This window comes from Photorhabdus sp. S10-54, assembly GCF_963878145.1.
In the GTDB taxonomy this organism is placed as follows: Bacteria; Pseudomonadota; Gammaproteobacteria; order Enterobacterales; family Enterobacteriaceae; genus Photorhabdus; species Photorhabdus kayaii.
This window is the reverse complement of the sequence record NZ_CAWNXG010000004.1, coordinates 115,343-173,013: the sequence shown is the minus strand read 5'-3', so window position 1 is coordinate 173,013 and position 57,671 is coordinate 115,343. Positions and strand designations below refer to the sequence as shown.

Sequence of the window (57,671 nt, the reverse complement as noted above, 5' to 3'; positions counted from 1 at the left end):
AATTAACGGGCCAACTGGCCCGTTTAAAGATTTACGCATCGCTGCTGGTTGATACTTCCGGTTTTGGATTACCGGAAGGTTTACGGCGTTTACCGATATTTTTGCTATCTCGATGACGTATTTTGACTTTTTTCTTCGAGTCTTCTGCTTTCTTTTTCTCTTTGCGTTTAGCCAATACTTTTTTCGATGGCTTATTGTGGGCTTTGTTACTTGGTGCTTTGGTTGTTGGGCGAAGTTCATCAACAATCCGCGACGTTAGTGGTTCATTCAGATAGCGACTGATTTTGCCTAATAAAGGATGATCATGTGCTTCCACTAAGGTAATTGCAGTACCTTTGCGACCTGCACGAGCTGTCCGGCCAATACGGTGTAGATAAATATCGGCGGTGCGCGGTAAATCAAAATTGAAAATATGACTGATATCATCAATATCCAATCCACGGGCAGCAATATCTGTTGCAACCAGAACAGTGATACTGCCATCATTCAGGCGCTTAACTGCTTCCGTCCTTTTAGCTTGTACCATTTCCCCTTCAAGGAATCGGGCTTTAATGCCGGCTTGATGCAATTCATCCACAAGTTCATGTACACGTTCACGTTTGCGAACAAAAATAATGGATTTAGTGACATCGGGTTGTTTTAGTAAATGGCAAAGTAGGGCTGTTTTGTGTGCCAAATTATCTGCACGGTAGTAAAATTGCTGGATTTTTTTGCGTTCACGGCGTGATGGTTCAGCATCAATTTCAACTGGATCTTCCAGTAAACGTTCAGCAAAATCACGGATGGCTTCCCCTTCCAGAGTAGCAGAGAATAGCATGGTCTGTTTGCGCCAACGGGTTTCACCCGCTATGGTTTCAATATCGTTGGCAAAACCCATATCCAGCATACGATCGGCTTCATCAAGGATGAGTGTTTCAACTGCCCGACAATCAAAGTTTTCTTCCTTGATATATTGCAGCAGACGGCCTGTAGTGGCGACGACAATATCTTGATTTTCGCTGAAAATTTCTGCGTGATTCATATAGGCTACGCCGCCAGTAATGGTCGCGATATCCAAATTGGTATGTGCAGCGAATTCTTTTGCCTGATCTGCCACTTGCATGGCTAGCTCACGGGTGGGCGTCAGGATCAGAATGCGTGGTGGTCCAGATTTCTTGCGTGGAAAATCTAATAAATGTTGCATAGCTGGCAGCAGGTAAGCGGCGGTTTTGCCGGTACCGGTAGGCGCTGATCCTAGTACATTACGCCCGTCCATTGCTGCCGGAATAGCCGCAGCCTGAATTGCTGTTGGGCGGGAATAACCTTTATCATTCAGGGCGTCAAGCAGGCGTTCATCAAGTTCAAGTTCAGAAAAGTTTGTTGCAGTCATCATATACCTCTGTTTAGGCCGCCGATTATAAACGGGTTGGGCGTATTGTTCATCTATTAAAGCGGTCAATTAAGGTAGATAGCTTTTACCGAAACATAATAACCTTTATCCTATGGCGAAATTTATTGTGCTAAATAGATATAGGTTATTAATTTGAAACAGAAACGACTTTTACGCCGGGATGGATTTACTTTCAAGCAATTTTTTGTTGGTCATGAGCGGTGTGCGATGAAAGTCGGAACTGATGGCGTTTTATTGGGAGCATGGGCTCCAGTGAGTGACAAAAAAGCGATTTTAGATATTGGCTGTGGCAGTGGGCTCATTGCGTTGATGCTAGCACAGCGTACGGATGAAAATACTAAAATTGATGCAGTGGAATTGGATACAGAGGCCGCATTGCAGGCGCAAGATAATGCAGAACAATCTCCGTGGCAGAAAAAAATAAATGTTTATCAGCAGGATATTGGTGATTTCGCTGAACAGTATTCGCAATGTTATGACTTAATTGTCAGTAACCCCCCCTATTTTGAACCGGCTGTTGCTTGTCGAAATGAGACAAGGGAACAGGCTCGTTATACGGGGTCGCTGACTCACCAGCGATTATTACAATACGCCGAGACGTTGATTACAGCGGATGGTCTGTTTTGTGTGGTATTGCCATATGCCATTGGTGAGGAATTTGAAACAATGGCATGTCGTCTGGGTTGGTTTTCCCATCATCGGGTCAATATCCGCGACAGGCAAAGTAAGCCATTGCATCGGATGTTATTGGCATTTTCCCGTCAGGAAAAAATCAGTTTAATCAGTGAATTGACTATTCGTCAACCAGACGGTACATATACGCAAGAATTTCAGCAATTGGTGACGGATTTTTATCTCTATTATTGAATTATTTTATGAATTGTGGAAAGAACCACGCCGGAGCGTGGTCATGCAGAAGTTTTGCTAGTAAAAATCAGGGCGTCAAAATCGTTGGTTTTGATTCTGGCAGTAAATCGGGGTAATCCAGTGTGAAATGCAGACCTCGGCTCTCTTTTCTTTCCAGCGCACAACGCACGATTAATTCAGCGACTTGCACCAGATTTCGTAATTCCAGCAGATTGTTAGAAATCTTGAAATTGGAATAATAATCGTGAATCTCCTGTTGCAGCATATTAATACGGCGCAGTGCTCGTTCCAGGCGTTTGGTTGTACGCACAATGCCGACGTAATCCCACATAAATAGACGTAATTCGTTCCAGTTGTGCTGTATGACGACCTGTTCATCTGAATTGTCAACACGGCTCTCATCCCAGAAAAGGAGTTGCGGTACTTCTTCTATTTTTTCGATCTGTTGTTGGATATCTTCTGCAGCAGACCAGCCATACACCAGACACTCCAGCAGAGAATTAGATGCCATACGGTTTGCACCGTGCAGACCCGTATAGCTGACTTCACCGATAGCATATAAGTTGTTGAGATCAGTATGTCCCTGATGATCGACAACAATACCACCGCAGGTGTAATGCGCGGCAGGAACGATTGGAATCGGCTCTTTTGTTAGATCAAAGCCCAGTGTCAGCAATTTTTCATAAATCATTGGAAAATGCTGGATAATGAAATCCGCTGGCTTATGGCTGATATCCAGAAACATGCAGTCAGCACCAAGGCGTTTCATTTCATGGTCAATTGCTCGTGCTACGATATCGCGAGGAGCTAGTTCAGCACGTTCATCGAAATCAAGCATAAAACGGCTACCATCAGGTCGTTTCAGATATGCTCCTTCACCTCGCAGGGCTTCTGTCAACAGGAAATTGCGCGCCTGTGGATGGAAAAGACAGGTCGGATGAAACTGGTTAAATTCCAGATTGGCGATACGGCAACCCGTGCGCCATGCCATTGCAACGCCATCACCGGATGAGATATCGGGATTTGTCGTATATTGATAGACTTTAGCCGCACCGCCTGTTGCCAGTACAACAACCTTAGCGCGATAAGTTTCCACCTGTTCTTGCTGACGGTTCCAGATATAAGCGCCGACGACTCGATTATCACCGTCTAACCGGGCTTTATTTGACGTAATTAAATCCACTGCGTTGCAGCGCTCTTTCACTGTGATATTTGGATGAGACATCGCTTTATCAACCAGTGTCGTTTCTACTTCTTTGCCGGTTGTATCAGCATGATGCAGAATACGACGATGGCTGTGACCACCTTCACGGGTCAGATGATATTGTTTTTCTCCATCTTCGTTGGTTTCTGTATCAAACATGACACCTTGATCAATCAACCATTGTACGCAATGACGGGCATTGCTGGTGATAAACTCAACAGCGCTTTTATCGCAAAGTCCTGCTCCGGCGATAAGGGTATCTTCGACATGAGATGCGATACTGTCTGTCTTATCAAATACAGCGGCGATACCGCCCTGTGCATAATAGGATGCACCTTCGCTAAGAATACTTTTACTTAATACCGTGACTTTATACTGTGAGGCCAGGCGTAAAGCCAGAGATAGGCCGGCGACACCGCTGCCAATAATAAGTACATCGCTGTAATGTTGAGAGAATAATGATTGCATAATTGATGATGTATGAATGAAGATGGGTAAAAATCATGTTAGCCTATCAGATATGATCAAAGCTATGATTGCAACAAAATGATGACAAAAATTGAACTTCGCAGAATTTTATTACTCAAAGCCATGCTTGCTCAGGAATAGGACAGCATGGTTGGTTCAGTAAATATCAATGTGGAGCTTTGCTTCGGGAGATTTAACCTCGAATGAGCGAGCAGTTAACGGATCAAATGCTGGTTGAACGAGTGCAGAAAGGTGATCAAAAGGCATTTAACCTACTGGTAATCAGATATCAGCATAAAGTGGCGAGTCTTTTATCCCGCTATATTCCGCAGGGTGATGTTCCTGACGTTGCTCAGGAGGCATTTATTAAAGCCTATCGTGCATTGGCTTCGTTTCGTGGCGATAGTGCTTTTTATACTTGGTTGTATCGTATTGCAGTAAACACTGCGAAGAATTATTTGGTTTCTCAAGGGCGCCGTCCGCCGTCCAGTGATTTGGATGCCAGTGACGCAGAAAATTATGAAACTTCAAATGCACTAAAAGAAATTTCGAACCCTGAGAATTTAATGTTGTCAGAAGAATTAAGGCAGGTGGTTTTCCGAGCTATTGAATCTCTTCCCGAGGATTTGCGAATAGCAATAACGCTGAGGGAATTAGATGGGTTAAGCTATGAAGAAATAGCTACCATTATGGATTGTCCGGTTGGTACGGTTCGTTCCCGCATCTTCCGTGCAAGGGAAGCCATTGATGATAAAATTCAACCACTGATTTAAAATTAAAAATAGTGGAACAATACTGAAGGGTACTTTGGCATGCAAAGAGAAAAACTTTCCGCATTGATGGATGGCGAAACTCTTGATAGTGAAGTCGTTAGTATTTTGTCTAAAGATTCTGTAATGCAGAAACGCTGGGAAAATTACCACTTGATCCGTGATACATTGCGCGGTGATGTGACGGAAGTATTGCATCTGGATATTGCTAGTCGGGTTGCATTGGCACTTGAAAAAGAGCCGGTTCATTTCACCCTTGGGGCTATACCTGAATCTCAGCCTCAACCAGAGAACTGGCAAAAAATGCCGTTCTGGCAAAAGCTTCGTCCTTGGGTGAGTCAAATGGTTCAAGTGAGTGTTGCAGCCTGTGTTTCGCTGGCAGTATTGGTTGGTGTACAGCAGTACAACAGCCATAGTGCTGAGGATCTTGAATATCAATCTGATACGCCCGCATTTAACACTTTGCCAATGATGGGATCGGCTTCTCCGGTGAGTTTGGGAGTGCCTTCTGGTGATGATATATTTGGCAATGATCCGCGCATTCAAATGCAGGAGCGTAATAAACGTATTAACATCATGCTGCAACAATATGAACTCGATCGCCGTGTGCATTTTAGGCAAAATGATGAACGGGGAATTTCACCACAGGTTGCTATTCCGGTTCCCGGAACGCAATCTTTAGGAACACAATAGCAGTAATGAAACATATTTGGTTCTCCGTTTGTTTGCTGGCGGGTGGCCTGCTTGCTCCTTTACAAGCCTCGGCACAGCTTAGCAGTGCTGAGGTTTTGTTGCGGGAGATGGGTAATGCCACTCGGTCACTAACTTACGAGCTTGCTTTTATTAATCTCAACCAGCAGGCTATTGTCTCAGTTCGTTATCGCCACGCTATTATCAATGGTATTCCAATTGCCCAGATTATGCAGATGGATGGTTCTCGTAGGGAAGTTGTCCAGCGTGGTAATGAGATCAGTTATTTTGAACCTGGATTGGATGCTTTTAGTCTTAGTGGTAATCATATTATTGATTATTTACCGACCGTCATTTTTGCTGACTTCAATCAGTTGAAAAAATATTACAATTTCATTGACGTTGGTCGTACCCATATCGGTGATAGGCCTTGTAGGGTTGTACGCATCACCTCCAAAGATGAAGTGCGTTATAATTATATTTTATTGATCGACGAAGAAACTCATTTACCATTACGTATTGACTTACTTGATCGTGATAGTGAGGCGCTTGAACAATTTAGGGTTGTTTCTTCTACCATCGATGGGGATATCAATGATGCAATGAGTGTGATTACTCGCTTAAATATGCCACCAATGCTGGTCATTCCACCATTAGAGAAGGTCGTATTTAATTGGAAGGTGGGTAAATTGCCGGCTGGTTTCGTTGAGGTTTCGCGTAACCGTCGTAAATTGTCAAATAGTGGCGCACTTGAATCTATTATGTTCAGTGATGGTTTATTTAGCTTTTCTGTGAATGTGACTAATGCTGATAAAACCGGTAAGTTGGAATATCCTCTCCGTCGTGGGCCCCGAACGATTTATAGTGCAATACGTGGTGCAAATGAGGTGACAATTATTGGTGAATTACCATTGGCAACTGCCAAGCGTATCGCCGCTGGTGTCGCATTTATAGGAGCTGACTGATGGTTAAAGAGTGGGCAACAGTAATTCACTGGCAACAGGGGCGGGCATTATTACGTTATGGTTCCTCTTCTGGTTGTGGCAGTTGTCAGGCGCGAGCAACGTGTGGTTCTTATTTACTCAATAAATTAGGGTCTGATGGCATACATCAGCTTGAACTTGAGATTTTACAACCGTTGCAACCGGGGCAAAAAGTGGAAGTTGGAATCCCTGAAGGGAGCTTGCTGCGTTCGGCGTTGTTGGTTTATCTGACACCGCTTATTGGGTTATTCCTTGGTGGTGCACTTTTTCAGTTATGGGTGACCAATCAATTGTGGGTGTTTTGTGGCGGTGTTTTAGGAGGCGCGTTAGGATTCTTCTTTGCCCGCAAAATCGCTACTTACTGGGATAATCGGCAGGAATATCAACCTGTCGTTTTGCAAATCGGCTTGCCTCCTGATGCCATTCACATTCAGCATCGGGAATAAATCTATACCCAATGGATTTCAAGATGCATCGCGACGGCAAGGGAGTGAATTCCCGGGAGCAGCCAACAAAGAGGCAACTTGAAAGATAACGGGTATATTTTAGTTATCCAAAACGTTTAATGATTCATACCTTAAAGCTGTAGGCATGACTAGGTTTTCGTAGATTTGGCATGTAGAATACAGCCTTTCAGGCCGGTGGCCGACCTAATAAACCGTCGCTTTATGTCCCTCTGTGTGTCCATATAGGCGAATGATTCAGAAATATCAAGGCAGAAAAATATTTATAATGAAGCAAATACGAAATTTCTCCATTATTGCTCACATTGACCACGGTAAGTCGACGTTATCTGACCGTATTATTCAAATTTGTGGTGGCTTAACAGATCGTGAGATGGCAGAGCAAGTGCTGGATTCCATGGATCTTGAGCGTGAGCGTGGTATCACCATTAAGGCCCAGAGTGTTACCTTGGATTACAAGGCGAATGATGGGCAACTCTATCAATTAAACTTTATCGATACGCCGGGGCACGTTGATTTCTCATATGAAGTTTCCCGTTCACTAGCTGCCTGTGAAGGGGCATTGCTAGTGGTTGATGCTGGACAGGGAGTGGAAGCCCAGACGCTGGCTAACTGTTATACCGCGTTGGATATGAATCTAGAAGTTGTTCCTGTTCTGAATAAAATCGACTTGCCGGCGGCAGAGCCTGAGCGCGTAGCGGAAGAGATCGAAGATATTGTCGGTATTGATGCTACCGATGCCGTGCGCTGTTCGGCCAAAACGGGTGTCGGCGTACAAGACGTCATTGAGCGTTTGGTTAAAGAGATTCCAGCCCCGGAAGGCGATCCTGATGCGCCATTACAGGCTCTTATCATTGACTCATGGTTTGATAATTACCTTGGTGTTGTCTCTCTGGTGCGGATTAAAAACGGTACCTTGCGTAAGGGTGATAAAATCAAGGTAATGAGTACCGGCCAGGTGTATAACGCCGATCGCCTTGGCATTTTCACCCCTAAACGTGTTGATCGTGATGTATTAGATTGTGGCGAAGTGGGCTGGTTAGTTTGTGCAATTAAAGACATTCTTGGTGCACCCGTCGGGGATACCTTAACATTGTCCCGTCAACCAGCGGAAAAACCACTTCCAGGCTTTAAAAAAGTGAAGCCACAGGTTTATGCAGGGCTGTTCCCTGTCAGTTCTGATGACTATGAAGCGTTCCGTGACGCATTAGGTAAATTGAGTCTGAATGACGCTTCACTATTTTATGAGCCGGAAAGTTCTTCTGCGTTGGGTTTTGGTTTCCGTTGCGGTTTCCTTGGCCTGTTGCATATGGAGATTATTCAAGAGCGTCTGGAACGTGAATATGATCTCGACCTTATTACAACGGCCCCAACGGTTGTGTATGAAGTGGAGACAACTAGCCGCGATATTCTCTATGTGGATAGCCCATCTAAACTACCACCGCTGAATAATATTGAAGAGTTACGTGAACCAATTGCTGAGTGCCATATGCTGTTACCTCAGGAATATTTGGGGAACGTCATTACCTTATGTGTTGAGAAGCGCGGGGTGCAAACTAACATGGTTTACCACGGTAAACAGGTTGCACTGACTTACGAAATACCGATGGCGGAAGTGGTTTTGGACTTCTTCGATCGATTGAAATCTACCTCTCGCGGTTATGCTTCACTGGATTATAATTTCACTCGTTTCCAGTCATCTGATATGGTTCGTGTGGATGTATTGATTAATGCTGAACGAGTTGATGCATTGGCGTTGATTACTCACCGTGGCAATGCACAGTACCGTGGCCGGGAGCTGGTGGAGAAGATGAAAGAACTTATTCCTCGTCAACAGTTCGATATCGCAATTCAGGCTGCGATTGGTAATCATATTATTGCGCGCTCAACAGTGAAGCAATTGCGTAAAAACGTCTTGGCGAAGTGTTATGGTGGTGACGTCAGCCGTAAGAAAAAGCTATTGCAGAAACAGAAAGAGGGTAAGAAACGTATGAAACAAGTGGGTAACGTTGAGTTACCACAGGAAGCTTTCTTAGCCATTCTTCATGTTGGTAAAGACAATTAATAAGCTTGTAAGGAGTCTAAATGGCTAACACTTTTGCCCTGATCCTAACGTTGGCAACGTTAGTCACCGGCATTATTTGGTGTATCGATCGTTTCAAATGGGCACCAGAGCGCAAGAAAAAACTTGCCAGATTGCAGGAGCTGACTGAAGGTACAATGGATCAGGAGCATCTGGCTGAGACTATTAACAAGCCGACATGGGTGGATACCTGTTCATCTATTTTTCCTGTGTTAGCCGTGGTTCTGATCCTGCGCTCTTTTGTTTATGAGCCTTTTCAGATCCCATCGGGTTCCATGATGCCAACTTTATTGATTGGTGATTTCATTCTGGTAGAGAAATATTCATACGGATTGAAAGATCCCATCACTCAAACAACATTGATTAAGACTGGCGAACCAAAGCGTGGTGATGTTGCTGTATTTAAATACCCGTTGGATCCCAGTTTTGACTACATCAAACGCGTGGTTGGTTTACCAGGTGATAAAATTATTTATGATCCGGCAAAGAAAGAATTGCGTATTTTTTCTAATTGCAGTAAGACAGGGAATTGTCAGGGAGAACTACCGGTTTCTTACGGTTCACTATTTCCAAGTGAGTGGACAATGCAGCAATATGGTGTCGATTCCAATGGTGAAAGTTTGAGAAAGGTAGGTGTTTTCCAAATTCCTGTTGAAGAAACGTTGCCGCCTTACAGTATGCGGCAGGGTGAAAGAATTGAGAATTTGGACTCAGTGACCCATCATATTTTGGAGATTCCCGGTGTACTATCGGTACCTAATTTCCGTCAGCCTGGCTTGCCAGAGGGAATGTGGATTGTGCCCGAAGGCCACTATTTTATGATGGGTGATAACCGTGATAATAGCGCTGATAGCCGTGCATGGGGCTTTGTCCCTGAAAAGAATTTGGTCGGTCGCGCTTCCGCCATCTGGATGAGTTTTGAAAAACAGGAAGGAGAATGGCCTACCGGAGTTCGCTTCAGCCGTATTGGTGGAATTAATTAATATTTTTATATTAGCGAAGCATTAATTTTACTCGCAGTGTAGAATGTCCTTTCAAACTTAATAACTGGCTCCTAAAGGAGCCAGTGCAAACGCAACAGTTTTGTCAGGAGTTCCTGTTACAGGTCTGTTGCGTGTGCGTTTTTATTTGACGAATTCTGACCGATATTGGTAGCACATGAATCCCATCGTAATTAACAGATTGCAGCGTAAGCTGGGGTACACTTTTGATCAGCATGATTTGCTGATACAAGCGTTAACTCATCGTAGTGCCAGCAGTAAACATAACGAACGGCTGGAATTTCTTGGTGACTCAATCCTGAGTTTTGTTATTGCCAATGCGTTGTATCATCGCTTTCCTCGTGTTGATGAGGGGGATATGAGCCGCATGCGTGCCACATTGGTGCGTGGTAATACGCTGGCTGAATTGGCAAGGGAATTTGAATTAGGTGAATGCCTTCGTTTGGGGCCGGGGGAACTGAAAAGCGGCGGTTACCGCCGTGAATCAATACTGGCTGATACGGTTGAAGCGCTGATTGGTGCTATTTTCCTTGATAGCGATATCCAGACTATTGAAAGAATTATTCTGAGATGGTACGAAACCCGTCTGAATGAAATCAGCCCTGGCGACAAACAGAAAGATCCGAAAACTCGTTTACAGGAATATTTGCAAGGGCATCATCTGCCTCTGCCATCATATCTGGTTGTTATGGTTCGTGGTGAAGCTCACGATCAAGAATTTACTATTCACTGTCAAGTGAGCGGTATTGAACAGCCGGTTAAAGGAACAGGCTCCAGCCGTCGCAAAGCGGAACAGGCAGCGGCTGAGCAAGCATTAAAACAATTGGAGCTTGAATGAGCGAACAAGAAACCTATTGCGGATTCGTTGCAATAGTTGGACGGCCTAATGTGGGGAAATCCACGCTGCTAAATCAGCTTTTAGGTCAGAAAATATCTATCACTTCTCGTAAACCGCAGACGACCCGTCACCGTATTATGGGTATCCATACTGAAGGTGCTTATCAGATTATTTATGTGGATACGCCGGGATTGCATATTGAAGAAAAACGGGCAATTAACCGGTTGATGAACCGGGCAGCTAGCAGTTCTATCGGTGATGTGGAGTTGGTTATTTTTGTTGTCGAAGGGACTCATTGGACCCCGGATGACGAGATGGTACTGAACAAACTGCGTAATCTGCGTTGTCCGGTTTTGCTGGCTATCAATAAAGTGGATAACGTGACCGATAAAACCAGCTTATTGCCACATATTGGTTTTCTCAGTAAACAGATGAGTTTTCTTGATGTTGTTCCAATGAGCGCTGAAAAAGGCATGAATGTTGATACGATTGCCAAAATTGTGCGCGGATATATACCGAAAGCGACTCACCATTTTCCGGAAGATTACATTACTGACCGTTCTCAGCGGTTTATGGCTTCTGAAATTATTCGAGAAAAGCTTATGCGTTTTCTTGGTGATGAATTGCCATATTCTGTCACGGTTGAAATTGAGCAGTTCGTGGCGAATGAGCGCGGTGGTTACAATATCCATGGTTTGATTCTGGTTGAGCGTGAAGGCCAGAAGAAAATGGTCATTGGTAATAAAGGCAGTAAAATCAAGACCATTGGCATTGAAGCCCGTCAGGATATGGAAAGGCTGTTTGATGTAAAAATCCACTTAGAACTGTGGGTTAAAGTTAAAGCGGGTTGGGCTGATGATGAGCGAGCATTACGTAGCTTGGGTTACGTCGATGATTTGAAATAAGGCATCCCCTGTGGACGGTTGGCAACGTGTTTTTATTCTTCATGGGCGTCCTTACAGTGAAACTAGTCTGTTACTGGATCTGTTTACTGAAAATGAAGGGCGGATTAGCGTGTTGGCAAAAGGTGCGCGTAGCCGTCGTTCCAATTTGAAAGGTTGCTTGCAGCCCTTTACCCCATTGCTGGTTCGTTGGAGTGGGCGGGGGGCAATTAAAACGCTGCGTGATGCAGATCCTATCTCTCTGGCCCTTCCTCTTACCGGCAACGTATTGTACAGCGGTTTATATATCAATGAATTGTTGTCAAGAGTGCTTGAACAGGGAACGGCTTACCCCGCCTTATTCTTTGATTATCTCCAATGTTTGCAGGTTCTTGCTGCCAGTGAATATACACCGGAACATGCATTACGTCGGTTTGAACTGGCGTTGCTGGCAAATCTTGGTTATGGCGTTGATTATCTGCATTGTGCGGGCAGTGGTGAGCCGGTGGATGACACGATGACCTACCGTTATAGAGAAGAAAAAGGATTTATTGCTAGCTTGGTTGTTGATCATTACAGTTTTACCGGGCGCGAATTAAAATCACTGGCAACTCGTGAATTCCCTGATTCTACTATATTAAAGGCAGCAAAGCGTTTCACGCGTATTGCATTAAAACCTTATCTCGGTGGCAAACCTTTGAAAAGTCGTGAATTATTTCGGCAGTTTGTACGTCAGAAGCCTGAAAAGAAAGAAAACTAATGAATTTGTTTCTCTTCAAGATGGAAAGTGTAAACTTGTCATATTCTAATATGACTACAGGAGATAAATATGGCTGAAGTATTATTAGGCGTTAATATCGATCACATTGCGACAGTGCGCAATGCCCGTGGTACCAATTATCCTGATCCGGTTCAAGCGGCTTTTGTTGCGGAACAGGCGGGAGCCGATGGAATTACCATTCATTTGCGTGAAGATCGCCGTCATATTACCGATCGGGATGTAGAACTGTTGAAAAAAACTATCCAGACTCGGATGAACCTTGAGATGGCTGTGACAGATGAAATGGTGGATATTGCCTGTCGCATTAAACCTGAATTTTGCTGTTTGGTGCCTGAAAAACGGCAGGAAGTGACAACAGAAGGGGGCTTAGATGTTATTGGTCAGAAAGATAAAGTTGCTGCGGCGGTTAAGCGTCTATCTGATGCGGGTATTCTTGTCTCGTTATTTATTGATGCGGAACATCGACAAATTGATGCGGCTAGTGAAGTTGGCGCACCTTTCATTGAAATTCATACTGGTGCTTATGCCGATGCAGAAAGTGAAGTAGAACAAGAAAAAGAGTTCCATCGTATTAAAGCAGCCGCGACTTATGCAGCGAGTAAAGGTCTAACGGTTAATGCGGGTCATGGGCTGACGTATCATAATGTACAACGTATTGCTGCTCTGCCAGAAATTTATGAGTTGAATATTGGTCATGCCATTATTGGACGTGCGGTATTCAGTGGCTTGACCGCTGCGGTGGCGGATATGAAAACCCAAATGCGGAAAGCTCGCCGTTAATGGCTATTATTGGGTTAGGTACAGATATTGTTGAAATTGCCCGTATTGAAGGGGTTGTCGAGCGCTCAGGTGAGCGCTTGGCAAGACGCATTCTCAGTGAATTCGAATGGGAACAATATCAGCAACATGAAAAACCGGTTCGTTTTTTGGCTAAGCGTTTTGCGGTAAAAGAAGCCGCAGCAAAGGCATTAGGAACGGGTATCCGTAATGGGCTGGCATTTAACCAGTTTGAAGTGGTCAATGATGCACTGGGAAAACCGATTTTGCGGCTCTATGGTGCGGCCGCAGTGTTGGCTCAGCAATTAGGGGCGACCTCTTTGCATGTGACATTGGCCGATGAGCGTCGCTATGCCTGTGCGACCGTTATTCTTGAGCGTTGATTTCAGATCTTATCTGCATGATGCAGTAATACAAATTTATCCCACAATTGCTCTTCTGTTTCCTGTTGGTCTGGATCGGTGATAATGGTATTATTTATCGGACAGACTGATTGACAGGTTGGAGCGTCATAATGACCGATGCATTCGGTGCAACGCTTGGAATCAATCTCATAAATTTCATCTCCCATTGATATAGCCTGATTGGGACATTCAGGTTCACACATATCACAATTGATACAGCTTTTTTTGATTAATAACGACATTTTAATAACTTAGTTTATTTTTCATTTTATACCAGTGTGTTATCGTCAGTTTTAATTTCTTACTATTACACACTTATTGTATTTTTATACGACATAAATTACATTGAAAAACCAAGTCTGGCAATAAAAAACCATAATAGATGAAATTTTTTCTATCTTAGAAAACGCTTATGTGTGAACTTTATTATTCAGTTAGCTATATAGGAAATAAGTCAAGGGCGTGTAAAACTTCCAATATTATGTAGTTAATAGGTCTTGAGAGAAAATAGCTTGGATGATAACAGAATATTTACAACCTATACCCAATGGATTTCAAGATGCATCGCGACGGCAAGGGAGTGAATCCCCGGGAGCATAGCAAACTATGTGACCGGGGTGAGCGAGTGCAGCCAACAAAGAGGCAACTTGAAAGATGACGGGTATAGTATTAGAGTAAATAAAATGATAAAGACCGGGTATTATTCTAATCCCGGTCTGTTTGTTAATTACAATAATGGCGCAATTGGCCAGTCAATTTCCGGTGCTTTATCAAGATAATTCTAAAGTCAGAGATAGATAACAACTATGAGTGTTGAAAGTTAGTTATCTGATACTCCTATTACGAATATGCGTACAGGCGGAAAGTGTGCACCGCGAGACTGCCAATGTGATATTATTACTAGGTTTTCTTTATTGATTTTTAATATTTCAGCTCCTTCACCATAGTTGCCTCCACTGGCAAATCCTCCCATACTTGAAAGTATAGCATGAGGTTCATAAGAGTATGCAATTGGGTATGTGATAGTGAATTTCCCCTCGTTAGCTAAATTTGGAGCCTTTGCATATACAGATTGTAATAAGATATATTTTCTCTTTGATCCGCTCAAAAATGGAATTTTAAGCGTTATGAAATTATCCCCTTGTGTAAACAGAGGAGTGCCTGCTAATAACAAGTCTAATAAACCGAGATTTTTCACAAACTCATTTTTGTTAGGAATATCTTGACCATTTTGGTTTTTGGCCAATCTGCCGTTAGCACTATCATTTATATCGGAAACAAGTTTCTGAGTTGCGGCCAGTGTATTACTATTGCCAATGATATCTGTGAGTTGAACAATACCTTTTTGTGTTAATGAGGCATCAGGAATTTTTGTTGTGATTTTTTGTTCTAACGCTTTATTTAATTGGGCGGTGAGTTTGTCTATATTACCATCATCGAGAACATCATTGCCAGATTGTGTTGCGATAAAGTTAGCGACTACAGATGATATGGTTGATGACTGACGTAATGCTTTATTTAATACATGAGTAGTAATACTCTCTGGTGGAAATCCAGTATTTAAACTCTCGTTCTCTTCATATTTTTCTTGGCTCACAACATTAGCATTGTTACTAATAGAAAAAGCCTTAAAATCATTTTTTGGACTCATGTTTTTCCCTCAAATTAAATAGTGTATTCTATAATTAATAATATTTAATTGTTATAAAGATAACTTTAAGAAATTCATAGTCTAGTTCGGTAAAATAATAATGAAATACTTTTATAACTTAGGCGATTAACTATTTATGTGTAGTTGATGATAATTGGTTGAATTTTTCAATCAAATAACCTGATATTGATAAATAGAATGGTGAAAATATATTTAAACCATAAAATCCTGTCAGGGTGAGCAGGAGGAGTAATAATGAGTCATTATTCTCCGGGAAAAAGTATATGATATTACTGGATTGGGTTGATATTTCAATGGTTCTTGATATTGCATAGCTAAAATACCAGAATGAATAGAGTGATAAAGACCGGGCGCTATCCTGATCCCGGTCTTTTATTAGTTACAATAATGGTAAAATTGGCCAGTCTATTTCCGGTGCTTTTGACGTATCAACCCGGTTAAGCATGATTCGGTATTTTTTCCATTCTTTGAGTAATCGCATTTCTTCGTCTGTTGCTATATCAAGTTCTTCTGAATCAGAAAGTGGGATTATTTTTTTATTCGCGTGAGATATAAATTGCGTTCTTTGGCTTTCCGCTATGGATATAAATTGCTCTTTTGTTGGTGGTGGAGTGTCTTCCCAACAAGGAAGACCATCTTCGCCACAGGAAAGTATTTTTCCGGTGGGAGGTATTTCCGAGAAATTATTGAATATGCTATCAGTTACAGATATGGGATCGTTTGGCCATGAGCCTGATTCAATATAATTCTGCTGTAATGATAGAGGATAAAATGATTTATTTGATGGACTGAATACATAGTTTTTGTTATTCATAATTCTTTGCCAATTTTCATTAAATAATCATAATAATTTTTTTAATTAATATCCTATTGCCATAAAAAATGTAAAAGTAGTGAGTTTATGGTAATTAAGATTTTTATAACACCGAAACTGATGCTGATTTTCTATCGTTGCTGAAAATATACCTGCTGCTTGGGGGTCATTACCACGGTGAGTTAATGTGATACTAAAACATGCGTTTGGGAATGGTATTGGAAAGTTATTTAAATACCCAGATTGAGGGTCGCTATGGTTATAAACTTGTGCTAATCCCCACATTAAAATTAAACCCGAAGGCAATTTTTGCCAGCCATTCTTAACCAAGTTTGCGGTGAAAAAAGACATATTTGGAACTTGATTAATTCCATTTCCCACTTTCAGGTTTGCAGCTTTATCTAAACCTAAGTTTTTCACAAACTCATTTTTATTAGGAATATCTGCGCCGTTTTGCGTTTTTTCTAGTCTGTTATTGGCATTATTATTTATATCGGAGACAAGCTTCTGTGTTGCAGCCAGTGTATTACTATTGCCAATGATATCTGTGAGTTGAACAACACCTTTTTGTGTTAATAAGGCATCGGGAACTTTTTTTGTAATTTTTTGTTCTAGCGCTTTATTCAATTGTGCAGTGAGTTTGACTATATTGCCATCATCCAAAACATCACTGCCAGATTCTGTCGCAATAAAATCAGCTACAACAGATGATATTGTTGATGACTGACGTAATGCCTTATTTAATACATGCGTGGTAAGGCCTATTGGGGGAAATCCAGTCTGCAATTCTGGAGTGCCTTCATATAAATTTTGAGCCACCACATTTGCACCATCTCTAATAGAAAACGCTTTAAAATCATTTTTGGGACTCATATATATTCTCCTAAAATTCAATAGTGGGTTCTATAGGTGATTTTTTAAGTTATTGTAAGGATAATTTTCCATCTCTCACAGTTTAGAGATGAAAAAATAATAATTAAACATTTTTATAGCTTATGGGGTTAATTATTTTCGTATATTTTGAGTAGTAAACAATCCGATATGTTTAAATTGAAAGAATATCTGAGTAATGAATGCCTTTTTATATAGGTATATTAAATAATTTTCATGTTGAAAGATTTATTCTGGAAAATAAATTTCGATGACGTACAAGATCACTAATATCGTATGAACTAAAAAATCTTGGTGGAGAATAGTTTGTATGATGACGGAACATTAACCATTGTAGTATTAGTAATAACAAAAAGACCGGGATTCAGCCTGAATCCCGGTCTTTTTGTTAATTACGATAATGGTGCAATTGGCCAGTCAATTTTTGGGGCTTTTGACGTATCAACCCGATTAAGCATGACTCGATATTTTTTCCATTCTTTGAGTAATAGCATTTCTTCGTCTGTTGCTATACCCAGTTCTAGCGCATCGGAAAGCGGCGTTATTTTCTCATTTGCAAGAGATATAAATTGTGCTTTTTGGCTTTCCGCTATGGATATTAATTCCTCTTTTGCTGGTGGTGGAGTGTCTTCCCAACAAGGAAAACCATTTTCGCCACAGGAAAGTATTTTTCCGGTGGGAGGTATGCCCGAGAACTTATTGAATATGCCATCAGTTACAGATATGGGATCGTTTGGCCATGAGCCTGCTGCAATATAATCCTGCTGTAATGATAGTGGATAAAATGCTTTATTTAATGCGCTAAATACATAGTTTTTATCGTTCATATTAATACCCTATTGCTCTATAAAATGCTGCTACAGGAATTTGTAAATTTGGAATACTGCTAAAACATTGGAATTGGGCATTATTGACCGTCATTAGTGAAAATGTTCCAGCATGTTGAGGAGCATTACCAACGTGAGTTAAAGTGACGTTGAGACATTTATTCGGGAATGGGATTGGAAAGTTATTTAAAGCACCAGCTTCGGCATAAGCATTGCCTTTAACTGATGCTATTCCCCACATTTCAATTAAACCCGAAGGTAATTTTTGCCATCCGACCTGATTCAGGTTAGCGGTGAAAAACGACATATTAGGTACCTGATTTTCACCATTCCCTATCGTTATATTTGTTGAATCTGATAAACCAAGGTTCTTTATAAATGCAGCTTTATCAGGAATATCTGCACCGTTTTGGTCTTTTGCCAGTCGATTATTAGCATTATCATTTACATCAGAAACAAGCTTCTGAGTTGAAGCAAGTGTATTACTGTTGCCTATTTGGTCTGTGAGCTGAACAATTCCTTTTTCTGTTAATGAGGCATCGGGAGTTTCTGTTGTGTTTTTTTGTTCTAAGGATTTCTTGAATTGGGCGGTGAGTTTGTCTATATCCCCATTATCCAGAACATCTTCGCCAGATTGTGTTGCGATAAAATTAGCGACGACAGTGGATATGGTTGACGACTGACGTAATGCCTTATTTAATAGTTCAGGGGTAATATCTGCTGTTGGAAACCCAGTTTGTAATTTTTGTTCTTTTTCATATGTTTCTTGGGTCATTATATTTGCATTTTCATTAATAGAAAAAGCCTTAAAATCATTCTTTTGACTCATATATTTTTCTCCAATTAAGCAGTGTATTTTATAAGCAATATAGTGAATTTTTATAAAAATAATTTTTCCCTATTCACGCCAGCTATAGTTTAGTTAGAAAAAATAATAATGGAATACTCTTATAACTTATAGGGTTAACTATTTTTATATAATTGTTGGTAATGAATATGTTAATTTTTTGTAATCTGAAATATATCTAAACTATTTGCATTTAATGTTTGAAAATGATCTTTATTTTCATTAATAAAGTCTCATTTATTCCTTGGAGGAATTATGTGGTATGACTGAATTGGTTTAATATTTTAATGATTATTGGTGTTGAATAACTACAAAATACCAGAATCAATAAAATGATTAAGACCGGGTTCTACCTGAATCCCAGTCTTTTTGTTAATTACGATAAGGGTGGAATTGACCAGTCAATTTCAGGTGCTTTCGAAGTATCAACCCGATTAAGCATCACCCGGTATTTTTTCCATTCTTTGAGTAATAGCATTTCTTCGTCTGTTGCTATACCCAGTTCTAGCGCATCGGAAAGCGGCGTTATTTTCTCATTTGCAAGAGATATAAATTGCGCTCTTTGGACTTCTGCTATAGATATCAATTCTTCTTTTGTTGGTGGTGGGATATCTTTCCAACAAGGAAGACCATCTTCGCCGGAGGAAAGTATTTTTCCTGCGGGAGGTATTCCCGAGAACTTATTGAATATGTCATCCGTTACAGATATGGGGTCGTTTGGCCATGAGCCTGCTGCAATATAATCCTGCTGTAATGATAGCGGATAAAATGCTTTATTTAACGTACTGAATACGTAGTTTCTATCGTTCATAATTCTCTGCCAATTTTAATTAAATAATCATCATGATAAATTAATTATTTTTAATTAATAACCTATCGCTCTAAAATAGATTCCAACAGGAGGAACATGATTAGTAGGACTTCTATAACATCGGAATTGGCTCCGATTTACTACGTGTACTGAACATATTCCGGCGTCTTGGGGGTTATAACCACCATGAGTTAACGTAATATTTAAACAGGCGTTAGGAAATGGTATTGGAAAATTATTTAAATATCCAGCCTCAAGAGAGCCATAGCCGTTAGCCAGTACAAATCCCCATGTTTCAATTAAACCTGAAGGTAATTTTTGCCAACCAGCGCTAGTCAAGTTTGCAGTGAAATACGACATATCTGGAATCTGATTAATTCCAGTGCCTATTTCTCGTTTTGCTGCTTCATTTAAACCTAAGTTTTTCACAAATGCATTTTTATCAGGAATATCTGCGCCGTTTTGTGCTTTTTCCAATGCGAAATCGGAAATTTTATTTATAAATTTTTTTTCTAACGCGCTATTTAATTGAGTGTTGAGCTTAACGGTATCACCATCATCGAGAACATCATCGCCAGATTGTGTCGCGATAAAATTAGCGACAACAGAGGCTATTGTTGACGACTGACGTAATGCTTTATTTAACAAGTGAGTGGGAACATCATTTGGTGGAAACCCAGAATACAAACTCAGACTTTCTTCATATCTTTCTTGGCTCACTACATTAGCATTATTACTAGTAGAAAAAGCTTTGAAATCATTTTTTGGGTTCATGCAAATTCCTTAAATAATATTATTATATAATTGATACATTGGGTTATTATTGGGCTGGTTTATCGTGATTAATGCTTATCATAGTCTAGTTCAGGATAAAAATAGTGGGGTGTTATTATTTCTAATAAGGTTAACTATTTTTATATTTTTGATGGAAATAAGTATTCAATGTTTTTTAACGAGAGTCTATCCAGGCTATTTATATTTAACATTTGATGATTTTTAACTGTAGAAAAGAATTTGTCACTGATTTTGGTAAATAAAATGGTGAAATAGATGTTGGAAGGTCAAAAATATCTGAATAAATAGGATGATAAAGACCGGGAACTATCCTAATCCCGGTCCTTTTTTTAATTACGATAATGGTGAAATTGGCCAGTCAATTTCTGGGGCTGTTGAAGTATCAATGCGATTAAGCATCACACGATATGTTTTCCACTCTTTAAGTAATAGTGTTTCTTCATTCGTAGCTATATCAAGTTCTACAGCATCAGCAAGCGGCGTTATTTTCTCATTTGCAAGAGATATGAATTTCGCTCTTTGGGCTTCTGCGATAGATATCAATTCCTCTTTCGTTGGGGGTGGAATATCTTTCCAACAAGGAAGACCATCCTCTCCAGAGGACAGTATTTTTCCTGTGGGCGGTATTCCTGAAAATTTATGGAATATGTCATCTGTTACAGGTATAGGGTCATTTGGCCATGATCCTGCTGCAATATAATCTTGTTGTAATGATATCGGATAAAATGCTTTATTTAATTCACTGAATATATAGTTTTTATCGTTCATAATTCTCTGCCAATTTTAATTAAATAATCATCATGGTAAGTTAATTATTTTTAATTAATATCCTATTGCCCTAAAATATGTATAAACATTAGGCGTATGAGGGGTAGAACTTCTGTAACATTTGAACTGACTCTGATTTACTACAGACGCCCCGAATATTCCTGCTGCTCCGGGGTCCCAATCATTGTGAGTTAATGTGATGCTAAAACATTTATTTGGGAATGGTATTGGAAAGTTATTAATATATCCGCCATTAGGATTTCCACCGAGAGAAACTAATGCTATTCCCCACATTTCAATTAAACCTGAAGGTAATTTTTGCCAACCATTCTGAACCAAGTTTGCAGTGAAAAATGACATATCTGGAATTTGATTAACTCTAGTTCCTACTTCCCGTTTTGCAGCCTCATTTAAACCTAAGTTTTTCACAAACGCATTTTTATTGGGGATATCTGCGCCGTTTTGCGTTTTTTCTAGTCTGTTATTGGCGTTATTATTTATATCGGAGACAAGCTTTTGAGTTGCAACCAGTGTATTACTGTTGCCAACCACATCTGCAAGCTGAACAATACCTTTCTGTGTTAATGAGGCATCGGGAATTTTTGTAGTAATTTTTTTTTCTAACGCTTTATTTAATTGTGTAGTAAGTTTGGTTGTATTACCATCATCCAAGACATCACTGCCAGATTCTGTCGCAATAAAATCAGCTACAACAGAGGCTATTGTGGACGACTGGCGTAATGATTTATTTAGTATATGGGTAGTAATATTTTCTGGGGGAAATCCAGTTTGTAAATTCTGACTTTCTTCGTATCTTTCTTGACTCACTACATTAGCGTTATTATCAATAGAAAACGCTTTAAAATCATTCTTAGGACTCATATATATTCCTTAATTAAATAATGTTCTTTTGTAATTAATATATTAAGTTATAGTGTAGGTGATTTATCGAGATTGTGTTCAATTATAGTCTACTCCAAAAGTAGGATAATAAGATTCCATTATTAATCACTTGATTGATTATTTGTGTATGGCTAATGATAATAAATCGTTTAATGTCTTGTAATCGAAAGCATATTCAAAATGTTGGTATTTGGGAATTATCTTGTCTCTTTTGTCAATTTTTAAATGGTTTGTTAAAATAGAGGGCGTCAGAATGTCGGTTGCGAAAATAATATTATTTTGTCTGTTGGCTAGATTGTTATATTTGTTTTGTGCTTGTTCGATAAATCTATACCCAATGGATTTCAAGATGCATCGCGACGGCAAGGGAGTGAATCCCCGGGAGCATAGGTAATTATGTGACCGGGGTGAGCGAGTGCAGCCAACAAAGAGGCAACTTGAAAGATAACGGGTATAGGTAAATATCTTTGTAAAATAAGGGGTAAATTATCTCCTAAAAAATAAAAAGGGCTGCCATGCAGCCCATAATTCTAATCAGCAATATAAATTTCTGTAATATCAGGGCAATCCTCTTTGTTTACTATAGATAACCTCAGTCCTCCATCTGACGAATGCACAACGAGCCATCCTCTTGAACCATATCCGGCACCAACCAAAATATTATCGATTGGAGGCATTTGTAAAGGTAAAAATATACCTGGGCTACCAGTACGTAAATATATACATCTTCCTCGTATGTCCTGACTCAGTAATATACTACTTCCGCTGTCTCCACCGGCCCCTATTTTTTGCCATCCCTGATTAGGGCCTTTCTTTTGATATCGCCTGTCAGATTCCGAACGTGAATACGCCCCGACATCTCCGGCTTCTAGATTGATGTCTTCAACCAGCGCTTTGCCGTTAATTTTCCTGTTATTAGGAACTGCATTTTTCGCCAATGCTACGGTTTCTGATAAACCAAGTTCGTTTACAGTAGGTTTGTTTTTTGTTGTATAAATGTTAGTCCAATCTTCTTCAAATCCGTAATTATCACGAGCCGAGCGATAAGCAATACCTCCGTTTTTGTAATGTACTTTCAATTGAAAAGCCGGACAACTCCCAGCTCCGTTATAGAAGTGCACAACATGATCACTAAATTTCGGATTCAGTAAGTCATATGACCCTGAATCTACATTCCACGGGACTTGGTTATCAACAGAATATTTTCCTGTTAATCCGAGCTTAAATGCTCCCACATCACCAGCCCCTAAATTGATATCTCCAGTCAGCGCCTTACCATTAATTTTCCTATTATTCGGCACAGCATTTTTAGCCAAATTGACGGTGTCCAGCAAATCGAGATTTTTCACAAATTCATTTTTATTGGGAATATCTGCCCCATTTTGGTTTTTGGCTAATCTATTGTTAGCATTATCATTTACATCAGAAACGAGCTTTTGAGTTGCAGCGAGTGAATTACTATTACCAACCACATCTGTAAGCTGAACAATACCTTTCTGTGTTAATGAGGCATCGGGAACCTTTGGCGCCATTTTCTGTTCCAGCGCCTTATTTAATTGAACGGTGAGTTTATCTATATTTCCATCATCCAGAACATCATTGCCAGATTGTGTCGCGATAAAATTAGCGACTACAGAGGCTATGGTGGATGATTGACGTAATGCCTTATTTAATATATTAGTGGTAATACCATCTGGTGCAAACCCAGTCTTCAAATTCTGACTTTCTTCATATTTTTCTTGGCTCACTACATTAGCATTATTACTAATAGAAAAAGCCTTAAAATCATTTTTAGGACTCATATTATACTCCTTAAATTAAGTGATAAACTTTATACCCGTTATCTTTCAAGTTGCCTCTTTGTTGACTGCACTCGCTCACCCCGGTCACATCGTTACCTATGCTCCCGGGGATTCACTCCCTTGCCGTCTCGATGCATCTTGAAATCCATAGGGTATATAAATAACATGTTGAATTATTGTAAAAGTAATGCCTTATTGAATATGCTGAGTACATGTTTTTATCGGTCAAAATTTTTTACCATGTTAATTAAATGATTATGGCAATTTGAATTTTATTAAATTAATATCCTATTGCTTTAAAATATGCTGTAACAATGGGAGCCCAGTTAGTAGGGCTTCTAAAACATCGAAATTCACGCTGATTTTCTATGATTACTGAAAATATTCCTGCCGCGTTAGGGCTGTGGCCATTATGAGTTAACGTGACATTAAAACATTTATTTGGGAATGGTATTGGAAAGTTGTTTAAATATCCAGATGTGTAAGAACCATAACCATTAACTTGAGCTATTCCCCACATTTCAATTAGACCAGAAGGTGATTTTTGCCAGCCAGTTTCATTCAAATTTTTGGTGAAAAATGACATATCTGGTATCTGATTAATCCCCGTTCCTACTTGCCGTTTTGCAGCTTCATTTAAACCTAAGTTTTTCACAAACGCATTTTTATCAGGAATATCTGCGCCATTTTGTGTTTTTTCTAATGCGGAGTTGGAAATTTTAGTTATAATTTTTTGTTCTAAAGCTCTATTTAACTGGGCGATTAGTTTAATAATATCCCCATCATCCAGAACATCATCGCCAGATTGTGTGGCGATAAAATCAGCCACGGCAGAGGCTATTGTTGACGACTGACGTAATGCTTTATTTAACACATGAGTAGTAATATCCTCTGGGGGAAACCCAGTTTTTAAATTCTGACTTTTTTCATATTCTGGTTGACTCACTACGTTGGCATTATTATTAATAGAAAAAGCTTTAAAATCATTCTTGTGACTCATATGCACTTTCCTTAAATAAAATAATGTTCTGTTATAATTAGCATGTTGAGTTATAGTATAGGTAATTTATCGAGATTGATTTCAATTATAGTCTACTCCAAAAAGAGGATAGTAAGATTATATTATAACTTAAACGATTGATTATTTATGTATGACTGATGACAATAAATTGTTTAACATCTTGTAATCGAAAATATATCAAAACTATTAATGTCTCTTATTTTTATAAACTATCTTCAATAGTTTCTATACTGAAAGATTAATACTAGAAATTGATATAAAAATGAGGCTTTGATTCACATAATAAGTGCAACATCGTTAATCCGGAAGTAAGCATGTTCGTATTCCCTTAAATAATTCATTCGGTTTTTTTACTTTTGGCTGGGGAATAAAACTTTTACTATTTCGCGTGTCGAAGTATAAGTTATATAGAACAAGCCTGTTTATATACGGAAAATATAGTTAACTCTTAAAATCCTATTTTTAATTAAATTAGCTTTCTGCTCCATTATTATATTATTTCCTTGTTGCTACAATTTTTTATGGGTGTATGTAATATCATTTTTGTTTCTGATCAAAAAATGATTCATTTTGTTAATGCCTGATTATATTGCCTTTAATAGAGTTGAAATTAATAAAATTAACTGAATTGTTTTCTAAATAGTGTTGTTTGTTTTTTTTAAAAAGAGTTAGTTGTATTATGTTGTAATAATATTTTGTTATATTTTATTTAATAATATAATGATTAAAATAGATTTATTGATTGTTTGTACATTGATGTTAGCTTTGTATTTGAAAATTTCTATGTAAGTAAGTTCTTAGTAAATGAAATCTATTATTTTTTTGTGAGGAGGATAAATGAGTAATAAGAATGATTTTAAAGCTTTTTCTATTAATAATAATGCCAACGTAGTGGGTCAACCAGAATATGAAAAAAGTCAGAATTTACAAACTGGGTTTCCTCCAGAAAGTATTACTACTCATGTGTTAAATAAGGCATTACGACAATCATCAACAATAGCCTCTGTCGTGGCTAATTTTATGTCCACGCAGTGTGGAAAGGATGTTTTGGATAATGGTGATTTGACAACACTTAATAAGACTTTTGCTGATTCATTAGAGTGTCACGCGAACAAAAAATTCCCCGGTAGTTTATCTCATAATGGTTATCAACAACTGCCGGGCGGATTAATACTTCAGTGGGGAAGGCATAATTTTACTCCATTAGCGATAAACAAAGTTATTTTACCAACACCGTTTAAGCATGGTTGTCTGAAGGTTTTTATGTCACCTGTTGGTGATTGGATATTTCCGATGTCAGCAGCACCTAACGGGACATTGAATACTTTTAACTCCTGGGTTGCCGCGCGAACGATTAATGCTTATGGAAGTGAAATCAGGTTATCTGCTAATGATACTTATGTATATGGAGATTATTTTGCAATCGGTTTTTAATTAATATTTTAGAATGAATAATAAGCTGAACTTGTTTCGGCTTATTATTTATTTAAAGGAAATGTAATGATGTCGTAAAATAGAGTTGTATTATATATTTAGTGGTTGATTTATGGGATGTTGTAGTAATAAGCGATATATAAAATTATCTCTGATGTATATGCCTCGTGGAATAATAAGAAAATATATCTGGAAAATAGGTAAAACAAATCGTTATAATTGTCCCTGATGTAATCAAATGAGATACCGCAGTGACTGAAAAATATAGTGATGAATATTGGATGCAGGAGGCCATCGAACGAGCAATGAAAGCGCAAGAGCAGGGGGAAATACCTGTTGGTGCTCTATTGGTTGCTGATAATAAAATCATCTCGGAAGGTTGGAATCAGTCTATTATCGCGCATGATCCTACCGCTCATGCTGAAATTATTGCGTTACGCAAAGGGGGAGAGCAGTTACAAAATTATCGTTTGATAAATACCACCTTATACGTCACGCTTGAGCCTTGTACTATGTGCGCTGGTGCTATAATACATAGCCGAATACAGCGGCTGGTTTATGGCGCCAGTGATATGAAAACTGGCGCCGTAGGTTCTTTGGTTGATATATTGCGCCATCCTGGCATGAATCATCAAATTGATATTACCAGTGGCGTGCTTGCTGAGGAATGTTCGACGATGTTGAGTGTTTTTTTCAAACAACGTCGGCTGCAACATAAAGCATTAAAAGCAGCCAGAAAACAGCAGGAAGAAAATCAATAGATATACCCTATGGATTCACTCTTTTAGTACCCATATATGGTACTCGCCGTTTATCATCTCTGCGCCTTCTAGGATTTTTTCAAAGCCTGGGAACTTGTTATTCCATTCACCGAGTTGGCGAATATATTGTAACCGGGGCGCATGTTCATCACCAAAACGTTCTCCCGGTAGGATTATTGGTATACCTGGTGGATAAGGAATGACACTCACAGCAGATATGCGCCCTGCCAGTTCATTAAGTGGTATATGTTCAGTGCGGCCTCCCATATGATCAAGGTGTGCTTGTCGGGGGAGTTTCACTATCTCAGGTAATTGGCTAAATGATTTCTTTTGCTCAATATCTATTTCATATTCTTTTATATATCCGAATATTTTATCCGAAATATCTTTGAGCCCCATATTTTCATAATATTCAGGGTATTGCTTCGCGAGTTTTGGCAAACATTGTTTAAGTGAAGTATTAGCGTCATAGTGTTTCTTGAAATTCAACAATACATTGATCAATGTTCCCCATTTACCTTTGGTGACGCCAATAGAAAACAGGCAAAGAACGATAAAATCGGTGGTACGTGCCGGCACAATATCATGCTGACTGAGATAAGCGGAAAGAATTTCGGCTGGAATGCCATTTTCCAGCAATTCATCATTATCATTCATTCCTGGGCATAAAATACCGACTTTTGTTGGATCTAGCAGGCACCATTCTTCTGATAGATTGGTAAATCCATGCCATTTGTCTCCCTCTTTTAATACCCAACAGGCAGGATCCGTTGCCAATTGTTCTCTGTTTGCTTCATGGAAAGGAATTAATTTACCGCTATCTGCGCTGATAATCTCTCTGGCATTCCAGGGTAAGAAGAACCAATCATCTTTTTGTTTAAATTGATGATGGGTTTTTGCTAATGTCAGACGGAAGTCTACGGCTTCATTAATCGCGTTTTGTATCAGTCTTTGCCCCTGTGGGCCATCCATCATGGCCGCTGCAATTTCATTAGTGGCGATAAGCGAATATAGCGGTGAAGTTGTGGAGTGCATCATATAAGACTCGTTGAAACGGGAATGTTCAACGGGTTTTTTACCATTGCGGATATGGATATAGGATGATTGTGATAGCGCTGCCAACATCTTATGTGTGGATTGAGTGGCAAATATTGTCGGGCCATTATTGTCAAAATCATTTGGGTCATCACGCATTGAGTAACGATGTTTATACATAGGATTAAAACGCGCATAAGCAAACCAAGCTTCATCAAAATGAATTTGATCAACACTTTTTGCTAGTAAATCTTGTGCTTGTTCTGCGTGATAACATATTCCATCATAAGTACAGTTGGTGATGACCGCATAAACAGGCTTATTGTCTATCGCGATCGCTTTTAATGGGTGTTGATCAATGAGTTGTTGGATATATTCTGGTTGAAATTGATCTCTGGGAATGGGGCCAATAATACCATAGCGATTGCGTTGAGGAATAAGATATACGGGCAAAGCTCCAGTCATGATTAAACCTTGTCCAATAGATTTATGGCAATTGCGATCGCATATAACAATCTCTTTCTCACCAATAATGGCACCCATGATAATACGGTTAGAACCCGAAGTGCCGTTAAGAACGCAATAGCTTTGATGAGCACCAAAAATCGTTGCGGCATATTCTTCTGATTCTTTAATAGCACCTGTATGATCTAGCAGTGAGCCAAGTATTTTTCTTTCTATTCCAATATCACTTCGGAATAAATTTTCCCCAAAGAAATTAATTAATTCTCTTCCTGCCGCTGTCTTAGTCAGTGCAACACCACCTTGATGCCCAGGAGCAGTCCAGGAATATTCTGGTGATTCTTGGGTGTATTGCAGTAATGCACGAGTGAAAGGCGGTAATAATTGAGCATAGTATTTCTTAATTAGCGAACTGGCGCGAGAAGCGATAAATCCAGCCGTGTCTTCAAGCATCCAGACGAATTCATTTGCCAATCCCATGACTTCAAGTGTCAGTGTGTCGATACTGGAATATTCCGCGGTCAACAATACCGGAATGGTTGTATTGTGTCTGCGTATTTCTTTCAGTAATTCTAAGACTTGTTTATGAGATTCATAGTTATTATCTCCTGAAGTCCAATCAACAAAAATACAGCATAGTGAGGAGTCAGAAGAAACGGTAGCTATGCCATCTTGGAATGTAGCAGCCAGGATAACAGCGAAATTGTTCTTTTTTAATGCTTCTATTAACTCTGTAAAGGCACGACCATTTGCCGTCGTCGGACTAAATACATGGCTGCTGACGACCATAATTTTGTTTTGTTCGTTAATGTCTAAATTAATCATGATTTATCCTTTGAGAGAGATAGTGTCCTGACGAATTTAGTATGGTTAGCTGAATTAGTTGTCAAACATAATATAACTGAGGATATATAATGGCTGTAATTGACTCCTTAGGGCCTTATATTTGTTTACTTTTATTTTGGTTGGTTTTCTTGGGGAATTAATTTTTTCCGGTTTTCTTTGGCCTGTAAATATCCGACTAAACTAAGCTGATAACGGCGAATATTTTCAATATAGCGATAAGCTTCATGTCCACGGGCATAGCCATAGGTGGTATTTGTATAATATTTTTTCTGGCTTAATAGTGGAATCCGTTTTTTGACATCGAGCCAGCTATCGGGATTTCCTTTCTGTGATGCCGTCAGTTTACGGGCATCTAACATATGTCCATAACCCATATTGTAAGCTGCCAGTGCAAACCAGATGCGTTCATCTTTAGGGATATTTTCAGGTAGTCGTTTCATTAAATTTTGCAGATAGATCGCCCCTCCCTTAATACTCTCCTCCGGATCAAGGCGATCAATGACGCCTAACCCTTTAGCCGTCTGACTGGTTAACATCATCAGGCCACGTACACCCGTGGGTGAGGTTGCCTGTGGGTCCCAATGAGACTCTTGCCAGGCAATGGCAGCGAGTAGTTGCCAACTGATATCACCGGAATATTTTTCAAATAGTGGCCGATAGGTAGGCAGAATATTATCGATGGCACTTAGAAAAGAGAGTGTATCGAAATAATCAAATGAGTGGACGTGACCAAAGTATTTCTCCTCCAATCGTGGCATGACATTTTTTTCCGTTAGCTGGCTGAAAAAATCCAGCATGGCAGCGTAAAGGCTGTAGTCGTCAATGCGTTTTAAATACCATGTCAGCGGGTTATCTTCACTCACATCAAAAGCGACGGCCAGATTAGGGTGAGTACGTTGTTGCAACGCGACATTAATCGAGTCACCTAACGTATAATCCAGTTTACCTTCTGATACCTGTTCCAGTAGTTCGCGAGTGTTATATTGCTGTGTCTCCTTCCATTCGAGCTCAGGGAAGGAACTCGCTTTCATTTCTTTCAATGTGCTGGCATGAGCAGAACCAGAAGCGACTAGTAGTTTACCTTTTAAGTCTTTAAAAGAACGGGGGCGTGGAGTTCCTTTGCGATAAATCAGTTGTTGGGATACAGAATAGTAGGCAGGACCTGTGCGGGTTTGATCCAGCCTTTCTTGATGATAAGTCAGGCCGGCGGCCAGAAAATCAGCTTCACCCTTTTCCAGGTCATCAAATAACTGATTGATATTTGTTCTAAATTTGATTTCTAATTTGACGCCAAGGTAATTAGCAAAGCGTTGTACCAGCTCGTAATCAAATCCATTTGGTTCTTTCTTACCGGTAAGATGGATCAGAGGTGAGCTAATGGTGCTGATCCGTAGCTCTCCTCTGGTAATGATCCTGTTAATCTGCTCCTGCTGTTTATTCGGCCAACTGATGTTCAGACTAATGATGGCGGCAGAAAAAAGAGCGATAACAATGATAACGAAATAATTTATTTTTATATTATTCAAATGGTTATCTCTGTATAACGCAGTGTGGTGCTATGTGGAAACGCGCTATATTGTTATGGTTAAATTTCCAGTGATTGAGCATTTTGCGGAACAAAAACGGGCTGTGCAACCTAATTGATACTATTTGCATGATTTGGCGATAGGATAATTGGCTGTAATAATCGTCACGCAAACGGTTTCGTCATGGGTTACAATCCTCTATAATGGCCTCATTTCCCCTTAGGCATCTATTAAGCTTTGCTTCTAAGATGAGAGAATTGATTACTATGAAAATTCTACGTGGTTCACCTGCTTTATCTGCATTTCGTATCACTAAACTCCTTTCTGTGTGCCAAGAACAGCAACTTCCGGTCAATGATATTTATGCGGAATATGTTCATTTTGCAGAGATTAATGCATCTTTGAGTGATGTTGATTCAGCAAAGTTACAACAATTACTAAAATATGGACCTTCGCTGGCTGAACATGAACCCCAAGGTACATTGCTGTTAGTCACACCTCGCCCGGGAACGATTTCCCCTTGGTCTTCCAAAGCAACCGATATTGCTCACAATTGTGGCCTGTCCCAGGTTGTGCGTCTGGAGCGTGGCCTGGCTTATTATATCCAGAGCGATGAAATGAGTGGTGCACAGTGGCAAATATTGTCATCACTGCTGCATGATCGGATGATGGAAACGGTCTTTACTCAATTGGAACAGGCGGAGAAATTATTTTCTCGTCAGCAACCCGTTTCGTTAAAACGCATTGATATTCTGCAAGCAGGACGCAGTGCGTTAGAAACTGCCAATATTGAACTTGGATTGGCGCTGGCCCCGGATGAAATTGATTATCTGATGGATGCTTTCCAGAAATTAGGGCGCAATCCAACAGATGTTGAACTTTATATGTTTGCTCAGGCTAACTCAGAACATTGCCGTCATAAAATCTTTAATGCTGATTGGATTATTGATGGTCAGACGCAGCCAAAATCGCTGTTCAAAATGATTAAAAACACCTATGAGCAGACTCCTGATTATGTCCTGTCAGCCTATAAAGATAATGCCGCTGTGATGGAGGGATCTTCTGTTGGCCGTTTCTTTGCCCGTGCGGAAAATGGTTCATATGATTACCATCAGGAGCAGGCTCATATTCTGATGAAAGTGGAAACGCATAATCACCCGACTGCAATTTCTCCTTGGCCGGGCGCATCGACAGGTTCTGGTGGTGAAATCCGCGACGAAGGGGCGACCGGTCGTGGGGCTAAGCCAAAAGCGGGTCTGGTGGGATTTTCGGTATCCAATTTGCGGATACCGGGTTTTGAACAGCCGTGGGAAGAGGATTTCGGTAAACCGGAGCGTATCGTTAGTGCTCTGGATATCATGATAGAAGGCCCTTTAGGTGGCGCGGCGTTTAATAATGAATTTGGTCGTCCGGCGTTATTGGGTTATTTCCGTACCTATGAAGAAAAAGTCAACAGTCATAACGGCAGCGAATTACGTGGTTATCACAAGCCGATCATGCTGGCAGGCGGGATCGGTAATATCCGAGATGAACATGTCAAAAAGGGTGAAATTTCTGTTGGCGCAAAACTGATTGTGCTTGGTGGCCCGTCCATGAACATTGGTTTAGGTGGAGGGGCCGCATCTTCTATGGCATCGGGGCAATCCGATGCTGATCTGGATTTTGCTTCGGTACAACGCGATAACCCGGAAATGGAGCGCCGTTGTCAGGAGGTGATCGATCGCTGTTGGCAGTTAGGCGAAAACAACCCGATTCTGTTTATTCATGATGTGGGTGCTGGTGGGCTTTCCAATGCGATGCCTGAGTTAGTCAGTGATGGTGGTCGCGGTGGACGATTTGAGTTACGCAGAATTCTTAATGATGAGCCGGGAATGAGCCCGCTGGAAGTCTGGTGTAACGAATCACAAGAGCGTTACGTATTGGCTGTTGCGCCGGAACAACTTCCGCTGTTTGAGGAGATTTGTCGACGAGAGCGTGCACCTTACGCCATTATCGGTGAGGCAACAGAGGAACGTCATTTACTGCTTAATGATGAACATTTTGATAATCAGCCAATCGATATGCCTTTGGATGTACTGCTAGGTAAAACGCCAAAAATGTTGCGTAATGTCAGTACATTAAAAGCGAGGGGTGAAAGCCTTGAGCGTCGGGATATCGATCTGACAGAAGCTGTTAAACGCATTATGCATTTGCCGGCTGTGGCAGAAAAAACCTTCCTGATCACGATAGGCGATCGCTCTGTCACTGGCATGGTTGCTCGTGATCAAATGGTGGGTCCATGGCAAATCCCAGTTGCGGACTGCGCTGTTACCACCGCTAGCCTTGATAGCTACTATGGCGAAGCGATGTCCATGGGTGAACGTGCGCCGGTCGCTTTGCTGGATTTTGCTGCTTCTGCCCGAATGGCGGTCGGTGAAGCTCTGACCAATATCGCTTCTGCTTATGTCCAGGACTTAAAACGCATTAAACTTTCAGCTAACTGGATGTCTGCTGCGGGTCACCCTGGTGAGGATGCCGGTTTGTATGCGGCGGTTAAAGCGGTGGGTGAGGAGTTGTGCCCTGTGCTAGGGCTGACAATTCCGGTGGGTAAAGACTCCATGTCGATGAAAACCCGTTGGCATGACCAAGGTGAGGAGCGTGAGATGACGGCGCCTTTGTCACTGGTGATTACCGCTTTTGCCAGAGTGGAAGATGTTCGCCGTACAGTCACTCCTGAGCTTTCCACTGATGAAGATAATGCATTGTTATTAATCGATCTGGGGCAAGGAAAGAACACGCTGGGCGGTACCGCATTGGCACAAGTTTACCGTCAACTGGGTAATAAACCCGCAGATGTACGTAGTGCTGAACAATTGGCGGGTTTCTTCAATGCGATTCAGCAACTGATTTCGGAACAAAAATTACTGGCTTATCACGACCGCTCTGATGGTGGTTTACTGGTCACGTTGGCTGAAATGGCTTTTGCCGGCCATTGTGGCATTGAAGCTGATATCAGTGTGTTTGATGAAGATATTCTGGCGGCGCTCTTTACAGAAGAGTTGGGCGCTGTGGTTCAGATTCGAGCATCGGATAGAGGGTTAGTTGAAAGCGTTTTGGCAGAACATGGTCTGGCCGATTGCGTGCATTATCTGGGTAAAGCCAAAGCAGGTAATGATTTTGTTATCTTTAGTGGCAACACTGAAGTCTATCGCCAGAATCGCAGTACCTTGCGCTTATGGTGGGCAGAAACCACATGGCAAATGCAGCGTCTGCGCGATAACCCGGCGTGTGCAGATCAGGAACATCAGGCTAAACAGGATAATCAGGACCCTGGATTGAATGTAAAACTGACCTTTGATATTTCAGAAGATATTGCCGCGCCTTACATTTTGCAGCAGGTAAGGCCGAAGGTGGCTGTATTGCGTGAACAGGGCGTTAACTCCCATGTTGAAATGGCTGCGGCGTTCCACCGAGCTGGTTTCGAGGCGATTGATGTTCATATGAGTGATTTGTTGTCTGGACGTATTGGATTGAGCCAATTCCAGACACTGGTTGCCTGTGGTGGCTTCTCGTATGGTGACGTGTTGGGGGCAGGTGAAGGTTGGGCGAAATCAATACTGTTCAATGAGCGTGTTCGTGATGAATTTGCTGCTTTCTTTGCACAACCTGATACATTGGCGCTTGGTGTTTGTAATGGTTGCCAGATGATGTCTAACTTGCGGGAGTTGATCCCGGGTGCAGAACATTGGCCGCGTTTTGTACGTAACTGTTCAGAGCGCTTTGAAGCACGATTCAGTTTAGTGGAAGTGGCTGACAGCCCGTCACTGTTCTTGCAAGATATGGTAGGTTCTCGTATGCCGATTGCGGTTTCTCATGGGGAAGGGCAAGTGGAATTCCGAGATAGACAGCATCTTGAGATGCTTGAAAGCAGCCGGTTAGTGGCGCTGCGTTATGTGAATAACTATGGGCAGGTTACGGAAAACTATCCGGCTAACCCAAATGGTTCAGTGAATGGCATTACCGCAGTTACCAGCCTTGATGGCCGGGCAACTGTTATGATGCCTCATCCAGAAAGGGTATCTCGCACGGTGAATAATTCGTGGCATCCAGAGGAGTGGAGCGAAGATGGCCCGTGGATGCGAATTTTCCGTAATGCTCGTAAGCAGTTAGGGTAATCAGGCGGTTTTTTTAGGCGATAGTATAGATTGGCTTCATTGAGATTCTTTGTTTCGTAACTGACATGAGATCACAATTGAAGCCATTTTTTTATTTGTTTTAGCATTCCATCCAGAGGTATAAATGGCTATGTTTGGATGGCTTGGTGATAGACCTATTAATTAAGGGGTTGGAGTCCAATAGAACGAATAGAAAGAATCACATCATCCTGACCTCAGAGAGTAAATCGGGGTGACGATCCAACACTTTAAGCAACTTCACTAAAGCTAAAGATGGCTTGGTTTTGCCGTTTTCATAGCGCGAGAAAGCATTGATGCCGCCGCCGAAGATTTCAGAAGCTTCCCGCTGATCAAGCGCGAGCTTCTTACGTACTCTGGCAATGAACTTGGGATCGACTATGGCCGCGTTGACTTGCTTCGAGAATGTCCGCATTTCGCACATGACGCGTTCTGATTCCGCAGCATCCAAAATAGATTCGGCGCAGGCAGGGCAGAAGTCGCCTGTTACCGCAGAAATGATTGTGGTTTCGCCCTTGTAAGTATAGGGCAGATCGCGGGTGTCATGGATAAGTTCCGCTGCACCGCAAACAGGGCATTTCATGTTCATAGCTCCTATTTATAACTCTTTGAAGGACACGATCAGCACGTCATCAATGACCGTCAGTTTCAGATACACGTCGCCTGCCTGTATACTTGGTCGGTACACGTCTTGCCAGACAGTGTGATCAGAATAAGTAGTCATACTCTTGTAGAAGTCTGCTGGAGTGAGCGCCATCACCACGGCCAACATATCGGAGAACTCAAGCCCCAACTCATTCGCACCGACTCGCGCTGCATGTGTGGTACGTACCTTTCCAGCTTCAATCATGGCCTTGACCACTGATAACTTACAATGTGGGGTTCGTTTTTCCATATGAGCGGATATTAACCTAGTTGGTTAGTATAATGCAATAATTTGATCTTAGTGGTAAGTATTAGCGTTATATCAAAGGTTTAGAGATAGAGCCCCCCATCAATCTTTATCGGAGCGCTTAATATAGAAGTCTTTTAGACTTATAAAATAAGATTCCAAAATAGTGCTATATCTTATACTACTCATAATTTTATCTATACCCGTCATCTTTCAAGTTGCCTCTTTGTTGGCTGCACTCACTCACCCCGGTCACATAGTTCTCTATGCTCCCGGGGATTCGCTCCCTTGCCGTCGCGATGCATCTTGAAATCCATAGGGTATATAATAATGAGTTGAAGAAAGCCATGTGTAGCAGAATTATGAAACGTTATTTATATTCTTTTTTCTGAATTAATAAACTTCGTAGTTTTGTCCGGTTTGAGCTCCGTCGACACGTTTCCTAAAAGCAAGAGCTACACGGCTTGCAGGAACAGCGTTAAAACCTGGGAAAAACTCACTGTATTTATCTAATGATTCCTGTAAGACATTAGGGCTAACGCTGTTTATGCGAATTCCCCTTGGCATTTCAATTGCTGCACATTTTACAAATGCCTTGACACCACCATTTGCCATAGCTGCTGATGCTCCTTGTAGGATAGGGTCGTCCATTATAATTCCAGTTGTTAAAGTAAAACTTCCGCCATCGTTAATATAGTCCATTCCTAACAGTACTAGGTTAATTTGGCCTTTAAGTTTACTGTTTATTCCTATTTCGTTTAACTCTGGAGTTAATTCTGAAATTGATCCAAAATGCGCGCTACCTGTTGCACTGACTACGGCATCAACTTTTCCAATTTTTTCATACATACGCTTAATACTATCAACGGAAGTGATATCGACTATAACATCTAAACCATTCCTTCCAGCACGAATGACTTCGTGATTTTTTTCTAATTCTTCCGAGATTGCTTTTCCTATTGTACCGCTTGCTCCAATAACAATAACTTTCATTTCTATTTACCCTTTTCTACATTAATGAAATTTTTGTGACTACATCGTTGCATGATGAATATTACTTTTAACTCGAATATGCTGAACTGATGCGAAAAAGGGTGAGCAGAAATTGCACACCTTTTTGTCAGTCATTGTTGATTAAATTCCGTAGGCTATTTCGTAGTTCATCAGGGGATACTACTCGTCCCGATTTTATATTTTTTTCAGCAAGAGAAAGTAGGCATAGCAAGGCTATTTGTTCTTGCTGCATCTCAAATTGAGTCAGATCTTGAACCATATATAGCGGTTCCTCGTTTTGGGTTTGACACATATTTTCCTCCGAATGGAGACCTATTTGCTTCTATCTACGATGGTACATCATTGGCTGATAAAGGCCAGATATATAGACCATTGACATGATATCAGTGCTAGTGATTCAGATGTGAAAGTCTTATATCAGTGAATTCCTAGGCGTTTAGATGCCCAATTGCTCCATTGTCTCAATTACCCGACAAACAGGTGTTATGGGTGTCTCAAAAAGGAGACATTTAATTGTTTGATTTTAATCTATTTTTATTTTCATGATTTTAGGTGTCTTTAATTGGCGACAAAAAATAAATTTTACTCATACCGGAAAATAAGCTGTTAGGTTGCTGAAACGTTACGTTTAATTTTTTATAAAGTAAAAACAGCTAGTTATAATTAAAATTTTAATATTGGCATAGAATATGCATTAAGTTGGCACAGTTGCTCATTCAACTTCTTATGTCGGCCCACATTTAGGTGGAGAGATGCCACATAAACCATCGAATGATGCCAGAGTAAGGTGCCTACCGTCCAACTCAGTGATATCGCTTTCGAGCCTTATCAAACATCGGGCGACACGTGGAGTGAGGCACCAACCTATGTCTGACTGTTGTAGATAAACAGCGGGCATGCGTTATCCTCACTGGCGGGATAGTAGCAAAAACTATTATTCCGCCGTCATCGCCTAGGTGTTTACCTGCCCCTTTGTACTGTTTGCGTCTTACACTGATTTTCAGTCACAGCAAAATTTATCAACCGATGGGTTTTTCTATCAGCCTTTTGTCGGTTAGCATGAGTGTACTGACAGGTTACGAGATGATTTCCTTGAAAAAATGGCGTTTATTTCCGCGCTCATTGCGCCAATTAGTTGTCATGGCTTTCTGGCTGGTGTTATTGCCGTTGTTGGTTTTGGCTTATCAGGCTTATCAGAGTCTTGATCAACTCAGTGAGCAAGCGGCTGATATAAACCGTACCACGCTAGCGGATGCCCGCCGCAGTGAGGCTATGACAGGTATTGCGTTGGAGATGGAACGCAGTTACCGCCAGTATTGCGTGTTAGGGGATAAAACGCTGAAAAACCTCTACCAAAGGCAATATCAGCAATACCTTAAGATGCTGAAAGATCAGATGGTTATACTTGATGATCAACAGTATATTAAGACGCTTAACGATTTGCTGTCGCAGTTAACAAAAATCGCTTGTCTCAATAGTGAACCTACCCAACCTGCCGCTCAATTACTTGAGCAATTCTCCAATGCTAATAGCCAGATGGTACAGGCTACCCGTGATGTTATTTTCAGCCGAGGAGAACAGTTACAGAGAGATATTGCTGAAAAAGGGCAATTTTTTGGCTGGCAGAGTCTCATTTTATTTCTACTGAGTGCGTTATTGGTCGCGTTATTTACTCGCATGATTATCGGGCCGGTTAAAGGGATTGAACGCATGATTAACCGATTGGGAGAAGGGCAATCATTAGGCGTTCGCATAGATTCTTTTCAGGGGCCGCGAGAACTCCGCTCTTTGGCGCAACGGATTATCTGGCTCAGTGAACGCTTGGCTTGGTTGGAATCACAGCGCCATGAGTTTTTACGTCATATTTCTCATGAACTGAAAACACCGCTGGCAAGTATGCGGGAAGGGACAGAATTACTGGCTGATGAAGTGGCAGGGCCATTAACGGCTGATCAGCAAGAAGTGGTTGCTATTCTTGATAATAGTAGTAAACATTTACAGCAATTGATCGAGCAATTACTGGATTATAACCGTAAACTGGCAGATGGTCCGACGGAGCAACAGCAGGTTTCTCTGCGGGAAATTGTTAATGAGGTAGTTTTATCACACAGTTTACCCGCAAGATCGAAAAATATTCAGACGGAAATCCAGCTTGATACTGATATTTTATGGGCAGAGCCTACACTATTAATGCGGGTTATTGATAATCTCTACTCTAATGCGGTGCACTATGGTGCCGAATCCGGTAACATCTGGGTTTCAAGTCGTCAGATTGGCGAATATGTTCAAATTAATGTTGCTAATACAGGTACGCCAATCCCTGAATCAGAACGCAGTATGATTTTTGAACCGTTCTATCAGGGAACGCTCCAGCGTAAAGGTGCAGTGAAAGGCAGTGGTCTTGGGCTAAGTATTGCGCAGGATTGTATTAAGCGTATGGAGGGCGAACTGATATTGATTCAGAGCGAATTTGCTGACGTATGTTTTCGTATTAAATTGCCATTAGCTGCTGAGAATGAATAAATAATGCATAACAGGTCTACTTACCGTTTTGTACGAAAGACGGATCGGCAGAATATTGCAGTACAACTTGGGAAAAACGTATTGGTTGCCAGATTGTTATTACCACGAGTTTCAGTTTGGGGTTTTAGCATGATTCTGCTGATCTTCGTTGTTTTTTTATTGGCGGGTTGCGTTAAAAATCCGGTTAATAATAATTTAGCGACAGTTACTCAAATGGTAATACCAGAGCAACGGGTAACGGATTACCGTATTGCCGAGTGTGAGTTAATGTGGGATTTAGAGACGCCGCCATCGATTGAGAATGCGCTTTACTGGCTGCGACTGATGGATTGTTCAGATCGCCTGACATCAGCGAAAGCACGTAATATGGCGAAATACACGCTTCCGGTTACTTGGGATATGGCTTTTAAACAAAGTATCTTACTTAACAGTGCCGGGCCTACATTGTCTGAGCGTCGGAAGATGATTGAAAACTTCAACAAATACAGGTTGAAATTCCCAGATCCGTTGCGACCGTTATTACAGTTATGGCGTGAGCAGCAGGTTCAGCAAATTGCAGTGGCTGAGGAGCGGGCAAAATTCCAAAAATTACAGGCAGATACGGATAATAAACTTGATCGTCTGCGTGAAAGTCGTGCACGGTTGGAATTTGAGCTACAGCAAACTTCTCGTAAACTGGAAAATCTGACAGATATTGAACGTCAGCTCTCTTCCCGTAAACAAAATCAGGGGAGTGCTGGCTCAGGCAATTTGGATAAACATGTTGAAACGCCAGAAACGACGGCATTACCTAACAAAAATAGTACGCCAAACAGTACCTCTGAATCAGATAAAGGAGCAGCACCATGACAGCGCGTAAACCAGCCCATCTTCTTCTGGTTGATGATGATCCTGGTTTGTTGAAATTGTTGGGAATGCGTCTTACCAGTGAAGGCTTTCGTGTCACAACCGCAGAAAGTGGCGGTGAAGCGTTGAGATTGTTAACTAAAGAAAAAATCGATTTGGTGATCAGTGACCTGCGTATGGATGAAATGGATGGTATGGCACTGTTCGCTGAAATCCAGAAGCAACAACCGGGTATGCCAGTTATCATTCTGACGGCTCATGGCTCAATTCCAGAGGCAGTAGCGGCCACTCAACAGGGTGTCTTTAGTTTTCTGACTAAACCAGTTGATCGGGATGCGCTTTATAAAGCGATTGATGGCGCATTGGCGTTATCCACGCCTGCCAGTGATGAACAGTGGCGGGAGCAGATAGTTACCCGCAGTCCTGCTATGTTGCGCTTGTTGGAGCAGGCGCGAATGGTTGCCCAATCTGATGTCAGTGTACTGATAAACGGTCAGAGTGGTACGGGGAAGGAAGTGCTAGCCCAGGCAATTCACCGCGCCAGTCCACGGGCGAAAAAGCCATTTATCGCGATTAACTGTGGTGCTTTGCCGGAACAACTCCTTGAGTCAGAACTGTTTGGTCATGCTAAAGGCGCATTTACCGGTGCGGTCAGCAGCCGTGAAGGGTTATTCCTTGCTGCACAGGAGGGAACCCTGTTTCTTGATGAAATCGGTGATATGCCACTGGCTTTGCAGGTTAAATTATTGCGCGTATTGCAGGAACGTAAAATACGCCCGCTCGGAAGTAACCGTGATCTGGATATTGATGTACGGATTATCTCAGCGACTCACCGTGATTTACCGAAGGCTATGGCAAAAAATGAGTTTCGCGAAGATCTCTATTACCGCCTAAATGTGGTGAACTTGAAAATTCCAGCTTTGAATGGCCGGGTTGAAGATATTCCTTTATTGGCGAATCATCTGTTGCGTGAATCAGCGAAGCGTCATAAACCTTTTGTCCGTAGTTTTTCAGTTGATGCGATGAAATGCCTGATGGCGGCAAGTTGGCCTGGCAATGTGCGTCAGCTTGTTAATGTGATCGAACAGTGTGTTGCGCTGACTACTGCGCCGGTTATTAGTGAAGCCTTGGTTATGCAGGCCCTGGAAGGGGAAAATACAGCGTTACCCACTTTTGTAGAAGCCAGAAATCAGTTTGAACTGAATTATCTGCGTAAATTACTGCAAATGACCAAAGGTAATGTGACTCATGCGGCGCGTATGGCGGGGCGTAACCGGACTGAATTCTACAAATTACTGGCGCGTCATGAGTTAGATGCGAATGATTTTAAAGAATAACTTCTCTGCTGCTCAGGAAGTTTTTACACTGGCATAAAAATTGGTGGCTTGGGAGAGCCAAATTGTATGAGCCGTACTCTTAATATTGCCCTTGCACAGCTTAATTGGATGATTGGCGACATTGAAGGCAACTGTGAACGTATGTTGCAGACAGTACAGGAACAACAGCACCAAGGTGCTGATTTGGTGATGTTTTCTGAACTGGCGATATCCGGTTATTCCCCAGAAGATCTATTATTCCGGGCTGATTTTCATCAGCGTTGCCGTGAGCAATTAGCACGTTTACAGGCGGCCAGTTGTCAAACGGCTATTTTAGTTGGTCATCCTTGGGAGCAGGACGGGGAGATTTACAACGCACTTTCCTTATTCTGGCAAGGGGAGATCTTGGCCCGTTATTTCAAGCAACGGTTACCCAATTATGGTGTTTTCGATGAGAAACGCTATTTTAAAGCGGGCAATCAAAGCTGTGTTGTGCCATTTAGGGGTTACAATCTCGGCTTATTGATTTGTGAAGATTTATGGTTTGATGAGCCGATTGATGCTTTGAAACAGGCTGGTGCAGACTTAGTTCTTTCTATCAACGCTTCTCCATATAATCGAGAAAAACCTTATATCCGTTATGAACTGATTAGAGAACATTGCCAACGTACAGATTTACCCATGATTTATCTTAATCAGGTTGGTGGTCAGGATGAGCTGATTTTCGATGGCTGTTCTAAAGTTTTTAATGCAAGTGGTGAAATGACTCATCGGTTAGCCGCATTTAATGAACAAATCCAACAATGCCGCTTTAATGAATTAGGGATTGAACCTATGGTTAATCCGGCACCCGAATTACCGCCATTGCAGCAGGTATATCAGGCATTAGTCCTTTCAGTACATGATTACGTTCGCAAAAATGGCTTTCAAGGCGTGTTGTTAGGCTTATCCGGGGGGATTGACTCTGGCTTAACGTTGGCAATTGCTGTTGATGCATTGGGTAAAGATCATGTTCAGGCTGTTATGATGCCATTTCGCTATACATCTGAAATGAGTATAGAGGATGCTAAAGAACAAGCTGACATGTTGGGTGTTGAGTTTAATGTCGTGTCGATCGAACCGATGTTTGATGCATTTATGGCACAATTCGAACCTCTATTTGCGGGTACGGTCAAAGATACCACCGAAGAGAATTTACAGGCGCGTTGTCGTGCCGTTATTCTGATGGCGATGTCTAATAAACGCCATCGTCTCGTGCTAACGACCAGTAATAAGAGTGAATCAGCGGTGGGATATTCCACATTATATGGTGATATGGCGGGTGGTTTTAATGCGCTGAAAGATGTACCGAAAACATTGGTATTTGAATTAGCAAAATATCGTAATACCGTTTCGCCAGCGATACCTCAAAGAGTCATTGATCGTCCGCCATCGGCAGAATTGGCGCCTGGGCAGCTTGATCAGGACAGTTTACCGCCTTATGACATTCTGGATGATATTCTGGAAGGTTATGTGGAACAGGATAAGTCGGTTGATGAGCTGGTGGCAGCGGGGTTTGATGAGCAGATTGTACGTAAAGTTGTTCGTTTGGTTGATATCAACGAATATAAACGTCGTCAGGCTCCGGTGGGTCCGCGTATTACGCACCGTAATTTTGGTAAAGACAGACGTTACCCGATTACCTCTGGTTTCGGCCGTAAAAATTGGTAACAACAGGAAAACTTCATGAAAAAGATTGATGCGATTATCAAACCTTTCAAGCTGGATGATGTGCGTGAAGCTCTGGCGGAAGTGGGTATCACCGGAATGACGGTAACCGAGGTAAAAGGTTTTGGGCGCCAGAAAGGGCATACCGAGCTGTATCGCGGTGCGGAATATATGGTGGATTTTCTGCCAAAAGTGAAAATAGAAATTGTCGTGCCAGATGATATTGTCGATACCTGTGTTGAAACCATTATGCAGACGGCGCAGACCGGGAAAATCGGTGATGGTAAAATATTTGTATTCGACGTGGCGCGTGTTGTGCGTATCCGTACTGGTGAGCAGGACGAAGAGGCGATTTAGTCCAATTTAAATTTTTAGGGTGGTGATAGGTGGATAAAATCTATGGTCACCCTCGATAAAAATCGCCGGAGTTTTCGATAATTAATTGTTAAAGCAAAATAGGATATTTGCATATAGAATCAACATATTGGTTAATATAGAAAATATTGAGAATGTAGTAAGGACCCTGTCAATATAATATAAATATTAGATAAATATATTAATCAGCAATAACCAGTGATGTGGTTAATTAAATAATTATTTGAAAATACAGTATAAATTAATTGTTCTTAAGGTGGCCGTATGCCGTTTTGATAAATAAATTTATCTTTTGTAAATTACGCATCATATTGATGCGTGACAATATTTTCTCAATTGCTGAATGTGTTTTAAATCAATTATCAATCATCTAACCTCAATGACTATTATCAATTTAAATTTATTGGGAGAATTTAAGGCTATCTTTAAAAAACCGATTAAAGATGATGCTTGAGATAATCAAAGCATCTATGTCACATGGTGCTGTTTGGGATATGGATGATAACAGAGTTGCTGAAAGTTCGTTTGAAAGTTACCAAACTCCACTGTGGTGCCAATGTTGTATTTCATCATATTTTCTTATGATCTTATTGCCTGATTGATTAAAAAACATCATAATTGATTCTTTTGTGATCATTTCGTGTGGGTATATTGCGGACTGACAACTCAATTATAGGTAATAGTGCTTATGGTTAATGATCTTAATGTGGAACGAACCGGACTTGTTTTTACTCTCACAGCCGGTAATCTCCCTGTGAAAACTTTTGCTGTGGGTGAATTTACACTGAATGAAGCCTTGTCAACGCTATTCAGTTTGCAAGCCACACTAACTTGTGCCAATCCAGACATTGATTTTGCGGATGTTCTGGATAAATACGCTACATTGACCGTTTATCGTGACGGGCAGGTTGAGCGTTATATCACCGGGATTGTGACTCATTTTGTGCAGGAAACAACGGGCCGTTATCGTAGTTGTTACTACCTGACCCTCCATCCTTCCTTGTGGCGTGCCGGATTGCGGGTTAACTCCCGTATTTTTCAGAATAAATCCGTTACCGATATTATTGATAGGTTATTGAAAGAAAATGGCGTTCGTCAATTCTCTTGTCTATTGCGTTATGAACATCCAGCGCGGGAATTCTGCGTTCAGTACGATGAGAGTGATTTGGCTTTTTTACAGCGTCTATTAGCTGATGAAGGGATCTTTTATTACTATCACTTTGATCAGGGTAAGGGCGAGCCGACAATGGTTTTTGTCGACTCTTATGCCAAGAATGGCTCTCTTTCACTGCCCTACAACCCAGAACTTGATGCCACCGGCAACCAGTGTTGCATTAGCCAGTTTCGTTGGGGGGAAAGGGTGGGCATTGCTGAAGTTTCGGTGAGAGATTACACATTTAAACATCCCCGGTGGTATGCTGATTTTCAGTTCCATGAGAACCATAGGTACATCAATAATCAGCGTTCGGATTTAAATAGCTACTATTACTATGACTTTCCTGGACGTTATAAAGATGCAAATGGGCAACGGATAAGTCAGTACCGGTTGGAGGCGTTGCGTAATGATGCTTTGCTCGGCAGTGGGCAAAGTGACAGTTTTGCTCTCTTGCCGGGCATGTGGTTTACGCTTACTGATCATCCGAAAGAAAAATTTAATGCACCGTGGCAAATAATCCAAATTACTCACCGTGGCCATCAACCTCAAGCAGATGAATCTCATTTTGATAGCAGAGGGACGACTTTGACGAATGGTTTTACCTTTGGTAGTCCCAACCGGGTATGGCGTCCCTTGCCTTACCCCAAGCCAAGTATTGATGGCCTGCAAATTGCCACCGTGGTGGGGCCAGAGGGAGAAGAAATATTTTGTGATGAATATGGACGGGTACGGGTGCAATTTGCCTGGGATCGGTATGGCAAGCTTAATGATCAAAGTTCTTGCTGGATAAGAGTTAGCCAAGCTTGGGCTGGACACGGTTGGGGAATGATTACCATCCCGCGTGTTGGTCAGGAAGTGCTGGTTGATTTTATGCATGGCGATCCTGACCAGCCGATTATTACTGGACGAACCTATAATGCCGTCAATATCCCACCGAACCGTTTACCGATGGCAAAAACGCAAATGTTAATCCGATCAAAAACCCATAAAGGGGAAGGGTTTAATGAACTGCGTTTTGACGATGATAAAGGCGATGAAGAAATCTATATTCATGCTCAGAAGAATATGAAAACTGAGATTTTAAACGATGAAATGGTCAATATTGCACATAATCGGACTCATCATATTAAACACGACGCTCACTTACGTGTTGATAATGAATATCGTGTTCTGGCGAAGCATGATATTTCCGTTTCAACCGGGCAAAAACTTCATATCAAAGCTGACGATGCGTTGTTGGTACAAAGTGGAAATGAAATTCATCTCAGTTCCGGGGCGAAGGTGGTTATTGATGCCGGCAGTGAGCTCACCTTACAGGCTGCGGGGCATTTTATTAAAATTGATGCCAGTGGTATCAGCAGTAGTGCCGGGATTAGTTTTGCCAGTGGAACACCGGGCACAGGTTCGGGTTGGGGAGGAAAACTGCCGGATATGCTGGATAAACTGAAACAGGTCAGCGCTGAAATATCCACTCCTGTTGCTAAAGCACTACTTAAAGAAATTTGTCTCAGTTGTTTGATGAAAGCTGAGCTTGAAGAAGCAATAACCGTTATCCGGGGGTAATTATGACACCTGAATTAAGCGAAAAACTGGTTAATTATCAGAAAGAACATCTCGGCGTTCGGCTTTATGCGTTGGTGAATGGTTTGCAATATGAGCTGTTTTGGTGAAGAAATTAATTATATCGCGGGTATCAACAACCCACTATTCCGGCACTATCCAGATTCAAAAGTTGCGTTTGCAGGCCCGTGGCTGTTTGATATGGAATACGCTCATCAGTGGCAAGATAAATTATCAACCCTTGAAGAAACATATCCGGCAGTATCATGGCTGTTAACCGCTCTATCATTAGATAAGTTGACCCACCATCTTGTGCCATATTTGAATATTCAATTGCCGACAAAACAGGCGGCACTGCTACGTTTTTATGATCCCCGTATTTTGCATCGCATCAGTGACATTTTTAGCCATGAGCAATTGTCTGCATTTACGCATTGTATTGATAAATGGGTTTATCAATACAATACCACTTATTATTCGGTGTCAGGAGCTCCATTATGATTGAATTGACTCAGGAACAATTTGATATTATCACCAAACTGGAAAAACAGACGGTGATTGATCGTATACAGGCTGAACTTCTTACCAAACATGCGGGTTTAATTCCTTCCCCATCTTCGCTGAACGAACGGCTAATGGCCGCTTATGATTATTTGCTGACATTAAACTTTCAGGATAAATATTTGATTCAATCCTATTTATCTCTGGTTGCGTTTAATCCTGATTTTCAGCACGCCTTGCCAATCAAGACAGCCTTGGAATCCCCTGACCAAAAATCCGAGCAGCAGTTTAAAGATATTCTTTGTATTGCAAAAAATAAGATAAACAGGAGACGTTAATATGCCAATACCGTTATTAGCCCCTGTCGCCGTGGGTGCGGCTGAATATGTCGCAAGCGCCTGTGCCGGGGTATTAATTGCAGTCGGTATTATGGAAGCCGGTAAAGATAAATCCGTTATAGACGATGACGACATTCACCATAAGAAAACGGATTTTGTGATAAGCCCTGAAATCACCGACGAAGATCGAAATATCGTCTGGAGCGCCGAAGCGCATGCGGATTTTTGGGAGGATGATGATTTAGGGGATGAATTTGTTGATACCAGTGCGGTTCAAACTAAAGCCCAGTCTGAAACGGAAGAATGTGAAAAAACGGAAACTAAAAAAGCGTGCAAGGCTTGCCTTGCTATTCCGGTGACAAGTGAAAAATATCGTAAGGTTAGTCGCTGGAGCGCTATCACGATTAACTATCAGCGATTTATTGCGAAAACTAAATATAACCCGGTCACACAAATGATCCAGGAATTTCAATGCCTGAAAGTGACGTTTGATGGCTGGCGGCCAGCATATTGCCTGTTTCTGGAGGCTAAAGCGCGGTATGACCAGTTTTTTAAGAGTGATGAGGAACCTAAGAAATGGTGGAAAGGTGTTTTTTCAGCCATAAGGCAAGCCCAAAGGCATCAAACAGTCTGTAACGTTTTGGATGGTACCCCTCATGTGGAATGGCACTTTTTACAGCCGATTAGTTATGAATATTTTAAAGTGCAATTTAGTGATCATAAAAATATCAGTGTTCACTATACCCCCTGCGATAGTTTCTTTTAATTCGAGGTCAACATGACAATAATTCATTTAAAAATCAATGTACGTTATGAACAGCAGGAAACTATTACCGCCCATACTGCGTTGATAGATTTGTTTCATATTACACGTCAAATTGATGTCTTTTTTAACCTGAAAAAAACTTGGTACTTAACTGGTTACTCCCGAAAGGATGCTCTAAAATATATTGTGTTCGATGAGGAGGGGCCAACTGAGGTTGCTATAAAAGATTTTGAAAAAGATTATAAAAAAGATTTTCCAGCGCTTATTACTGGGATATGGGATGGTGAAAAGGATGAATTAGATAGTGGTATTATGTATAAAAAAATGCGAACTGCCAGCCCTAACTGGGTTTGGCTGGAACTAAATCTAAGTATTAACAGCCATCAACTTGATGTCATCCGATTAATTGATTTAGTTAAATACTTAGCTGCCAGTCGTGATTTTCCTTATATTCAAGTGGAAACTAACGGCTATACCTTAAAAGGCAAACAAGTTTTCCCTGATCGCCTCAGTGTTGGTTGGATGCTTTACCAGCCCCGCATTATTGATAAATCCTATCTTCCTATGGCGGAGGATGTGCTTCCTGTGTATCAAAATAATGAACAGGTTGGCAGCTTGATTATTACCAAAAAAGGCATTTTTGATGGAAGAGATCAGGATGATATTGATAAATCCAATGATGTTGAAATTCAGTTGGTGAATCTGGGATTACTGCCATTAATTACCGAAGTTTAATGGGAGTGATGTTATTTACCAATCGAAAAACGAGGGAGAACTTTCATGTCAAAAGCGGTTATTCTGTTAGGCGATACGACAGATCATGGCGGTAAGGTTATTACCGCTATTGATGAATATACTCACAATGGTGTTCCTATAGCAGGTCAAGAAGATTTGGTCGAGTGTCCTCAATGTCAAGGTGTATTTCCTATTATTCAGGGTGCTGGTTCTTTAAAATATAAAGGAAAACCTATTGCGCTTGAAGGAATGCAAACAGCCTGTGGAGCAAAATTAATTGCCAGTCAGAGTAAATTTACCCATGACTTTTGAAATCAATGGAGCTGACGTCCAATTGGGACGGGCTCCATGATAAACAAACGCCATAAGGTCTCTAAAATAGTGATGAATTGGTTTTTTCGGTCACATTAAGCACATTCAATACAGATGAATATTGAATATCAGAGTCTATAAATTAAAGATAGTTTCTGTTCACTTCACTTTATTGGCTATTATCACTGTATAACGTTTTTAATATTAAGCTGAAAATTTAAATCACTTTGTGTGGACCAAAACATTCATAGTGAATAAATTGTTTATCAATTCTCATATCCAATAACTGTTTCGCTACATATTGCATAAAGGGAACTGGACCACAGAAATAGAAGTGCATTCCTTCTGTTTTCAATGCCTCATTCAGAACTGCCAGATCCATAAAACCTTTGTGTTGATAATGAAGACCTTGTTGATCTTCATTCCTTGGTTCGCGGTACCAAATTGTGCTGTCAAAATTCGGCATTGCCTGCGCCATCGTTGCGACTTCATTGCTAAACGCGTGATGGCCGCCGTGTTCCGCCGCATGTAACCAGTTGATTTGGCTATTATGGTTTTGCTGGTGGAGGTGATGCAACATACTCATCATGGGTGTCAGGCCAACGCCCGCAGAAATCAAAGTAACCGGCGTTTCTGGTTTAATATCAAGGAAAAAATCACCGCGTGGAGCGGCCAGCCAGACGGTATCGCCTTCTTGCATTTTATCGTGCATATGGTTGGAAACGATTCCTTGTGGCTCACGTTTAATCGCAATCCGGTAGCTGGAACCGTTTGGGGCTGCCGTCAGTGAATACTGGCGAATTTCTCGGTTAGCAAAATTATCATCTTCCAGATAAATGCTCAGATACTGACCAGGTTTGTAATCCATCACTTTCCCGCCATCCTGTGGTATAAATTCAAAGCTGCAAATTACCTCACTTTTTACCTCTTTCCGGCTGATACGGAATGGACGTAAGCCACGCCAGCCACCATCTGTTGATTCTCCGCTATGATAGATTTGCTCTTCACGATTGATAAAAACATCAGCGAGCACGCCATAAGCTTTTCCCCAGGCATCCAGAATTTCATTTCCCGGCTGGAACATTTCATCCAATGTTGCCAACAGATGAGTACCGACAATCTGATAATGCGCTGGTTGGATATTCAAACTGGCGTGTTTATGAGCAATTTTTTCCACTGCCGGCAGTAGTACTTCTAGGTTATCAATATTGGCTGCATAGGCGCAGATCGCATTGAACAGAGCTTCACGCTGATCGCCATTAAGTTGATGACTCATATTAAAAATGTTTTTCAACTCAGGATTGTGCTTGAACATCCGCTCGTAAAAATGAGCAGTCAGTTTTGGGCCAGTAGCAGAAAGTAATGGAATCGTTGATTTGACAGTTGCAATAGTTTGGCTATCCAGCATGGTGAAGCTCCTGAATTTCTTTCAAGTGGGTAATGAAATTTATAACATGTAATTAAAATGCAACTTATACTTTTTTGGGGGCCTTGTAAATATAGAATGTGGTCTTTATGGTAAAAAAATAGTCATAATGGATATTTGTACTAAGGAAGGGACTTCTTTGGGCCGTAAATTCTGACAAAGAGGAAAAATGGAGCGTAATTTTCATTACCCTACTTTGGAGCAGATACTTTGCTTGCAATCGATATGCAATCGTTTGCGTAAAATATTTTGTCAAGACTATCTCATTAGGTGAAAAGGGTTTACACTGTGTGCCATTCGGCCCCTTGGGGTGTTGTTTGAAGAGAAGTTAGCTGAGTTAGGAGAACCCAATGTTAAAGCGTGAAATGAATATTGCTAGTTATGATCCCGAACTATGGCAGGCGATGGAGCAAGAAGTTGTTCGTCAGGAAGAACATATCGAATTAATTGCCTCTGAAAACTATACCAGCCCAAGAGTTATGCAGGCACAGGGCTCTCAACTCACTAACAAATATGCCGAAGGTTATCCGGGTAAACGCTATTACGGTGGTTGTGAATATGTAGACGTTGTTGAACAATTAGCTATCGATCGTGCTAAGGCGCTGTTTGGTGCTGATTATGCCAATGTTCAACCACATTCTGGTTCTCAAGCGAATGCGGCAGTTTATATGGCTTTGTTGCAACCGGGCGATACGGTTCTGGGGATGAATTTGGCACATGGCGGTCATTTGACCCACGGCTCTCCGGTTAACTTCTCTGGTAAGTTATATAACGTTGTGCCTTACGGCATCGATGAAAGCGGTAAAATCGATTATGACGATATCGCGGCACAAGCTCAAAAACATCAGCCAAAGATGATTATCGGCGGTTTCTCGGCTTATTCCGGTGTGGTTGACTGGGCAAAAATGCGTGAAATTGCAGACAGCATTGGTGCTTATTTGTTCGTTGATATGGCACACGTTGCCGGCCTGATTGCCGCAGGAGTATATCCTAACCCAGTTCCTCATGCCCACATCGTGACTACCACGACGCACAAAACACTGGCGGGTCCACGTGGTGGTTTGATCTTGGCGAAAGGCGGCGACGAAGATCTGTATAAGAAGCTGAACTCTTCAGTGTTCCCTGGCTGTCAGGGTGGACCCCTGATGCATGTGATTGCAGGCAAAGCGGTGGCATTGAAAGAAGCAATGGAACCAGAGTTCAAAGCGTATCAACATCAGGTTGCTGATAACGCGAAAGCGATGGTTGAGGTGTTTTTGGCACGTGGTTACAAAGTAGTTTCTGGCGGTACAGAGAACCACCTGTTCCTGCTGGATCTGGTTGATAAAGACATCACTGGTAAAGATGCCGATGCTGCGTTGGGTCGAGCCAACATTACGGTAAACAAAAATAGCGTGCCTAATGATCCGAAGAGCCCATTTGTAACTTCTGGTGTGCGTATTGGTACGCCTGCGATTACCCGCCGTGGCTTTAAACAAGCAGAAGCGCGTGAATTGGCTGGCTGGATGTGTGATGTATTGGACAACATCAATGATGAAGCGACTATTGAAACAACTAAGCAGAAAGTTCTGGCTATTTGCGCAAGATATCCGGTTTACGCATAAATTAAAATTTCAATAAGTCATTACAAAACCTGCTCCGGCTAACATTGTTTGCTTAAGTGGGATATTGAGGAGTGATGCGTGGATTTTCCCCCGGGAATATCTACTTCAAGATAACTCTCAGTATCTTAATTTCTTGAGCTAATCAAGTTAGGTAAGGGCGGGTTTTTTGCATTTTTTACCAGGGAGGACTAATGGTTATTCGATCGACGCGCTGGCTGGCGTTAGATTACTTCACATATTTCTTTTCTTACGGGATATTTTTACCTTTCTGGGCAACTTGGCTACAGGGTGAAGGTATAGAGCACGATATGATAGGGGTTCTATTGGGTGCAGGTTTGATTTCCCGTTTCTTGGGCAGTTTATTAATCGCACCTACAGTTAAAGATCCCGCAAAACTTATTTTTGCGCTACGTATATCAGCATTGATAACCTTTATTTTCATCGTTGGCTTTACATTAGGAAATCATTGGGCGTGGCTCCTGTTCGTCATGGTTGGCTTCAATCTATTTTTTTCGCCGATGATGCCATTGAGTGATGCGCTGGCGGGAACATGGCAAAAACAATTTCCTTTTGATTACGGCAAGATACGGGGTTGGGGTTCAATTGCCTTTATTATCAGCTCAGCATTAACCGGGGAATTGATCTCTGTCTGGGGACATCGTGCCATCCTCATCACGATATTGTTTAGCGTCTTCTCTACGTTGTTGGTGACATTACTTAGGCCCTCTATCATGCCTGTTGGTGAAGTCAAATCCGCCAAAGTGGATGTTGTGTCATTTAAGCAGTTGTTGTCTGAAAAACCGGTATGTCGGTTCCTGTTATGTGTCGCTTTATTGCAGGCGGCTCATGCGGGATATTACAGCTTCAGTGCGATTTACTGGAAAAATGCAGGCTATTCTGCCTCGGTAGTCGGTTATCTCTGGTCATTGGGCGTAGTGGCTGAAGTTATTATTTTTACTTTGAGTAATAAATTATTTCGGCGTTGGAATGCTCGTAATCTTTTGCTGCTTTCTGGCATATGTGGCGTTGTTCGCTGGGGATTGATGGGAACATTCACCTCATTACCAGTGTTGATTATCGTTCAAATTTTGCATTGTGGTACGTTCACTGTCTGCCATTTGGCAGCGATGCGTTTTATCGGTGCAAGAAGAGAAGGGGAAATTGTGTGTTTACAGGCGGCTTATTCCGCGTTGGCAATGGGGGGAGGTATCGCTGTCATGACGGTAATTGCTGGATTTATGTATGATTATCTGCACAGTGGCATTTTCTGGATGATGGCTTTGGTTGCTTTTCCTGCTATTTTCGTACGACCACAGGTTAAAGCTCATAATTATTAACAATATACATTTAGTTTCTTACAATATTTTTGTAAGAAACTAAATGCCTCAATAAGATTTTTATGAGATATCATGTTGAATAAATTAACAATAAAAGATATCGCTCGCTTGGCTAATGTCAGTAAATCAACCGTCTCGCGAGTATTAAACAATGAGAATAGTGTAAGCCCACAAGCACGTGAAAGAGTTGAAACGATTATCCAACAAAATAATTTTATTCCATCTAAATCAGCAAGAGCGATGCGAATAAAGAGTGACAAAATCATTGCCTTAGTTGTGTCGCGTCTGGGATCTTTTTCAGAGAATTTATCGATAAGTACTATGTTACCCCTGTTTTACCAGCATGGTTACGACCCCATTATTATGGAAAGTAATTTTGATCCACAGCTTTTACAGGAACATCTACGTCAGTTGGCATTACGTCATGCAGATGGCATTATTTTGTTCGGTTTTACCGGATTGTCAGAAGAGTCCCTCTTCCCTTGGCGTGACAAAATGGTGGTATTTGCCCGTGAATATACAGGTTTTTCTTCTGTATGTTATGACGATATTGGTGCTGTTCGTTTATTGATGAATGAATTCTATCAGCGGGGGCACAGAGATATTAGTTTTCTTGGCGTAGATGATTGTGATACCACGACAGGTTTTCTTCGCCATCAATCTTATCTAACTTGTTGTGAACAGCAAGATTTGCTTCCGCTTGCTGTTCAATGTGATTTAAGCTATCAGAGTGGGTTTCAGCATGTTAATAAGGTATTGAGAGAGAAAACGACAGCTTTAATCTGTGCAACCGATAGTTTGGCATTAGGTGCATATAAATATTTGCAGCAAAATAATCGGGAAGATATACAAATAGGTAGCATTGGTAATACACCTTTATTGAATTTTTTATACCCTAACACGCTTTCTATTGATTTGGGTTATGGTGAGGCGGGTAAATATGCGGTTGGTCAATTAATTGCTCAAATAAATCGTCAATACCCAAAACAACAAGTAATCATTCCGAGTAAGTTGGCTTAAAAATAAGAAATATTTCCGTCTCAATGTGATCTTCAACCCACTTTTGGGAACGTTCCCATGACAAGCATAACCAAATGATATTAGGATAAAATTAGTTTACTAAGCATGCTAATTAGTAATTGATACTAACTTATGATGACTGGCTATTATGAAAAACAAAATAAATTCTAAAGATATAGAAAAACTAATTACATTAATCGGTGGTTGTGAAAATATAGCCAGTGTAACTCATTGTATTACCCGATTGAGGTTTATATTAGTTGAACCAGTTAAAGCCAAGCCGGATGAGATAAAGAATTTGCCGATGGTTAAAGGCTGTTTTACCAATGCAGGGCAATTCCAGGTAGTGATAGGCACGAATGTTGGTGATTATTATCAGGTTTTAAATCGTTATCTTGGTCAATCTGAATTGAATAAAAAAGATAAACAGCAGGTTGAGAAGAAAAACATGAAATGGCAAGAGCGCTTCATTTCTAAGTTTGCGGAAATATTTTTTCCTCTCTTACCAGCATTAATTAGCGGTGGGCTTATTCTAGGTTTCCGTAACATTATTGGTGATATTCCTTTTAGTGAAGGCAAAACTTTAGCTCAAATATATCCTATTTGGAAAACGATATATGATTTTTTATGGCTGCTAGGAGAGGCAATATTCTTCTATCTGCCAGTGGGTATTTGTTGGTCGGCGGTTAGGATGATGGGTGGAACACCGATATTAGGCATTATATTGGGAATAACACTGGTCTCGCCGCAATTAATGAACTCTTATTATTTAGGGCAACAAATCCCTGATATATGGAATTTCGGCCTGTTCACGATTGGAAAAGTGGGTTATCAGGCGCAGGTTATTCCGTCACTTTTGGCGGGTATTACTTTGGGGTGGATTGAAGTTCAGTTAAAACGGGTGGTTCCTAGTTATCTCTATTTGGTGATTGTTCCAGTAGTCTCGTTAATATTGGCAACCTTTTTAGCACATAGTCTTATTGGGCCATTTGGTCGGTTACTTGGTGATGGGGTAGCTTGGGTTGTTAAGGCGTTGATGACCGGAAGTTTTGCTCCTATTGGTGCAGCTTTATTTGGATTCTTTTACGCGCCGTTGGTGATTACCGGTATACATCAGACCACATTAGCTATAGATATGCAGATGGTTCAAAGTATAGGTGGAACACCGATCTGGCCTATTATTGCATTATCCAATATTGCTCAGGGATCGGCGGTTGTTGGTATTATTTTAGTCAGTAAGAAGCATAATGAACGTGAATTATCCGTACCTGCGGCTATCTCCGCCTATTTGGGCGTTACTGAGCCGGCAATGTACGGTATTAACATTAAATATCGATTTCCTATGTTCTGTGCCATGATTGGTTCCGGTTTAGCTGGGTTGATTTGTGGGTTGAGTGGTGTATTGGCAAACGGTATTGGCGTGGGTGGGCTGCCAGGTATTCTTTCGATCAAGCCGCAATTTTGGCTAATTTACGCATTAGCTATGCTTGTCGCCATCATTGTTCCGTTGATTCTCACGACCGTTGTTTATCGAAAGAAGAATATGACCGGTATGTTAGCTGTTGAATAATGCTGTTAAATCTTCACAAGTAACAGATATAAAAATAACCATTTGGTTATTCAATTCAGGAAATATATTAATAAGGTGTTTTTGATGGACAAAATCATTCCGTGGTGGTTACAAGGCGTCATCTATCAGATATATCCTAAGAGTTTCCAGGATACTACGGGTAGCGGAACAGGCGATCTTAATGGCATTACTTACCGGCTTGATTATTTGAAGAAACTGGGCGTAGATGCTATTTGGGTGACGCCTTTTTACCTCTCACCACAGGTAGATAACGGTTATGATGTCGCTGATTATTATGCGATTGATCCGGCTTACGGCTCAATGGATGATTTTAAGCGTTTGGTTGATGAGGCACATCAACGTGATATCCGTGTCATCGTGGATATTGTTTTCAACCATACCTCGACTCAACATCCTTGGTTTAAACAAGCGCAAGATATTGATAGCCCTTATCGGCAATATTACATTTGGCGGGATGGGGTACCTGGAATCCCGCCTAATAATTGGTTGTCAAAATTTGGTGGTAATGCTTGGGCGTGGCATGAAGCAAGCAAGCAGTATTATTTGCACCTGTTTGCTGTTGAGCAGGCTGATCTAAACTGGGAACATGAACCCGTACGGGCTGAACTGAAAAAGATTTGCGAATTCTGGGCTGGCCTTGGTGTTGATGGTTTCCGTCTGGATGTCATTAACTTGGTTTCTAAGCAGCAAGATTTCCCTGAATCAACTCAGGGGGATGGGCGTCAGTTCTACACTGATGGCCCGCGTATTCATGAATTTCTGCAAGAAATGAACAGAGAGGTATTCCAGCCTACCGGAGTGATGACCGTCGGGGAAATGTCCTCTACTTCACTGGAACATTGTCATCGCTATTCTTCATTAGATGGTGAAGAGTTGTCGATGGTTTTTGCTTTTCATCACTTAAAAGTCGATTATCCTAATGGTGAAAAATGGGTTGCAGCGCCACCCGATTTTATTGAATTGAAGAAAATTTTTGCCAAGTGGCAGCAAGGCATGTACGAACGGGCATGGAATGCGCTGTTCTGGTGTAATCACGATCAACCCCGTATTGTTTCACGCTTTGGCGGTGAAGGTGTTTGGCGGGTGCCGTCCGCTAAAATGTTAGCAATGGTACTGCATGGTATGCAGGGAACCCCTTATATCTATCAAGGGGAAGAGCTGGGAATGACTAACCCTCACTTCTCTCATATTGAAGAGTACCGGGATATAGAAAGTTTAAATATTTATCAAGAGAAGATTGAGCAGGGCAATGATAAACAACAAATCTTATCAGTCTTAGCGAAGAAATCTCGTGATAATGGGCGAACGCCAATGCAGTGGGATACGACTGCTAATGCAGGGTTTACTCAAGGGGAGCCGTGGATAGCGCTGAATAGTGATTACCAGGATGTGAATGCTGAAAACGCTATGCAGGATGATGATTCAGTTTTTCATTGTTATGCCCGTTTAATCAAGTTGCGTAAGGAATATCCTGTATTGACTTATGGCAGCTATGAAGACTTATTACCATCTCATCCTTCTCTTTGGTGCTATGTGCGTCGTTGGGAAAATCAGACGTTGTTGGTTATTGCTAATCTCAGTGTTGAAGTGCAGGAATGGTCGCTGGACGCTTCTTTATCCGATTGTTCATGGGTTAAATTGATGGGGAACTATCCTGAAAACCA

At 41.2% G+C, this 57,671-nt stretch carries 51 protein-coding genes and 1 pseudogene (1 of these 52 cut by a window edge); 31 read left to right on the top strand and 21 right to left on the bottom strand.

Features of this window, described 5'->3' with window-relative positions; translation table 11 throughout:
- Nucleotides 1-31: 31 nt before the first annotated feature.
- Nucleotides 32-1,369, bottom strand: coding sequence for an ATP-dependent RNA helicase SrmB (srmB, locus tag AACQ83_RS03900; protein ID WP_112876378.1), 1,338 nt, complete (start codon nt 1,367-1,369; stop codon nt 32-34).
- Nucleotides 1,370-1,522: 153 nt separating this feature from the next.
- Between srmB and trmN the strand changes: the two genes are divergently transcribed.
- Nucleotides 1,523-2,257, top strand: a complete 735-nt coding sequence (trmN, locus tag AACQ83_RS03895; protein WP_112876377.1) for a tRNA(1)(Val) (adenine(37)-N(6))-methyltransferase TrmN — start codon at nt 1,523-1,525, stop codon at nt 2,255-2,257.
- Between the two features lie 67 nt (nt 2,258-2,324).
- On the opposite strand, the gene nadB is transcribed toward trmN, so the two are convergent.
- Nucleotides 2,325-3,929, bottom strand: a complete 1,605-nt coding sequence (nadB, locus tag AACQ83_RS03890) for an L-aspartate oxidase (RefSeq protein WP_112876376.1) — start codon at nt 3,927-3,929, stop codon at nt 2,325-2,327.
- Between the two features lie 203 nt (nt 3,930-4,132).
- Between nadB and rpoE the strand changes: the two genes are divergently transcribed.
- The 11 genes from rpoE to acpS all read left to right on the top strand — a co-directional run bounded on the left by rpoE (nt 4,133) and on the right by acpS (nt 13,580).
- Nucleotides 4,133-4,702, top strand: a complete 570-nt coding sequence (gene rpoE, locus AACQ83_RS03885) for an RNA polymerase sigma factor RpoE (protein ID WP_112876375.1) — start codon at nt 4,133-4,135, stop codon at nt 4,700-4,702.
- Nucleotides 4,703-4,741: 39 nt separating this feature from the next.
- Nucleotides 4,742-5,392: an anti-sigma-E factor RseA gene (rseA, locus tag AACQ83_RS03880; protein WP_112876374.1), complete on the top strand. Its 651-nt coding sequence runs from the start codon at nt 4,742-4,744 to the stop codon at nt 5,390-5,392.
- 5 nt (nt 5,393-5,397) lie between these two features.
- Nucleotides 5,398-6,354 (top strand): sigma-E factor regulatory protein RseB, encoded by a 957-nt coding sequence (gene rseB / locus AACQ83_RS03875; RefSeq protein ID WP_112876373.1) that lies wholly within the window; start codon nt 5,398-5,400, stop codon nt 6,352-6,354.
- Nucleotides 6,354-6,818 carry a SoxR-reducing system protein RseC gene (rseC, locus tag AACQ83_RS03870; protein ID WP_112876372.1) on the top strand — a complete coding sequence of 155 codons (465 nt, stop codon included), beginning with the start codon at nt 6,354-6,356 and terminating at the stop codon, nt 6,816-6,818. Before rseB ends, rseC begins: the two co-directional genes overlap by 1 nt.
- Nucleotides 6,819-7,104: 286 nt before the next feature.
- Nucleotides 7,105-8,901, top strand: coding sequence for a translation elongation factor 4 (gene lepA, locus AACQ83_RS03865; protein ID WP_112876398.1), 1,797 nt, complete (start codon nt 7,105-7,107; stop codon nt 8,899-8,901).
- A 20-nt stretch (nt 8,902-8,921) separates the two neighbouring features.
- The gene (gene lepB / locus AACQ83_RS03860; protein ID WP_112876371.1) at nt 8,922-9,902 is read left to right on the top strand and encodes a signal peptidase I; all 981 of its coding nucleotides are present in this window, start codon (nt 8,922-8,924) and stop codon (nt 9,900-9,902) included.
- Between the two features lie 175 nt (nt 9,903-10,077).
- Complete coding sequence (gene rnc / locus AACQ83_RS03855; protein WP_112876370.1) at nt 10,078-10,758, top strand: ribonuclease III; 681 nt, start codon at nt 10,078-10,080, stop codon at nt 10,756-10,758.
- The gene (era, locus tag AACQ83_RS03850; protein ID WP_112876369.1) at nt 10,755-11,663 is read left to right on the top strand and encodes a GTPase Era; all 909 of its coding nucleotides are present in this window, start codon (nt 10,755-10,757) and stop codon (nt 11,661-11,663) included. The genes rnc and era overlap by 4 nt, the downstream gene beginning before the upstream one ends.
- Before the next feature lie 10 nt (nt 11,664-11,673).
- Nucleotides 11,674-12,399: a DNA repair protein RecO gene (gene recO, locus AACQ83_RS03845; protein ID WP_112876368.1), complete on the top strand. Its 726-nt coding sequence runs from the start codon at nt 11,674-11,676 to the stop codon at nt 12,397-12,399.
- Nucleotides 12,400-12,468: 69 nt separating this feature from the next.
- Nucleotides 12,469-13,200 (top strand): pyridoxine 5'-phosphate synthase, encoded by a 732-nt coding sequence (pdxJ, locus tag AACQ83_RS03840; RefSeq protein ID WP_112876367.1) that lies wholly within the window; start codon nt 12,469-12,471, stop codon nt 13,198-13,200.
- On the top strand, nt 13,200-13,580 hold the full coding sequence (gene acpS / locus AACQ83_RS03835) for a holo-ACP synthase (protein WP_112876366.1): 381 nt from the start codon (nt 13,200-13,202) through the stop codon (nt 13,578-13,580). The genes pdxJ and acpS overlap by 1 nt, the downstream gene beginning before the upstream one ends.
- Nucleotides 13,581-13,582: 2 nt before the next feature.
- On the opposite strand, the gene AACQ83_RS03830 is transcribed toward acpS, so the two are convergent.
- From AACQ83_RS03830 to AACQ83_RS03775, 12 genes are all read right to left on the bottom strand, one after another.
- Nucleotides 13,583-13,843 carry a YfhL family 4Fe-4S dicluster ferredoxin gene (locus AACQ83_RS03830; protein ID WP_112876365.1) on the bottom strand — a complete coding sequence of 87 codons (261 nt, stop codon included), beginning with the start codon at nt 13,841-13,843 and terminating at the stop codon, nt 13,583-13,585.
- Between the two features lie 578 nt (nt 13,844-14,421).
- A complete protein-coding gene (locus AACQ83_RS03825; RefSeq protein WP_240000686.1) occupies nt 14,422-15,252 on the bottom strand; it encodes a phage tail protein in 831 nt (276 codons plus the stop codon).
- A gap of 400 nt (nt 15,253-15,652) precedes the next feature.
- On the bottom strand, nt 15,653-16,087 hold the full coding sequence (locus AACQ83_RS03820; RefSeq protein ID WP_112876364.1) for a tail fiber assembly protein: 435 nt from the start codon (nt 16,085-16,087) through the stop codon (nt 15,653-15,655).
- 45 nt (nt 16,088-16,132) lie between these two features.
- A complete protein-coding gene (locus AACQ83_RS03815; protein WP_112876363.1) occupies nt 16,133-16,960 on the bottom strand; it encodes a phage tail protein in 828 nt (275 codons plus the stop codon).
- A gap of 410 nt (nt 16,961-17,370) precedes the next feature.
- Nucleotides 17,371-17,805, bottom strand: a complete 435-nt coding sequence (locus tag AACQ83_RS03810; protein WP_112876362.1) for a tail fiber assembly protein — start codon at nt 17,803-17,805, stop codon at nt 17,371-17,373.
- Nucleotide 17,806: 1 nt separating this feature from the next.
- The gene (locus AACQ83_RS03805) at nt 17,807-18,634 is read right to left on the bottom strand and encodes a phage tail protein (protein WP_112876361.1); all 828 of its coding nucleotides are present in this window, start codon (nt 18,632-18,634) and stop codon (nt 17,807-17,809) included.
- Nucleotides 18,635-19,028: 394 nt separating this feature from the next.
- Nucleotides 19,029-19,463 (bottom strand): tail fiber assembly protein, encoded by a 435-nt coding sequence (locus tag AACQ83_RS03800; protein ID WP_112876360.1) that lies wholly within the window; start codon nt 19,461-19,463, stop codon nt 19,029-19,031.
- A 54-nt stretch (nt 19,464-19,517) separates the two neighbouring features.
- Nucleotides 19,518-20,237 (bottom strand): gp53-like domain-containing protein, encoded by a 720-nt coding sequence (locus AACQ83_RS03795; protein WP_112876359.1) that lies wholly within the window; start codon nt 20,235-20,237, stop codon nt 19,518-19,520.
- 354 nt (nt 20,238-20,591) lie between these two features.
- On the bottom strand, nt 20,592-21,026 hold the full coding sequence (locus AACQ83_RS03790; RefSeq protein WP_112876358.1) for a tail fiber assembly protein: 435 nt from the start codon (nt 21,024-21,026) through the stop codon (nt 20,592-20,594).
- 54 nt (nt 21,027-21,080) lie between these two features.
- Nucleotides 21,081-21,908, bottom strand: a complete 828-nt coding sequence (locus tag AACQ83_RS03785) for a phage tail protein (RefSeq protein WP_112876357.1) — start codon at nt 21,906-21,908, stop codon at nt 21,081-21,083.
- Nucleotides 21,909-22,459: 551 nt separating this feature from the next.
- A complete protein-coding gene (locus tag AACQ83_RS03780; RefSeq protein ID WP_240000685.1) occupies nt 22,460-23,731 on the bottom strand; it encodes a phage tail protein in 1,272 nt (423 codons plus the stop codon).
- A 280-nt stretch (nt 23,732-24,011) separates the two neighbouring features.
- Complete coding sequence (locus AACQ83_RS03775; RefSeq protein WP_112876356.1) at nt 24,012-24,731, bottom strand: gp53-like domain-containing protein; 720 nt, start codon at nt 24,729-24,731, stop codon at nt 24,012-24,014.
- A gap of 858 nt (nt 24,732-25,589) precedes the next feature.
- Between AACQ83_RS03775 and AACQ83_RS03770 the strand changes: the two genes are divergently transcribed.
- Nucleotides 25,590-26,186, top strand: coding sequence for a gp53-like domain-containing protein (locus AACQ83_RS03770; RefSeq protein ID WP_240000684.1), 597 nt, complete (start codon nt 25,590-25,592; stop codon nt 26,184-26,186).
- A 251-nt stretch (nt 26,187-26,437) separates the two neighbouring features.
- Complete coding sequence (gene tadA, locus AACQ83_RS03765) at nt 26,438-26,947, top strand: tRNA adenosine(34) deaminase TadA (protein ID WP_112876355.1); 510 nt, start codon at nt 26,438-26,440, stop codon at nt 26,945-26,947.
- A gap of 15 nt (nt 26,948-26,962) precedes the next feature.
- On the opposite strand, the gene AACQ83_RS03760 is transcribed toward tadA, so the two are convergent.
- Together AACQ83_RS03760 and mltF are read right to left on the bottom strand one after the other, a co-directional pair.
- A complete protein-coding gene (locus AACQ83_RS03760; RefSeq protein WP_112876354.1) occupies nt 26,963-29,269 on the bottom strand; it encodes an Orn/Lys/Arg decarboxylase N-terminal domain-containing protein in 2,307 nt (768 codons plus the stop codon).
- 131 nt (nt 29,270-29,400) lie between these two features.
- Nucleotides 29,401-30,816: a membrane-bound lytic murein transglycosylase MltF gene (mltF, locus tag AACQ83_RS03755; protein ID WP_112876353.1), complete on the bottom strand. Its 1,416-nt coding sequence runs from the start codon at nt 30,814-30,816 to the stop codon at nt 29,401-29,403.
- 266 nt (nt 30,817-31,082) lie between these two features.
- Here mltF and purL point away from each other — a divergent pair, with 266 nt between their 5' ends.
- The gene (gene purL, locus AACQ83_RS03750) at nt 31,083-34,970 is read left to right on the top strand and encodes a phosphoribosylformylglycinamidine synthase (protein WP_112876352.1); all 3,888 of its coding nucleotides are present in this window, start codon (nt 31,083-31,085) and stop codon (nt 34,968-34,970) included.
- Nucleotides 34,971-35,169: 199 nt separating this feature from the next.
- Here purL and AACQ83_RS03745 read toward each other — a convergent pair whose 3' ends face one another.
- The 4 genes from AACQ83_RS03745 to AACQ83_RS03730 all read right to left on the bottom strand — a co-directional run bounded on the left by AACQ83_RS03745 (nt 35,170) and on the right by AACQ83_RS03730 (nt 37,186).
- On the bottom strand, nt 35,170-35,571 hold the full coding sequence (locus tag AACQ83_RS03745) for a type II toxin-antitoxin system MqsA family antitoxin (RefSeq protein ID WP_046397899.1): 402 nt from the start codon (nt 35,569-35,571) through the stop codon (nt 35,170-35,172).
- A 15-nt stretch (nt 35,572-35,586) separates the two neighbouring features.
- The gene (locus AACQ83_RS03740) at nt 35,587-35,883 is read right to left on the bottom strand and encodes a type II toxin-antitoxin system MqsR family toxin (protein WP_112876351.1); all 297 of its coding nucleotides are present in this window, start codon (nt 35,881-35,883) and stop codon (nt 35,587-35,589) included.
- Between the two features lie 390 nt (nt 35,884-36,273).
- The gene (locus tag AACQ83_RS03735) at nt 36,274-36,873 is read right to left on the bottom strand and encodes a short chain dehydrogenase (RefSeq protein ID WP_112876350.1); all 600 of its coding nucleotides are present in this window, start codon (nt 36,871-36,873) and stop codon (nt 36,274-36,276) included.
- Nucleotides 36,874-37,000: 127 nt separating this feature from the next.
- Entirely contained in the window at nt 37,001-37,186 is a 186-nt protein-coding gene (locus AACQ83_RS03730) for a hypothetical protein (RefSeq protein ID WP_192880972.1), read from the bottom strand.
- A 791-nt stretch (nt 37,187-37,977) separates the two neighbouring features.
- Here AACQ83_RS03730 and AACQ83_RS03725 point away from each other — a divergent pair.
- The 11 genes from AACQ83_RS03725 (at nt 37,978) to AACQ83_RS03675 (ending at nt 49,029) form a co-directional block, all read left to right on the top strand.
- Nucleotides 37,978-39,417, top strand: a complete 1,440-nt coding sequence (locus AACQ83_RS03725) for a sensor histidine kinase (protein WP_192880975.1) — start codon at nt 37,978-37,980, stop codon at nt 39,415-39,417.
- Nucleotides 39,418-39,420: 3 nt separating this feature from the next.
- On the top strand, nt 39,421-40,266 hold the full coding sequence (gene qseG / locus AACQ83_RS03720) for a two-component system QseEF-associated lipoprotein QseG (protein ID WP_240000683.1): 846 nt from the start codon (nt 39,421-39,423) through the stop codon (nt 40,264-40,266).
- A complete protein-coding gene (gene glrR / locus AACQ83_RS03715; protein WP_112876349.1) occupies nt 40,263-41,600 on the top strand; it encodes a two-component system response regulator GlrR in 1,338 nt (445 codons plus the stop codon). The genes qseG and glrR overlap by 4 nt, the downstream gene beginning before the upstream one ends.
- A gap of 66 nt (nt 41,601-41,666) precedes the next feature.
- Nucleotides 41,667-43,289, top strand: coding sequence for an NAD+ synthase (locus AACQ83_RS03710; RefSeq protein ID WP_112876348.1), 1,623 nt, complete (start codon nt 41,667-41,669; stop codon nt 43,287-43,289).
- 15 nt (nt 43,290-43,304) lie between these two features.
- On the top strand, nt 43,305-43,643 hold the full coding sequence (gene glnB / locus AACQ83_RS03705) for a nitrogen regulatory protein P-II (RefSeq protein WP_011147501.1): 339 nt from the start codon (nt 43,305-43,307) through the stop codon (nt 43,641-43,643).
- Nucleotides 43,644-44,349: 706 nt separating this feature from the next.
- Nucleotides 44,350-46,380, top strand: a complete 2,031-nt coding sequence (locus AACQ83_RS03700; RefSeq protein WP_112876347.1) for a type VI secretion system Vgr family protein — start codon at nt 44,350-44,352, stop codon at nt 46,378-46,380.
- A gap of 90 nt (nt 46,381-46,470) precedes the next feature.
- Nucleotides 46,471-46,878, top strand: coding sequence for a DUF4123 domain-containing protein (locus AACQ83_RS03695; protein ID WP_240000682.1), 408 nt, complete (start codon nt 46,471-46,473; stop codon nt 46,876-46,878).
- On the top strand, nt 46,875-47,216 hold the full coding sequence (locus AACQ83_RS03690) for a hypothetical protein (RefSeq protein WP_112876346.1): 342 nt from the start codon (nt 46,875-46,877) through the stop codon (nt 47,214-47,216). Before AACQ83_RS03695 ends, AACQ83_RS03690 begins: the two co-directional genes overlap by 4 nt.
- Before the next feature lies 1 nt (nt 47,217).
- Nucleotides 47,218-47,982, top strand: a complete 765-nt coding sequence (locus AACQ83_RS03685; RefSeq protein WP_112876345.1) for a restriction endonuclease fold toxin 5 domain-containing protein — start codon at nt 47,218-47,220, stop codon at nt 47,980-47,982.
- Nucleotides 47,983-47,994: 12 nt separating this feature from the next.
- The gene (locus AACQ83_RS03680; RefSeq protein WP_112876344.1) at nt 47,995-48,717 is read left to right on the top strand and encodes an Imm52 family immunity protein; all 723 of its coding nucleotides are present in this window, start codon (nt 47,995-47,997) and stop codon (nt 48,715-48,717) included.
- A 45-nt stretch (nt 48,718-48,762) separates the two neighbouring features.
- Nucleotides 48,763-49,029 (top strand): PAAR domain-containing protein, encoded by a 267-nt coding sequence (locus AACQ83_RS03675; RefSeq protein ID WP_112876343.1) that lies wholly within the window; start codon nt 48,763-48,765, stop codon nt 49,027-49,029.
- 217 nt (nt 49,030-49,246) lie between these two features.
- On the opposite strand, the pseudogene hmpA reads toward AACQ83_RS03675, so the two are convergent.
- Nucleotides 49,247-50,440 (bottom strand): annotated as a pseudogene (gene hmpA / locus AACQ83_RS03670) (NO-inducible flavohemoprotein); the annotation flags it as partial.
- Nucleotides 50,441-50,805: 365 nt separating this feature from the next.
- On the opposite strand from hmpA, the gene glyA reads away from it, so the two are divergent.
- The 5 genes from glyA to treC form a co-directional block, all read left to right on the top strand.
- Nucleotides 50,806-52,059, top strand: coding sequence for a serine hydroxymethyltransferase (gene glyA / locus AACQ83_RS03665; protein WP_112876341.1), 1,254 nt, complete (start codon nt 50,806-50,808; stop codon nt 52,057-52,059).
- A gap of 191 nt (nt 52,060-52,250) precedes the next feature.
- The gene (locus tag AACQ83_RS03660) at nt 52,251-53,396 is read left to right on the top strand and encodes a 3-phenylpropionate MFS transporter (protein WP_112876340.1); all 1,146 of its coding nucleotides are present in this window, start codon (nt 52,251-52,253) and stop codon (nt 53,394-53,396) included.
- A 72-nt stretch (nt 53,397-53,468) separates the two neighbouring features.
- A complete protein-coding gene (gene treR / locus AACQ83_RS03655) occupies nt 53,469-54,416 on the top strand; it encodes a trehalose operon repressor TreR (protein ID WP_112876339.1) in 948 nt (315 codons plus the stop codon).
- 148 nt (nt 54,417-54,564) lie between these two features.
- Nucleotides 54,565-55,986 carry a PTS trehalose transporter subunit IIBC gene (gene treB / locus AACQ83_RS03650; RefSeq protein WP_112876338.1) on the top strand — a complete coding sequence of 474 codons (1,422 nt, stop codon included), beginning with the start codon at nt 54,565-54,567 and terminating at the stop codon, nt 55,984-55,986.
- 84 nt (nt 55,987-56,070) lie between these two features.
- Nucleotides 56,071-57,671, top strand: partial view of an alpha,alpha-phosphotrehalase gene (treC, locus tag AACQ83_RS03645; RefSeq protein ID WP_112876337.1) — the 5' portion only. 61 nt of this gene lie beyond the right edge of the window; 1,601 of the gene's 1,662 nt are visible here — the first part of the coding sequence; its start codon is at nt 56,071-56,073; the stop codon falls past the right edge of the window.

Coding starts and splice junctions, on each gene's coding strand:
- AACQ83_RS03660 (WP_112876340.1), top strand. CDS start 52,251: ATGGTTATTCGATCGACGCGCTGGCTGGCGTTAGATTACTTCACATAT.
- AACQ83_RS03695 (WP_240000682.1), top strand. CDS start 46,471: ATGAGCTGTTTTGGTGAAGAAATTAATTATATCGCGGGTATCAACAAC.
- rseA (WP_112876374.1), top strand. CDS start 4,742: ATGCAAAGAGAAAAACTTTCCGCATTGATGGATGGCGAAACTCTTGAT.
- AACQ83_RS03770 (WP_240000684.1), top strand. CDS start 25,590: ATGAGTAATAAGAATGATTTTAAAGCTTTTTCTATTAATAATAATGCC.
- rseB (WP_112876373.1), top strand. CDS start 5,398: ATGAAACATATTTGGTTCTCCGTTTGTTTGCTGGCGGGTGGCCTGCTT.
- AACQ83_RS03815 (WP_112876363.1), bottom strand. CDS start 16,960: ATGAGTCCCAAAAATGATTTTAAAGCGTTTTCTATTAGAGATGGTGCA.
- nadB (WP_112876376.1), bottom strand. CDS start 3,929: ATGCAATCATTATTCTCTCAACATTACAGCGATGTACTTATTATTGGC.
- treR (WP_112876339.1), top strand. CDS start 53,469: ATGTTGAATAAATTAACAATAAAAGATATCGCTCGCTTGGCTAATGTC.
- AACQ83_RS03810 (WP_112876362.1), bottom strand. CDS start 17,805: ATGAACGATAAAAACTATGTATTTAGCGCATTAAATAAAGCATTTTAT.
- AACQ83_RS03690 (WP_112876346.1), top strand. CDS start 46,875: ATGATTGAATTGACTCAGGAACAATTTGATATTATCACCAAACTGGAA.
- glrR (WP_112876349.1), top strand. CDS start 40,263: ATGACAGCGCGTAAACCAGCCCATCTTCTTCTGGTTGATGATGATCCT.
- AACQ83_RS03680 (WP_112876344.1), top strand. CDS start 47,995: ATGACAATAATTCATTTAAAAATCAATGTACGTTATGAACAGCAGGAA.
- AACQ83_RS03745 (WP_046397899.1), bottom strand. CDS start 35,571: ATGAAATGCCCTGTTTGCGGTGCAGCGGAACTTATCCATGACACCCGC.
- AACQ83_RS03825 (WP_240000686.1), bottom strand. CDS start 15,252: ATGAGTCCAAAAAATGATTTTAAGGCTTTTTCTATTAGTAACAATGCT.
- AACQ83_RS03760 (WP_112876354.1), bottom strand. CDS start 29,269: ATGATTAATTTAGACATTAACGAACAAAACAAAATTATGGTCGTCAGC.
- rseC (WP_112876372.1), top strand. CDS start 6,354: ATGGTTAAAGAGTGGGCAACAGTAATTCACTGGCAACAGGGGCGGGCA.
- qseG (WP_240000683.1), top strand. CDS start 39,421: ATGCATAACAGGTCTACTTACCGTTTTGTACGAAAGACGGATCGGCAG.
- treB (WP_112876338.1), top strand. CDS start 54,565: ATGAAAAACAAAATAAATTCTAAAGATATAGAAAAACTAATTACATTA.
- glnB (WP_011147501.1), top strand. CDS start 43,305: ATGAAAAAGATTGATGCGATTATCAAACCTTTCAAGCTGGATGATGTG.
- AACQ83_RS03830 (WP_112876365.1), bottom strand. CDS start 13,843: ATGTCGTTATTAATCAAAAAAAGCTGTATCAATTGTGATATGTGTGAA.
- AACQ83_RS03725 (WP_192880975.1), top strand. CDS start 37,978: ATGATTTCCTTGAAAAAATGGCGTTTATTTCCGCGCTCATTGCGCCAA.
- pdxJ (WP_112876367.1), top strand. CDS start 12,469: ATGGCTGAAGTATTATTAGGCGTTAATATCGATCACATTGCGACAGTG.
- purL (WP_112876352.1), top strand. CDS start 31,083: ATGAAAATTCTACGTGGTTCACCTGCTTTATCTGCATTTCGTATCACT.
- lepA (WP_112876398.1), top strand. CDS start 7,105: ATGAAGCAAATACGAAATTTCTCCATTATTGCTCACATTGACCACGGT.
- AACQ83_RS03740 (WP_112876351.1), bottom strand. CDS start 35,883: ATGGAAAAACGAACCCCACATTGTAAGTTATCAGTGGTCAAGGCCATG.
- AACQ83_RS03775 (WP_112876356.1), bottom strand. CDS start 24,731: ATGAGTCACAAGAATGATTTTAAAGCTTTTTCTATTAATAATAATGCC.
- AACQ83_RS03805 (WP_112876361.1), bottom strand. CDS start 18,634: ATGAGTCAAAAGAATGATTTTAAGGCTTTTTCTATTAATGAAAATGCA.
- AACQ83_RS03800 (WP_112876360.1), bottom strand. CDS start 19,463: ATGAACGATAGAAACTACGTATTCAGTACGTTAAATAAAGCATTTTAT.
- AACQ83_RS03735 (WP_112876350.1), bottom strand. CDS start 36,873: ATGAAAGTTATTGTTATTGGAGCAAGCGGTACAATAGGAAAAGCAATC.
- era (WP_112876369.1), top strand. CDS start 10,755: ATGAGCGAACAAGAAACCTATTGCGGATTCGTTGCAATAGTTGGACGG.
- AACQ83_RS03780 (WP_240000685.1), bottom strand. CDS start 23,731: ATGAGTCCTAAAAATGATTTTAAGGCTTTTTCTATTAGTAATAATGCT.
- glyA (WP_112876341.1), top strand. CDS start 50,806: ATGTTAAAGCGTGAAATGAATATTGCTAGTTATGATCCCGAACTATGG.
- AACQ83_RS03790 (WP_112876358.1), bottom strand. CDS start 21,026: ATGAACGATAAAAACTATATATTCAGTGAATTAAATAAAGCATTTTAT.
- AACQ83_RS03820 (WP_112876364.1), bottom strand. CDS start 16,087: ATGAATAACAAAAACTATGTATTCAGTCCATCAAATAAATCATTTTAT.
- lepB (WP_112876371.1), top strand. CDS start 8,922: ATGGCTAACACTTTTGCCCTGATCCTAACGTTGGCAACGTTAGTCACC.
- AACQ83_RS03730 (WP_192880972.1), bottom strand. CDS start 37,186: ATGTGTCAAACCCAAAACGAGGAACCGCTATATATGGTTCAAGATCTG.
- AACQ83_RS03675 (WP_112876343.1), top strand. CDS start 48,763: ATGTCAAAAGCGGTTATTCTGTTAGGCGATACGACAGATCATGGCGGT.
- srmB (WP_112876378.1), bottom strand. CDS start 1,369: ATGACTGCAACAAACTTTTCTGAACTTGAACTTGATGAACGCCTGCTT.
- rnc (WP_112876370.1), top strand. CDS start 10,078: ATGAATCCCATCGTAATTAACAGATTGCAGCGTAAGCTGGGGTACACT.
- AACQ83_RS03710 (WP_112876348.1), top strand. CDS start 41,667: ATGAGCCGTACTCTTAATATTGCCCTTGCACAGCTTAATTGGATGATT.
- rpoE (WP_112876375.1), top strand. CDS start 4,133: ATGAGCGAGCAGTTAACGGATCAAATGCTGGTTGAACGAGTGCAGAAA.
- AACQ83_RS03685 (WP_112876345.1), top strand. CDS start 47,218: ATGCCAATACCGTTATTAGCCCCTGTCGCCGTGGGTGCGGCTGAATAT.
- AACQ83_RS03795 (WP_112876359.1), bottom strand. CDS start 20,237: ATGAACCCAAAAAATGATTTCAAAGCTTTTTCTACTAGTAATAATGCT.
- AACQ83_RS03700 (WP_112876347.1), top strand. CDS start 44,350: ATGGTTAATGATCTTAATGTGGAACGAACCGGACTTGTTTTTACTCTC.
- acpS (WP_112876366.1), top strand. CDS start 13,200: ATGGCTATTATTGGGTTAGGTACAGATATTGTTGAAATTGCCCGTATT.
- AACQ83_RS03785 (WP_112876357.1), bottom strand. CDS start 21,908: ATGAGTCCTAAGAATGATTTTAAAGCGTTTTCTATTGATAATAACGCT.